Below are 57,671 nucleotides of genomic sequence, written 5' to 3'. Positions count from 1 at the left end.
CCAGATGTCGCTGATGAACTCCGCGGCGCTGAACTTCGGCGTGTCGGCCGCGGGCTGCGGCAGGTACGGGATCCGGTCGCGGGTGAACCACGCCGACCCGAACAGCACCACCACGATGGCGATGGCGAACACCAGGGCGAAGGTGCTCCACGGCTCCGGGTTCAGCAGGCCGTTGCGGTACTCGGGCGTGCTCGGGAAGAAGTAGGTCAGCGCGATCCAGGCCATGGACGATGCGCCCGCCCAGCTGAAGAAGCTGACGTAGGCCATCACCTTGGAGCGCTCGGTGTAGTGCGGCGACAGCTCGGCCCCCAGCGCCAGGTGCGGCGTGTGGAAGAAGGTCATCACCTGCCGCAGGACCGCCACCCACACCCCGCACCAGATGGCGAGCTGCAGCTCGCTGAGGCCGGCCGGCGGCACGAAGATGAAGTAGAAGCTGAGCGCGATCGGGAACGGGGCGGCGTACATCCACGGGTGCCGCCGGCCCATCTTCGACTTCGTGCGGTCGGACCAGGAGCCGACGATCGGCTCGGTCAGCCCGTCGAGGATCAGGCTCCAGAAGATGGCGATGCCGACCCAGTGCGCGGGGACGCCCTGCACCTGGTTGTAGAACAGCATGACGTAGGTGAGCACCGCATAGAGCGCGATCGCCTCCGCGGCGCTTCCCACGCCGAACGCGAGCTTGGTGCGAAGCGGCAGGCGATCGGCCGCGGCGAGGGCCGTGGTCATCTCGACATTCCTCCGGATGGCGCCTCTGGCGGGCGCCCGATCCCGTCAGCCAACCGCAGGCCCGCAGGGTCGTCAATCGCGCCGCGCCCGTGTTTCGGCGTCGAAACAGGCCTAGTCGTTCGGGGGGCTGCGGGAGGCGCGGGAAGCGCGCGCCCCCAGATGCTGGCCGGGGCGAACGATCGCTCGGCTCAACGCCCGGTTTCGGGGTGATTTCGTGCGATCGCGGTTGGCGCGCAGCGCCCGGTCACGATCACGGCGCCGGGGCGCGAGCGGCGCGCCCCGCCGCGGTGCAGGCAGGCACTCGCCTCCTGGGGATCATCCGTTTGCAGGATGCGCGGCCAGGCCGCCGCGGGCCAGCATCGCCTGACGTTGAACAGCAGGCAGGGGTTTTCATGTCGTTCGAAATCAAGACCGCGACCGCCATCGGGGCGGCGATCGCAACGGTGCTGGCGGCCGCGCCGACCATCGCCACGGCGGACGTGCTCACCTTCGACGGGGGCGCCTGCTCGGGCGGATGCAGCAACTACGCGAGCATCCTGCAGAGCTATGGCGACATCGCCGGCCAGCTGGACGTCGAGTACAAGCGGTCCCAGCCCAACGGCGGGTCGTTGTCGTGGTGGAACGTCTACAGCGACCTCAACGGCGTGGCCTGGGGGGATCCGGGCGGGGTCAGCGAAGTCTTTCTCCGCCCCCTGGCGGGTTTCCAGGTCACCCTTCTCGGCTTCGACCTGGGGTCCTACGGCGGGGACAACCGAAGCTCGCAGGTCACCCTCCTCGGGGGGAACGGGGACGTGCTTGGCGCCTTCCCCAACCTGATCATCGGCGCCACGCATCAGTCGTTCGCGTCGAACCTCACCCGCTCCGACGGCATCCGGATCCAGTGGGGCCCGGACGCCTACGACGTGGGCATCGACAACATCGCCTTCGAGGTGACGGCGATTCCCACGGGGGGCATTCCCGAGCCCGCCACGTGGGCGATGATGATCCTCGGCTTCGGCGCGGTGGGGACCGCCATCCGCACACGGCGCCGCACGGCCGCCGCCTGAGGACTCAGGCCAGCGCCTGCTCCAGGTCGGCGATGAGGTCGCCCACGTCCTCGACGCCGACCGACAGGCGCACCAGGCCGTCCGAGATGCCGATCCGCTCGCGCGTCTCCGCGGGGATCGAGGCGTGGGTCATGATGGCCGGATGCTCGATCAGGCTCTCCACGCCGCCCAGGCTCTCGGCGAGGGTGAACAGGCGGGTGCGCTCCAGGAACCGCCGCGTCCCCTCGAGGTCGCGGTCGAGCACCACGGTGATCATGCCGCCGAAGCCCTGCATCTGCCGCCGCGCCAGGTCGTGCTGGGGGTGGCTGGGCAGGCCGGGGTAGATCACGCGGCCCACGCCGGGGCGCGCCTCCAGCCACTCGGCGATGGCCTGGGCGTTCTCGCAGTGACGCTGCATGCGCAGGGCCAGGGTCTTCATCCCCCGCAGGGTGAGGAAGCTGTCGAACGGCGAGGCCACCGCCCCCACCGCGTTCTGCAGGAAGGTGAGCCGGTCGCGGAGCTCGGCGTTGTCGCCCACCGCCAGGGCGCCGCCGACCACGTCCGAGTGGCCGCCGATGTACTTGGTGGTGGAGTGCATCACCACGTCGAACCCCAGCTCCAGCGGGCGCTGCACATAGGGGCTGGCGAAGGTGTTGTCGGCGGCCGCGATCAGGCCGCGGCGGCGGCAGAGGTCCGCGATCGCCTCCAGGTCGGCCAGGCGCAGCAGCGGGTTCGTGGGCGTCTCCACCCACACCATGCGGGTGCGCGGCGTGATCGCCGCCTCGATCGCCGCCACGTCGGCCAGGTCGACGTAGCTGAACGCGAGACCGGCCGAGCGGGCGCGCACCTTGTCGAACAGCCGGAACGAGCCGCCGTAGAGGTCCTCGCTCGCGACCACGTGGTCGCCGGCGTCCAGCACGTCCAGCAGCGTCGCCATGGCCGCCAGCCCCGAGGCGAAGGCGTAGCCGCGCGTCCCGCTCTCGAGGTCGGCGACGCCGCGCTCGAGGGCGAAGCGTGTGGGATTGTGGCTGCGCGAATACTCGAAGCCCTGGTGCACGCCCGGGCTGGACTGGGCGTAGGTCGAGGTGGCGTAGATCGGCACCGTGACGGCGCCGGTCGTCGGATCGTGCGCCTGGCCGCCGTGGATGGCCCGCGTGGCGAAGTCCAGCCGGTTGCGGCCCCTGGAAGTCTCGTCGGTCACGCCGCGCGCCTCAGGTAGTTGATCAGGTCGATGCGCGTGATGAGGCCCAGGAACTCGCGGCCCTCCATCACGATCGCCACCTCGTCACGCTCGAAGATCGGAAGCAAGGCGTCGAGAGGCTCGCCGGCCTGCAGGGTGTGCAGCTTGGCCGTCATGGCGGTGGCGACGGGCTGGCGGAAGCGCTGGTCCTGGCGGCGATCCTCGACGGCCTCCAGCAGGTCGCTCTCGTCGATCAGGCCGATCAGGCGCCCGTCGTCCAGCACGGGGAGCTGGCTCACGTCGGCGGCGCGCATGCGGTTGTAGGCGGTGAGCAGGGTGTCGTCCGGGCCGACGGTGACCGCGTCGCCCGTGCTGCGGGCGATCAGGTCGCGCAGGTCGCCGTGCAGCTCGCGGTCGACCAGGCCCTGCTCGGCGACCCAGCTGTCGTTGTAGACCTTGGAGAGGTAGCGGCTGCCGGTGTCGCACACGAGCGTGACCACCCGCTTGGGCTCCGTCTGCTCGCGGCAGTAGCGCAGGGCGCCCGCGAGCAGCGTCCCAGACGAGGATCCGCCGAGGATGCCGGCCTTGGTCAGGAGCAGGCGGGCGGTGGCGATGCTCTCGGCGTCGGGGATCTCGTAGGCCTTGGCCACCAGGTCGAGGTCGCAGTTGTCGGGGATGAAGTCCTCGCCGATGCCCTCCACCACCCAAGAGCCGGGCTCGACCTTCTCGCCGCGCTCGACCAGGGGCGCGAGGATCGAGCCCACGGGATCGGCCAGGACCATCTTCGTCTTCGGCGAGGCCTTGCGGAAGAAGCGGCCCAGGCCCGTCAGCGTGCCGCCCGAGCCCACGCCCACCACGACCGCGTCCACGTCGCCGCCCATCTGCTCCAGGATCTCGGGGCCGGTGGAGGTTTCGTGCGCCAGCGGGTTCGCCGGGTTGGAGAACTGGTTGATGTAGACGGCGTTGTTCAGCTTGGCCGCGATCGCCGCGGCCATGTCCTGGTAGTATTCCGGGTGGCCCTTGCCCACGTCCGAGCGGGTGATCCGCACGTCGACGCCCATGGCCCGCAGGTGCTGGATCTTCTCCCGCGCCATCTTGTCGGGGACCACGAGGAGCAGCTTGTAGCCCTTGAGGATCCCGACCTGGGCGAGGCCCAGGCCGGTGTTGCCGGCGGTGGCCTCGACGATCACGCCGCCCGGCTTCAGCGACCCGTCCGCCTCGGCCGCCTCGATCATCGAGCGGGCGATGCGGTCCTTGATGGAGCCGCCGGGGTTGGCGCTCTCCAGCTTGACGAACAGGCGGCAGGGGCCGGTGTCGAAGTCCTGCAGCTCGACCATCGGCGTGCGGCCGATGAGCTCCAGGGCGGTGGCCGCGGGGGGCGGCGTCGGTTGGGTGGTCAAGGGAGCCTCGCGGGGGGACGACGCACTCTACGGCAAACGGCGGCCGTTTGCCGAGGTTTCAGCCCGCGGAGGTAGACATCAGCCGTCGCGTCAGCGCAAGGCGCATCATTCTGCCCTCATGCGCAGCTTGCGAGGGCATGAGTGCGCGTCGGGAGGCCGGCCGTGCTGACCGCGCCGGCCTCCCCCGCGCGCTCAGGCTGCGAGCGCTCGCCGCCGGCGCAGAGTCGCGCCCGCCAGGCCGAAGCCGGCGATCATCAAGGCCCACGTCCCCGGTTCGGGAACCGCCCCGCCGCCGTTGCCGTAGAAGGCGTTGAAGCAGGCGTCGTCCGCCCGGTCGATGCACACCTGGAACGATCCGGTGTTGTCGGCGAAGATGTCGTCGTTGATGCCGAACTGCAGGCGGGTGATCCCGGCGCCCCGCGACGTCGAGAACCCGACCAGCCAGGACCCGTCGTCAAAGACGGTGCCCAGCGAGAAGGGGCCCAGGACGCTGCCGGCGTCGTCAGCGTAGGTCCCGACGAGGGCGCCCAGGTGCACCCCGGCGTGGGCCTCGGTCTGGTACTCGCCCGACATGTACAGGCTGGGGAACGCGGTCCCCGAGAAGCCCAGGGTGTCGTTCTTGATGCCAGTCGCCGTGTCGCCGCGGTTGTCGACGCTGGGCGGGCCGCCGAACACATCGATCAGGCCGCCCGGCACGAAGAGGACGCCGAAGCTGTCCCCTTCGCCGATGCCCAGGTCGGCGAAGTCGAAGATCGCAGGTCCGGTCCCGTCCTGGATCCCGAACTGGTAGTCGGTGTTGAGGCCGCCATCTTCCCACAGCCACGGCATGGCCGTGCCCGAGACGTTGACGACAACATAGTCTGCTGCATGAGCGGCCCCGCCCACGGCCAAAGCGGCCATGGCGCCAGCCAGGAGACGTCGCATCGTAGCTCCCCCGTCAGGGTTCGCCGGCCCCGTGTCGGCGGGCGATGGTCGTGTCGCAGACACCCTACGCGCAGAGGGACGCTCGGGAAACGACGTTCGCCTCTCGCGGGAGTGGGCGCTCATGTAACCCCGGCGCTACGGTTCAGTACGGTGCGCGGCGCGCGCAAGGCGGCTAGTCTGCGACGTGACGAGATGGAGTACGCCTTGAGACGCCTGATCCTGTTCGCCGCTGTCGCCGGCCTGGCCGCCTGCTCGCCGGGCAAGGGCGGCGCGCCCGGCGCCAAGTTCAACACCGAGATCCCCATGAACGAGTTCATGGGCCACTTCGTGGATCCCGCCGCCTTCATGATCTGGAAGAACTCGGGGACGATGGTCGACGAGAAGGGCGAGCATTCGCTCTACCCCACCACCGACGAGGGCTGGGACGTCCTGGTGACGGGCGCGACCATGCTGGTGGAGGCCGGCAACGTCCTGCAGATGCCGGGCCGGACGCGAGCGCCCGAGGCCGACTGGAACAAGTATTCCCGCATGCTCAGCGAGAGAGCGATGCTGGCCCGGGCCGCGGCCGAAAAGCACGACGAGAAGGCGGTGTTCGACGAGGGCGGGCGCATCTACGAGGTCTGCGTCGCCTGCCACGAGCAGTTCGTCATCGAGCCCCAGATGAAGGCGCAGGGGCCGGCGGAGGGCGATCCCCTGCCCGCCGCCCCGGAGAAGAAGTAGGGCGCCGGCCTACCAGCCCGGCGGCCGCACGCAGCGGCCGTGCGGACCGCCCATCACGTCCAGGGCGCGCGGCGGCGTCAGGCCTTCCAGGTCGCAGCGCTGCCGGTCGACGCCGAAGGCGCCATGGGGCGGCCCGGCGTCCAGGCCGCGCACGCCCCCGCGCCGGGAGCGCTCGTCGCCGAAGGCCAGGCTGAGCCGGCCGGTCCGGCCCAGCGGCATCTCGCTGCGCATGTAGACGCTCCGGTAGCCGCCCGTGCCGACAGCGACCGCGACCTCGCCGTGGACCCTCCGGTCGTCGGCGCCGTCGTCGCGGGGCGTCACGCCGGCGACGCCCTCCTCGATCGGCGCGGCGGGCGAGGTCCGCAGGAACTCGGCGATCTGGTCGCCGACGCTGCCGCCGGCGGCCGCAGCCGTGGCCTGCGGAGGCTCCGCCGCGGCTGCTGGCGACGCGGCGAGGGCGAGGGCGAGGATGGCGGCGACGCGCATGCGGGAACTCCTGTCCCGCCACGGAACGCCCGGATTATGGCGAAGGTGTTGCAGCCCCGGCCCGATCCGGCCGGGCCTGGGCCGCGGGGACGTTGGCGACGATCCCGGCCTCGTTGCCCGGCTGGCCCGCCGGCACGAGCTCGTAGAAGCCCGCCAGCCGCAGGCGCACAACCACCGGCTTCTCGCTGGAGTTCGAGAACTGCCAGCCCTGTATGCCGTCGAAGGGCGCGGTGAGCGCGCCGTGCTGCCTGAGCCCGAACGCCTGCCGGTAGGTGGCCACCGTCATCGGCTGTCCGGCAGCGGGCGTCGTATGGCCATGCTGGTCGTAGTGGAAGTCGCGCGCATCGGCCGAGCCGACCACCTCCCAGGCGTAGATGAGGGTGGCGTCCTTGGCCATCTTCACCTTGTACTCGAGCTCGGATTTCTCGACCCCGTCCAGGAAGCCGCCCAGCGGGATCTCGACGACGTCGGTGCGGAACGGCGCCGCGTATTCCCGCGCCCGCGCCGCGCCGCCGCTCCGGGCGTCGACCTCCACCTCGTCGGGCGCCCAGAGGCGCGACAGGCCCGAGAGCTTGCCGACGCCCAGCGGATCCCGGTTGAACTCGGCCGGCAGGATCACGCCCAGCACGATCAGGACCGCCGCCGCGAGCGTGGCCGCGGTGACGGCCAGCAGGCGGCCGCGCGAGAGGGTCGGTGACTCGCTCATGAGACCGCTCCGTCGAGGATGAAGCCGGCGATCTGGTCGCCGGCGAGCACGAACCCGGCCAGCATCAGGAGGACGTTGGCGCCGGCCGCCATCGGCCGGAAGGCCTTCGAGCGCCGCCAGTAGGTCATCGCCACAAGGATGAGGGACAGCGCCGCGATCTGGCCCAGCTCGACGCCGATGTTGAACGCGACCAGGTTCACGACCAGACCGTCGGGGTTGAGGTTCAGCGCCTGCAGCTTGGTGGCCAGGCCGAAGCCGTGGATCAGTCCGAAGCCCAGCACGGCGATCCGCGTGTCCGGCTGGCGGCCGAACACCGTCCGGAAGCCGCCGAGGTTGTCGAAGGCCTTGTAGGCCACGGACAGCCCGATCACCGCGTCCACGAGGTGCGGCTCCACCTCCAGCCTCAGCAGCACGCCCGCCAGCAGCGTGATCGAGTGGCCCAGCGAGAAGAGGCTCACATAGAGCGCGATCTCCTTCAGCCGGAACAGGAAGAAGATGACGCCCACCAGGAACAGCAGGTGGTCGTAGCCCGTCACCATGTGCTTGGCGCCGAGGTAGGCGAACGGGATCGGGTCGGGGCCCCGCGTGGCGGCCACGAAGGCGGCGTCGGTCCCGCCGATGTTGTGCGCCATCGCCGCGCCGGCCCAGGCCAGCGCCGAGAGGCCGAGCAGGACGGCGGCGGCTCGCGACTGGCCCTTCCCCATGCCGCCAGCCATAGCGGTCTTCGCCCCGGCAGGCGAGGCGCCTGACACGCAAAGGGCGGGACCAGGGTCCCGCCCTCGCCGGTCTGTCCGCGCCGTGACGGCGCCGCCTGACTAGAACTCGCGCCGCAGGGTCGCGCCCCAGGTGCGCGGCGCGTTGGTCAGGAAGCCGTAGCGGGCCCGCAGGCCGCGCTCGCGGTCGATGGCCAGCTTCGCCCGCTCGTCGCCCAGGTTGTTGACGAAAAGGGCGCCCTCCCAGCCGTCGCCCCGGACGCCGATGCGCAGGTTCACCACCTCGTAGCTCGGCAGCTCCAGCGGGAAGATCAGGCTCACGGCCGGCTGGCCGCCCACGTTCGGGAAGAGGGCCGCGGAACGGGGGTTGTTCTCCTGGTCCGACACCTGGGTGTAGCGCTTGCCCACGTGCTGGACGGTGAGGTTCGAGAACACCTCGGCGCCGCTGGCGAGCGGCCGCTCGTAGCCGACGCTGAGCGAGGCCTGGAACTTCGGCACGGTCGGGAGACGGTTGCCGTCGCGCAGACCCTGGATCGGCTGGCCGGCCGAGTCCAGCAGGCTCGAGGTCAGCTCGGCGTCGTTGTACGAGGCCGTCGCGGCGACGTCGAAGTTCTCGGTCAGCCGGTAGGCGAACTCGGCGTCGAAGCCGACCGACTTGGCCGACGGCACGTTGGCGATGATCCGCGACGAGCACGACCCGGCGTCGATGGTGGCCTGCAGGTTGTCGATGTCGGCGTAGAAGCCGGCCAGCGTCAGCGAACCCGCGCCGCCGCCGAACCGCGCCTTCATCCCCGCCTCGTAGTTCCAGACCGTCTCGTTCTTGAAGCTCGGCTGGGACAGGGCGTTGAAGGTGGCGAAGTCGGCGGGGGTGCACAGCGGCCGGTTCAGCGGGTCGTTGATGCCGCCCAGACGGAAGCCCTTGGACACCTGCGCGTTCAGGGTGACGTCATCGGTCGCCTCGTAGGCGACGATGAGGCGCGGCGCCCAGCTGTCGGCCTTGGTCTTGCCCGGGACCTCGATGGTCTTGTCGGCGAAGATCCCGTCGAAGGTGAGCTCGCGGCTTTCCTCGTAGTCGGCGTAGCGGAGGCCGGCGGTCACATCCAGGCGCTCGGTCACCGAGAACGTGGCCTCGCCGAACGCGGCGATCTGCTTCTGCTTGTAGGGAACCGTGGAGAAATAGAGGCTGTCCGTCGGCGCGCGGTCGCTGGCGGTCGGGATGCCCGTGGCCGCGCTGAAGCCCACCACCCGCAGGTCCTGGGCGTAGTTGCGGTCGATGTCCGAATAGAACGCGCCCACCACCCACTGCAGCGGGCCTTCGCCGGTCGAGGCGAGGCGCACCTCCTGGGTGAAGCTCTGGACGTCGGTGGTGTCGTAGAGCGGCGCGTCGATCGTGTAGACCGCCTGCGGCAGGCCGATGGAGCCGCCGGTGATCGAGCCGGTGAGCGCGGTGGCGTCGCGCAGGACCAGCACGTCGCGGTCGGTGAAGGTCGAGATCGAGGTGAGGCGCAGGCCGCCGAAGTCCATCTGGACGTTCAGGTCGGCGAGGAAGAACTCGTCCTCGAACTTCTCCTTCAGCTGGGTGAACTGCTTCAGGCCGCCAAGGCGCGCGCGGGGGCGCGTGGTGGTGAACTCGTTGGCGAGGATGTTGTAGATGTCGACGCGGTTGAAGCCGTCCACGTCGATGTCCTGGTACAGCACCCGCGGGGTGATCGTCAGGTTCTCGCTCGGCTTGATCAGCAGCGCGGCGCGGACGCCGCGGCGCACGCCGTCGTTCACGTCGCGCTCGACGCCGCCGCCCGGCTGCAGGGCGTCGATGAAGCCCGGGAACTGCTCGGTATAGGCCGTCACCCGCAGCGCCATCATTTCGTTGATCGGCGCGTTGATCGTGCCCTTCAGGTTGTAGCCGACGTCGCCATGCTCGACCTTGGAGACCGTGCCCTCGATCACGCCCTCGAAGCGGTCGGTGGTCGGCTGGTTGGTGATGTAGCGCACCGTGCCCGACAGCGAGCCCGAGCCGTAGAGCGTGCCCTGCGGGCCGCGCAGCACCTCGACGCGGTTCAGGTCGAAGAGGTCCAGGTCCGGCGTGAACAGCGACAGCGAGATCACGCTCTCGTCGAGGTAGACGCCGACCTGTTCCTTCACGCCCGGCTGGTCACGGACGATCTGGCCGGCCGAGATGCCGCGGATCGCCACCTGGCTCTGGCCGGGGCCGAGGTTCTGGACGGTGAAGCTCGCGACAGTGCGCGACAGCTCTTCCACGTTCGTCACGCCGCGGTCGCGCATGACCTGCTCGGTCTGCGCCGCCACCGAGAAGGGGACGTCGATCAGCGCCTCGTCGCGCTTGCGCGCCGTGACCACCAGCTCCTCGACCTCGGCGACATCCGTCTGCGCCGCGGCGGGCATGCCGACCGCCAGGGCCAGGCCGCTCACGCACGAGGCGAGCATCAGCTTGCGAAGGGTCATCTCGTTCTCTCTCCGACCTTCTTGCGACGGCTCTCGGGCCGTCTGATTGGCCGGACAGCTACGCGCCGCCCCCCTCCCCCGCTAGGCGATGCGCGCAACACCGTTACACGTATCGCGAGCAGGCCGCCGCTTTCTCACCGAGCGTGGCCGCACCGCCACAATTCCTTGTCAGAAGGTTAACGGAGGGCGCGACCTCAGTGTCCGCCCTCGACCCACGCCACGCCGCGACGTGACGCGACCGGCAGGATTCTTCTGGTTCGCCCGAGCGCCTGCCGTCGATCGGATTGATCGCACGTTCCGAAGAAGGAGGCCGGCGTGCGGCCGGCCCCCTCTCTGTCTGGCCGTGCGGCTCAGATGCCGACGCAGCGGCTCACCGGCGGGACGTAGGCCGGGGCCTCGGACTCACCGCCGCTCTTGCGCTTCTGCTTGCCGGCGCCGGCGCGGATGTTCGTCTTGATCTTCATTTTGCCATTCCTGAGTTGAGTGACGCGCGCGGGTTTGCGCGCGATCCGGACGGCGTGGCCGCCGAATGGGGGTTCGCCGCGGCCAGGCGGAGGCCGTCGGCGGAAAGGGTGAGCGCGAGCCCGAACGCGTCGGCGAGCTCGTCGAAGAGGTAGGGCAGCCGGCGGGGCTGCAGGTCGTTCAGCCGGTTGTGCAGGTCGAGGTCGGCGGCGTCGAAGCTTCGGATCGGCGCCGGCCGCCCCAGGCGCGCGTTGATCTCGCGCTGCGCCTCTGAACCGACCGAGATCGCCGCCATCGCGGCCGCGCAGGCGTCGAGGACGGCCTCGGCCGCCGCGTCCGCCGCCGCCGGGCCTAGGCGCGCCGCCAGGACGGCGCGCACCGCGTCGCCTTGCGCCGCCATCCTGGCCCGGGCGTCACGCCGGGCGCGGGCGATCCGCGAGGCGTCCCGGGCTTGCCCCAGCCACCGCCCGCAAGCGTCGAGCATCTCTTCGTAGACCGCCTCGCGCCGGGCCCGCAGCGCCTCGTCTCCGAGGTAGCTGGCGGTCCGAAGCGCGCCTAGGTGGGTCCTGAAGCGGGCGGCAAGACCGGCGTCGGCGTTATCGGACAGTATGTCGGCCAGCGCGGCATAGGCTCGCGCGGCGGCCGGCCAGACCGAGAAGGTCGCGGCGTGCGCCTGCAGGCCCAGCATGGCGTAGTCCATCGCCGCCGGCAGGTCGGCCAGGGCCGCCTCGACGGCCGGGGCCAGCGGCGCGGCCGCATCGGGGTCGGGCGCTTCGCCCTCGACGATCACACGAAGGAACTCCGCCACCATGTGCGGCGGCCCGGCGCAGACGCCATGCTCGGAGTGGAACGCGTAGCTCCGCTCGGCATAGGCGTGGATGTCGGCCGCGCTCACGGTCTCGTCGGGATCCCGCGTCGGCTCGCCCAGCGGCACGAACAGCATCTGGTGCATGACCATCCGCAGCCCGTCGGTGACCCGGAACAGCGACGAAAGCGTCGGATGCAGCGAACCGCTGGCCACCGGATCCCTGGCGCGGACCAGGGCGTAGGTCGGCACGCCCAGCACGCAGACCGCGAGGCGTTCGATCTCGCCGATCGTGAGCGCGCGGCCCTGAGCGTCAGGCGTCCGCGCCAGCCAGGCGGCGCGGATGCGGCCGAGCGCGGCCATCATCTGCTTCCAGTGCGCCTGCATGCCCCGAAGCGCCTCGACGTTCATCGGCCGGTCGGGCTGATGGCGCGAACCCTCGTACGGGCAGGTGCGCCACCGCGTCGGCGTCTCGATCCGCAGCGCCGGGGGAAAGACGTTCGCCTCGCCGACCTGGCGGCCATCGGCGTCGAGCGCCGCGTGGGCGATGCGGAAGACGGGGATCACCATCTCGAGCCAGCCGGTCTCGAGCGGCCGCCCGGTCAGCTCGGCCATCAGGGTCTCGCCCTCGTCCCACCAGCGGGCGCGGGCCGAGCGGGCGGGCGGCAGCGGCGACGGGCGCACGCCCGGAACCACGGAAGCGGCCGGGGCGGCCTCCGCGCGCATCAGGACGCCGGCGGACACAAGCTCCGTCAGCAGCGGCGCCACGCGCGACCAGGCGTAACCGTCGCCCCACCCCGTCGCCTCGCCGGCCAGGAACCTGTCCTGCCGGGCCAGCGCCTCGGCGAAACCGAACAGTTCCGGCTCGTCGAAGCTGATCTCGCGGCCGTCATGGAACAGGGTCAGTTCCGGCTTGCCGTCGGGGCTCAGGCCGCGCTGGACGACCATGCTGCGGCGCATCGGCAGCACCAGCGCCGCACGCAAATCCAGCCCGTCGGCCTCGGTCCGCGACAGCGGACAGGCGGCGGCGTCGACCAGGTCGCGCAAGCGGATCGTCCCCCAACCGCCCAGCGCCGCCGCCATGGCGCCGCTTCCGGGCATTCGGTCGGACAACGTCGCGCCGCCGCCGCTTATTCCGTCCGGCCGACGAGAAATCCGGGCGCCGGGGCCCCTCGCGCGCGGAGACTCTCGAGCGAAAATCGCGCGGAATAATCGTCAACGCGCGGCCGTTGTCGCTGGGAATCCCGGACCGGAGCCGCGCCGAAATGGCCTCGCCTTTCTCCCGAACCACCCGCGCCCTGGCGCTCGAGACGGGACGGGCGTCGCGCCTCGCGCTGGCCTGCGCCGGCGTGCTGCTCGCCGCATGGACGGCGTGGTTCGTGTTCGGGCGGGTCACCCTCTACGAAGTCTCGCGGCGCGCGCGCCTGGAAGCCGTCGTAGCCGCCCGGGATGTCTCGCCCGTCGAGGCCGGACGTCTCGTGTCGTCGCGGCTGCAGATCGGCCGCCGGGTGACCGCCGGCGAGGTCCTGGTCGAACTCGACGCCACCCAGGCGCGGCTGGACCTGGCCGAGGCCGAGGCGCGGCTGCAGGCGCTGCCGGCCCGGATCGCGGCGGCCGAGGCCGAGGCCCAGGCGCTGCAGGCCTCGCTGGCGGCCGATCGGGGTGCGGCGGACGCCGCCCTTCGCTCGGCCCGCGCCCGCGAGCGCGAGGCCGCCGCCGGGGTCGACTATGCCGAGGAGAAGGACCGCAGAATGCGGGGTCTGCTGGACAGGGGCATCCTCTCGGATGTCGAGGCCTACCGCTACGCGACCGACGCCCGGCGCGCCCGCTCCGCACGCGACGCCATCGCCGCCGAAGCCCAGAAGGCGGCCTACGATGCACGCCTCAGCCAGAGCGACGGCCTGGCCCGCCTGCAGGCGCTGCGGCAGGCCATCGCGGGAATGCAGGGCGACCTGCTGGCCAGCCGGGCCACGGCCGAGCGCCTCCGCGCCGCCATCGACGCGCGCCAGGTGCGCGCTCCCGCCGATGGCGTGATCGGCGAGGCCCCGACCCTGGCCGCCGGGGCCTATGTGGAGGCCGGTCAGAAGCTGGCGACCATCGTCCCCGACGGCCGCCTGACGCTGGTGGCCGAGTTCCCGTCGGGCGGGGCCCTGGGGCGCGTGCGCCCGGGGCAGACCGCGCGCCTGCGCCTCGACGGCTATCCCTGGGCCCAGTACGGCGTCGTCACGGCCCGCGTGCTGCGGGTGGCCAGCGAACCGCGCGGAGGGTTGCTTCGGGCCGATCTGTCGGTCTCGCCCGCCACGGGCGGCGGACTTCCCCTGCGCCACGGCATGGCGGGGGCCGCCGAGGTCGCCGTCGAACGCGTGAGCCCGGCCGTGCTGGTCCTCCGCGCCGCGGGCCAGGCCCTGGGCGCCGGCGGCGCGGCATGACGCGGTCCGCGCGCCGGTTCGCCCCGGAGGTCGTCCAGACCTCGGCCATGGACTGCGGCCCGGCCGCCCTGGCGTGCCTGGCCGGGGGGCACGGGCTGCAGGTCAGCTACGGACGTCTCCGCGAGGCCTGCCAGATCGACGTGGACGGCGCGTCCATCGACGCGCTCGAGACCGTCGCCGTGCAACTGGGCCTGGACGCCGAGCAGGTTCTGATTCCGATCGATCACCTCGACCTGCCGCAGAGCCGAGCTCTGCCGGCCATCGTGGTGGTCCGCCATGCCGAGACCGCGCGCCATTTCGTCGTGGTGTGGTCGCGCGTGGGGCCATGGCTGCAGGTCATGGACCCGGCCGTCGGCCGCCGCTGGGTCCGGGCCGCCCGCTTCCGCGACGAAGTCTACAGGCACAGCACGACAGTCGCCGCCGCCGATTGGCGCGCCTGGGCGGGCACGGACGCCTTCCTGGCGCCGCTCGGCGTGCGCCTCGAAGCCCTTAGCGTCGGCCGGTCCGTCGCGCGCAACCTCCTGAGCCGCGCCGAGGCGGATCCCCGCTGGTGGACCTTCGCGGTCCTGGACGCCGCTGTCCGCCTCGCGACGGCCCTCGTCGAAGCCAAGGGCCTGCGACCCGGCGCGGAAGCGGCGCGGCTCCTGAACGCTCTCGTGGACGCCACGCTCGCCTCGGCCGACGACATCTATGCCCGCATTCCCGAGGCGTACTGGAGCGTCACGCCCGACCCCGCCAACACGCCGGGCCGGCCCCAGTCGGTGCGGCTCTCGGGCGCCGTGCTGCTGAGCGTCCGCGGGCGAAGCGCCCCCATGACCGACGCGGTCGAGGCGCCCGTCGACGTGGCCGCGGCCCTGGCCGAGCCGCGGCCCCGCCCTCTGCGCACGGCGTTCGACCTGCTCAGGGCCGAGGGCCGCCTGGGTCTCCTGGCGCTCGGCCTCGCGGCGGTGGCGGCCGTCGCCGCGGTGATCCTCGAGACGCTGCTGTTCCGCGGCCTGTTCGACATCGGTGAACGATTGGCGCTGCCCGCGCAGCGGTGGGCGGCGGCGGGCCTTCTGATCGTCTTCCTGGCGGCGCTGCTGACGCTGCACATCCCCATGGGCGCCGAGGCCCTGCGCCTGGGGCGGCGGCTCGAGATGGCGCTGCGGATGCGGCTGGCCGCGAAGCTGCCCCGGCTCGGCGACCGCTACTTCCGGAGCCGATCCGTCAGCGACATGGCCGACCGCGCCCACGCCCTGCATCTGACGCGCGGCGCCCCCGGCATCGCGCTGCAACTCTTCCAGAACGGCCTGGAACTGCTGTTCACAACGGCCGCGCTGGCGGCCCTGGCGCCTCAGGCGTGGTGGGCGGGTCTGCTGCTGGCCCTGGTGGCGGCCGGAACGCCGGCGCTGATCCAGACCCAGCTCGCCGAGCGCGATCTGCGCATGCGCACCCACGGGGCGGCTCTGGGCGTCTTCTACCTCGACGCGCTGCTGGGACTCGCGCCGATCCGCGCTCACGCCGCCGAAACCAGCGTGCAGCGACAGCACGAGCACCTGCTCGTGGAGTGGGCCCGGACCTACGGCGGCCTGCTGCGTTTCGGCCTTGCGGCCCAGGCGGTCCAGGCGATGGCATGCATCGCCGCCGTGGGCCTGTTCCTCGGCCTGCACTTCCAGCGCGCGGGCGGCGTCCAGGGCGGCGACCTGCTGCTGGTCTACTGGGCGCTGAAGGTTCCCGCGCTGGGCGCTCAGCTGAATGCTCTCGGCCGGCAGATCCCGGCCCAGCGCAACACCCTTGCGCGCCTGATGGAGCCCCTCGCCGCGCCCGATGAACCCGAAGCGAGCGAGGAGCCTGTTCCAGAGGCCGCGGCGTCCCTGACGATCCGCGGCGGCGCGGTGATGGCCGGCGGCCACCGCATCCTCGAGGACGTCGAGCTCGACATCGCGCCCGGCGAGCATCTCGCCGTGGTGGGGCCGTCCGGCGCCGGCAAGTCCAGTCTGGTGGGTGTTCTGATGGGCTGGAACCGGCTGTCCGACGGCGAGCTGCGGATCGACGGGTTCCCGGCGCCGCCCGGCGGACTGCAGGCGCTGCGCCGCCGGACCGCCTGGGTGGATCCATCCGTGCAGCTCTGGAACACCTCGCTGGCGGCGAACCTCGCCTACGCCAACGAGCGCGAGACGCCGGAACGGCTCGCTGGGGCGATCGACGCCGCGCGGCTGCGCGATATCGCCGAGCGCCTGCCCGAGGGCCTGCGGACCGTCATCGGCGAAGGCGGCGGCCGCCTCTCGGGCGGCGAGGGTCAGCGCGTGCGACTGGCGCGCGCGCTCCTGGTCGATGCGCCGCGGCTGGTGCTGCTGGACGAGCCATTCCGCGGCCTCGACCGCGGTCAACGCCAGGCGCTGCTCGGCGAGGCCCGCGCCTGGTGGGCGGGAACCACGCTGCTCTGCGTCACCCACGACATCGAGGAGACCCTCGACTTCCCCCGGGTTCTCGTCGTCGAGAACGGCCGCATCGTCGAGGACGGCGCGCCGGCCCGGCTCGTCGAAGCCAACAGTCGCTACGCGCGCCTTCTGACCGCCGAGCGGGAGGTGCGCGCGGGGGTCTGGGGCGGCTCGAACTGGCGGCGGTTGAGGCTGGAGCGCGGCGCGCTCACGGAGGCCGCATGACCCAGGGCGCGCCCAAGGGCCGGTATCTCGCCGCCGCGCCGCTGGACGCGGAGGCCGCAGCCGCCGTCGGCGCGGTCTGGTGGCCGATCGACCGTCTGGGGGAGGGCCTGGCCGAGCTGGCGCGTCGCTCGGGCGTCGCGCGCACCGACTCCCAGTTCATGGCGTCGCAGGCTTGCGGCGAGGATCCCGAGGCTCTCCTGCCGGTCGCCGCGGGCGCCCTGGGGCTCGAGGCCGAGCCCGTCGACGTCCCCGCGGGCGCCGTCGCCGACATGCTGCGGCAGGCGGCCCCCGCGATCGCGCTGGTTCGCCAGGGCCGCGAGATGGGGTTCGTCCTGCTCCTCGGCGCCAGCGGCCGGACGCTTCGGGTGCTCGGACCGGACCTCGCGGTCTCGGGCTGCCCCGTCGAGGCGCTGCGCGCCTGCCTCTGCTGGTCGATCGAGGGCGGTCTGGCTCCCCGCATCGCGCCGATCCTCGACGACGCCGGGCTCACGGGCCGCCGGCGCCGCGACGTAGGCCGCGCGCTCATGGCCGACCGGCTCGCGTCGGAACGCGTGGGCGGCGTTTGGCTGCTGCGCGAACCGGCCGGCGCCTCCATGGGGCGGCAGGCCCTGCAGATGAAGCTGCCCTGGATCGCCGCCGCCGCCCTCGGGATCTTCGGACTGCTCTACGCCGCCGAGATGCTCGGCTGGTCGCTCATCGGGCGCTCGGTCCTGGACGGTCGCCTCGACTTCGGCTGGTTCACGGCCTGGCTGCTGCTCCTCGCCACCCTGGTTCCGCTGCGGTTCGCCGGGGGCGCCCTGGAGGCGCGGATCGCCGTCGATCTCGGTCGCCGGCTGAAGGCGCGACTGCTTGCAGGCGCGCTTAAGGCCGACCCCGACGCCGTCGGTCGCCAGGGCTTCGGCCAGGTGATCGGCCGCGTGATGGAAAGCCAGGCGCTGGAAAGCCTGGCGCTCAACGGCGGCCTCGCGGCCCTGATCGCCGTACTCGAACTGGCCTTCGCCGCCCTGGCCCTCGCCGCGGGGGCGGCGGCCGGCTGGCACCTGGCGCTGCTCGCGGGGTTCGCGGCCGCGCTGGCCGTGCTGGGTCATCGGTTCCATCGGCGGATGCGGTCGTGGACGCTTCGCCGGCTGGCGCTGAGCCAGCGCATGATCGAGGCCATGGTCGGCCACCGGACCCGCCTGGCCCAGGAGCGGCCGACGCGCCGGGACGCCGCGGAGGACGCTGACCTGCGGGCCTACCTCGCCGAGTCCGGGCTCTTCGACCGGGCGGCGATGTCGCTTCTTGCTGTCCTGCCCACCGCCTGGCTCGTGGCGGGCGTCGCGGGGCTTGCCCCCGCCTTCGCGGGCCCGCACCCGCCGACGCCGGCCGCGCTCGCGATCAGCCTTGGCGGCGTCCTGTTGGCGCAACGCGGGCTCTTCGGCCTCGTGACCGGTCTGGCGGGGCTGTCGCGGGCCGGGATCGCCTGGACCCAGGTTGCCGACCTCGCGCGCGGCGACGCCTGCCCTGAACCCGAGCCCCTGGACCTTTCGCCGACGGATCGCCGTTCCGGCGGAGCCGTTCTCAGAGCCCGTGGGCTCGCCTACGCCTACGCGAAGGACGCGCCGGTGCTCGCCGGAGTGGACCTCACGCTTCACGCCGGCGATCGCGTCCTCCTCGAGGGCGGCTCGGGCGGCGGCAAGTCGACCCTGACGGCGCTGCTGTCGGGTCTGCGCAAGCCGACCCGTGGCGCGCTCAGCCTGAACGGGCTCGACCACCACACGCTGGGCGCCGCCTGGCGCCGAGGCGCCACGGCCGCCCCGCAGTTCAACGACAATCACCTGCTGTCGGGCTCGCTGGCCTTCAACCTGCTGATGGGCCGTCGGTGGCCGGCCACGGCCGAAGACCTTGCGGAGGCGGAAGCGCTCTGCCGCGAGCTGGACCTTGGGGCGCTCATCGATCGCATGCCGGCGGGGCTGCACCAGCCCGTGGGCGAGACCGGCTGGCAGCTGTCGCACGGCGAGCGCAGCCGCGTCTTCCTGGCCCGCGCGCTGCTCCAGGGCGCCGACCTCACGATCCTGGACGAGAGCTTCGCCGCGCTCGACCCCGAAACGCTCAGGACCTGCCTGGCGACGGCGTCGCGCCGGACCAACACCCTGGTCGTCGTCGCACATCCATAGGCGCCCGGGTCCGGACCCGCGGTTCGGACTCAGGACCTGGGCTCGGGCGCGCCCTCGAGCGCCAGCTCCAGCGCCGCGCGGGCGCGCGACAGCCGACTCATGACCGTGCCGATCGGCACCGCGAGGATCTCGGCCGCCTCGCGGTAGGCCAGCCCTTCCACCAGCACCAGACCCACCACGGCGCGCTGCTCTTCCGGCAGGCGCAGCACGGCCTCGAGCGTGGCCTGCAGTTCACGCCGCACGCCGGTCACATGCCGCCCGTCAGAGCCCGCGACCTCGTCGGCGGCGTCCAACCCCTCCGACGCGCCGCGCAGCCGCTGCGCGCGCACCTGGTCGATCCAGTGGTTCTGCATGATCTTGAAGAGCCAGCTGTCCAGGCGCGTGTCGGGCTTCCAGCTGTCGAGCCGGCCCAGGGCGCGCTCCACCGTCCCCTGAACCAGGTCGTCGGCGTCATGCTCCCGGCGCGTCAGCGTCAGCGCGAAGCGCCGCAGGCGCGGCAGAAGCTCCACGATCCGCTCGGCGATATCAGCCCGTCCGGCCAAGGCGCTCTCGAAAAAGGCGGGCGATCCGCAGTCCCTCGCCCACCTGTCTGCCCAGGCTGGATAGCGCTCGCCTTGCGCCGCATCAACGCGCGAGCCAGGATCCAAACCCAGTTTGGGGACCCTGGAATAAATCTGCGGTGGCGTCGTTGTCGGTGTGAGACAATAGCCAGTGTTCCCCCATGGGACCCGAGATGATCACCGACGACGCCCTGATGGCCTACCTGGACGGTGAAGCCGACCCGGATCGCGCCCGCCAGATCGAGGCCGAGCTGGCGTCGAACGCCGCGCTCCGCGTCCGTCTCGACGCGATGGCCGCGCGCGACCGGGCCGTGCGCGGCGCCTTCGACGCGCTCCTCGATCGCCCCGCGCCCGACGCGATGGCCGCGCGGATCCGCGCGATCGCGGCCGGCGACAATGTCGTCTCGCTCGGCGCCCGGCAGGCTGTCCGCCCGCGCCGCGCCTGGGTCGCCGCGGCCCTCGCCGCCCAGGCCGCCCTGCTCGCCGGCGCCGTCGTGGTTCTTTCGCCCGCGCGCGAAACCGGCGCGTCGGACGCCGAGTACAAGGCTCTGTCGTCCGCGGCCCGATCCGACGCGCCCAACGTGATGATCATGTTCGCGCCCAACGCCACCGAGGCCCAGCTGCGCGACACGCTCGCCGGGGTCGAGGGGCGCGTGGTCGGCGGCCCGAACGCCGCGGGCGCCTGGCTCGTCCGGGTGCCGGCCGCAAGCCGGGATCGCATCCTGCCGCAGCTTCGCCAGCGGCCCGAAGTCAGCCTTGCCGAGCCGGTGGACGCCCCATGATCCGCAAGTTCCGAGCCCTGTTGCTTGCGCTCGCCGTGCTCGCCGCGCCGGCGGAGCTGGCGTTCGCCATGGACGCGCCGGCGGCTTCGGCGGCCGACCCGCATCAGGTGCTGGTGCTGATGCGGATGCCGCCCGGCCATGCCCGCCCCGGCGTCTCCGCCGGCGGCGGCTACGGGGATGAGGCCGGCCAGGCCGTGCGCCGCCGCCTCGCCCAGAAGCTGGCCGCCGCCCATGGCCTCGAGCTGGTGGACGGCTGGCCCATGCCGCTGCTCGGCGTCGACTGCTACATCATGAACGTTCCCGACGGGCGTTCCACGGTCGAGGTCGCGCGGCTCCTCGCCCGCGAGAGCGCCGTCCAGGACGCCCAGCCGAGCCAGATGTTCCATGCCCAGGGCGCGCCGCGCTCGGCCGACCCGCTTCGCGCCGCCCAGCCGGCTGCGGGCGAGTGGCGTCTCGCCGCCCTGCACGAACTGGCCGTCGGCCGTGGGGTGCGGGTCGCCGTGGTCGACAGCATGGTCGATCCCACCCACCCGGACCTGGCCGGACAGGTCGAGCTCACCCGGAACTTCGTCGCCGGTCGTCCGGCCGCGCCCGAGACGCACGGCACCGGCGTGGCCGGCGTGATCGCGGCCCGGGGCGACAACGGGATCGGCATCGTGGGCGTGGCGCCGGGCGCCCGAATCCTGGGGCTCCGCGCCTGCTGGCAGGGCGCCCCCCGCAAGGGCGCCGGCGACACCGTGTGCGACAGCCTCAGCCTCGCCCAGGCCCTGCACTTCGCCATCGACGCCAAGGCCCGGGTCATCAACCTCAGCCTCAGCGGGCCGCCCGATCCGCTGCTGGCCCGCCTGATCGATGTGGCCATCTCGCGCGGCATCAAGGTGGTCGCCGCCTATGACCGCGGCCTGCCCGACGGCGGTTTCCCGGCCAACCACACGGGCGTCGTCGCCGTGGCCGACGAGGCATTGGCGAGCCCGCGCCCCGGTGTCTACAGTGCGCCCGGGCGCGACGTGCCCACGACTCAGCCGGGGGGACGGTGGTTTCTGGTCGACGGAAGTTCGTACGCCGCGGCCCACGTGAGCGGACTCCTGGCCCTGGTCGACGAGCGCCGTCCGCAGCCGCGCGCGCGCCTTCTGTCGCGGGCGCGCGGTGAGATCGACGCCTGCGCTTCCCTGCTGCGGGTGGCCTCCCGGGCGAACTGCGCCTGCGCCTCGCCCGACAACGGCCGCTGAAATCCGGGCTTTCCTCGCCCTTGCGGCCGCGGTCCTGGGCGCGGCGGCGACGCCCGCGCACGCCCAGCCGACGTTCAGCCTGTCGGCGGTCAGCGATCACCTCTATCGCGGGTACTCTCTCAGCGCCGAGCGACCGGCCCTCGTCGCCACCGGCAGCCTGGATCATGAGAGCGGGCTCTACGCCTCCGGCTCGGTGATCGCGGCGGCGACGCGCCACGACGGCCCGAAGGTCTCGGGCTATCAGGTCTATGCCGGCTATGCGCGCCGCTTCGACGCCGACTCCAGCTGGGAGGTCGGCGTCTCGCGCACCGACGTGACCGAATACTACCGGCCGCGGTACCCGGTGGCCTACAACGAGCTCTACGCGGGCGTCTCGACGCGCCGGTTCAGCGCCCACGTCTACTACTCGCCCAACTACCTGGGCGAGCGGGCCGCCACGCTCTACGCCACAACGACCGCGACCGTGACGCCCGCGCCCGGCTGGAAGGCCTTCGGCCGCGCCGGCCTCCTGGTTCCGGTGGACCGTCGCCGCGGCAGCGAGATCCGGCGCACGCAGTACGACGTGGGCGCAGGCCTTGCCCGACGCTTCGGCAATGTCGAACTGCAGGGCCAGGCGACCTACTTCGGCCCCGACGACGACCTCCTGGGCGCCGCCCAGGGCCACGGCGCCGTCGCGGTCGCCGCGACGCTGTTCTTCTAGGCGGGAATAAACCGGCCGGCGGCGCCGTTGTCCTCATGTGGGGGCTTCCACAGTGAGGAATGCCTGATGGCTAAGAAAGACAGAGCCGGCGACGATTCCGGTCGCGGCCGTGGCCGGGACGACACCCAGCCCGACGACCGTACGACGACGGCGGCCGACACCGGCCGGCGCGGCGCGGACGATCCGGCGGGCGACGATCGCCGCGGGCGGGGCGCCGACGATCCGCCGGGAGACGACCGCGGCGGCCGTGGCGCGGACGATCCCCCCGGCGACGACCGCGGTGGCGACGCGGCCCGCCTCCGTGGCGGCGACGGGAGCGACAGCCTGTCGGGCTCCGCCGCGGACGACCGGCTGCGTGGCGATGACGGCGACGACACCCTCGACGGCGGCGCCGGCGCCGACACGCTCGACGGCGACGACGGGGCCGACCGCCTGATCGGCGGCCCGGGCGCCGACGTGTTCAAGGTCGGAGACGGGGGGCGCGCGCTGGCGGGCCTGGACCGCATCGTCGACTTCACCCACGGCGAGGACAAGCTGGTCTTCGACGACGACGGTCTCACCGCCACGGCGGCCAACTTCGCCACAGGCGCGGCGGCCGACTACGACGCCGCCCTCGCGGCGGCGAACGCCCGGATGGCGGCCGGCGCCGACTATGTCGCCGTCCAGGTCGGGGCGGACGTCATCGTCTTCGCGACCGAACTCGGCGAGCACCACGTCGAGTCCGCCGTGATCCTCGTCGGGCGAACGCTGGCTGACATCAGCGCCGGCGACATCGGCTGACGACGCCTCGCCCGGCGCACCCCGCGCCGGGCGAGGCCCACCGGCACGCACACGAGCCGGTCATCAAACAGCCCGTGGGCGCCGCACCACGGGCAGCCTGCGGTCGTGAAAAGGTGAACTGGCGGCGTAAACTCTCCCGACGGTCGCTGGAACCGGACGCCTTCCTCTCTGAACCACCGGATCGCGCGGTTGAGCAGCGCGGAGTGAAAGTGGGAGAAGGCCTCGCGATATTGGCCCGCGAAAAAGGCCCTTCGTCCGTCTTCCGTGGCCCGGTCTTCACCGGCCCTGGCGCCATGCTCGCCTTCGCCCTCACTCATCGGAGTCGCGACGCATCAATCCCTTGAGCCGGGCACTTACGCTCACTGACTCGGCCCGAACCATCAAGCCCGAGATCGCCCAAGATCGCATCGAGCCGGTTGATGCTCCTGGACGCCGCGAACGTGAGGAAGGGGTGGCCTGCGGTGGTCGGGCGGAATGGCCTTGGGCGGTGAGTGACCGGAAGCCGAAGCTTGCCGAGTCCGCCTGTAGGCGGAAGCTGTGAGCGCGCTGGCGTTCTCGCATATCTCCAGCATCTCCGTGATCAGCGGATCGGCTCGATTGAGCGGACGGTTAGCTCGCACCGACGCCCCTCCCGTCCGCCAACGAAGCTCACAAGCGACACCGCACTTGCCTACCCAAGTCCACAAGTGTATTCAAATAGCGAATTAAAGTTCGTAATCCGAATAATGCGAACAAGGGGAAGGGAAACAGGATGGCGAGTTCCGAGCTTTCGAAGGTGCTGGCGGGTGGCGTGAGCCTGGTGGCGATCCTGGCCGCCGCCCCGTGCGCGCTCGCGCAGACCGCTGCAGGCGGAGACGCTGAGGTCGGCGAAGTCGTCGTCACCGGCAGCCGGATCCAGAACTCCGGTATGACGTCGCCCACACCGCTGACGGTGCTGAACGCCGAGCAGTTCAAGCAGACCGCCCCGTCCTCGGTGGACGACATCATCGCCCAGCTGCCCGCCATGCGGATGAACTCGGGGCCCAATCAGGTCCAGCGGAACGCCGGGTCGATTTCAACGGCGCAGAGCATCACCAACCTGCGTGGCCTGGGCGGTCAGCGCACACTGATGCTGGTGGATGGGCAGCGCCCGGTGCCGACCAACGCCCAGGGCACGACCAGCACCAGCATCATCCCTGTGGAGCTGGTCCGCCGGCTGGAGGTCGTGACCGGCGGCGCGTCGGCAGCCTACGGCTCGGACGCCGTCGCCGGCGTGGTGAACTTCATCCTGAAGGACAGGATCGAGGGGCTTCAGGGTTCAGTCTACGCCGGCCGATCGATGCGCGGCGACAACAACGAAATCGGTTTCAGCCTGGCCACAGGTCTTTCGTTGATGGACGACCGGCTGCGGATCATCGCGGGCGGCGACTACAACGACAACGACGGCGTCGGAAACATCTACAGCCGTGGCTGGAGCGAGGTCGAGCCGGGCAACTCCGGCAATCCGCTCTCCTTTGGGGCCTCGCGGCCGGCGGGCACGCCGGCATTCGGCTGGGCAAATGGCGTCGAATACGCCACCCAGACGCCCGGGGGTGTGATCAACACGGCCCGGACCGCGACGGGAGCGACCAGCACGCTGCTCAACCAGCAGGCCTTCGCACCCGACGGAAGTCTCTACCGCCTGATCCGCGGGCCGGTCTTCGGCAACCTGATGATCAATTCGTCGAGCAATCCGATCGCCACGCCGATCGCCCAGTGGAATCTGAAGCAGCCGCTGGAACAACTCTCGACGATGGCCAAGGCGGTCTACGACGTGAACGAGACGACGACGGCGTGGGCGCAGGCGGGTTACGCCTGGGCCAACGTCTTTACGCTCTCGCAGTACCACCAGACCCCGACGGTCACGATCTTGCAGAGCAACCCGTACCTGCCCAATCAGGTGCGCTCGCTCATGGCGGCCAACAACATCGCCTCGTTCGACATGGGCCGGGTCGACACCGAGTGGCTGGGCACCTCGGGCGACAACACCTACTGGACCTTCCAGGCTTCGGCCGGCCTGAAGGGAAAGATGTTTGAGAAGTTCAACTGGGACGTCTCCTACAACTACGGCAAGTCGGTCATCGACTCGAAGATCTACGGGACCCGCGAGGCCAACCTGGCGGCCGCCGAGTACGCCGTGCTCGACGCCGCCGGCAACATCGTCTGCGGGCCGCTCGCGACCAATCCCAACTTCGCTGCGAACCGCCTGACCAACACCATTCGACCGGAACTGGTGCAGCCGGGCTGCGTCCCCCTGAACCCCTTCGGCGCCGGCAACTCGTCCCAGCTGGCGCGCGAATACGTGGCCGGCCTCGAACTCACGAAGAACGACATCAAGCGCCATGACGTCGCCTTCAACGTCGGCGGTCAGATCTTCGAACTCCCCGCCGGTCCCGTGGCCTTCGCCGCCGGCCTCGAGTATCGTCGCGACAGCCTGGTCCAGACGGCCGATCCGCTGCAGATCCTCGGCCTCTATTCGTCTGGCAACAACAAGTCCTACTCCGGCAAGAACAACGTCAAGGAAGGGTATCTCGAGGTCGAGGTCCCGCTGCTGAAGGACATGGCCGGCTTCCAGGCCCTGGGCGTGAACGGCGCCGTCCGGCGCACCGACTACAAGACCAGCGGAGCGGTCACGACGTGGAAAGTGGGCGGCACGTGGGAGCCCATCGACGGCGTCCTGCTCCGCATCACACGGTCCCGCGACATCCGTGCGCCATCCTTGTCTGAGCTCTTCTCGCTGGGCGGGATTTCGGCCACCGGCTCGTTCGTCAATCCCTTCAACGGCCAGTCGGCTCGCCTGCCAGTTCAGACCACGGGCAATCCGGACCTGGTGCCGGAAGTCGCCGACACTTTCTCGTTCGGCGGCACGTTCCAGGCGCGCGGTGGTCCCCTCAGCGGTCTGCGGGTGTCCGCCGACTACTACAACATCAAGATTAAGGACGTGATCGCCTCGGTCGGCGCGACGGACATCCTGCAGCGCTGCTTCCAGAACGTGACACTGTATTGCTCGGCGATCACCTTCGACAATTCGACCTTCGGCATCGCGAAGGTGTTCACCCAGCCGTTCAACCAATCGATCCTCGAAGCTGAAGGCATCGACTTCGAGGTGGGCTACCGGACAGACCTCGATGCGCTGAGCCTTCCCGGGTCTCTGGACGTGAACGTCTACGTCACGCATCTGGCGCACCTGAAGACGACGGACCGCCCCGGGCCACTCGGGATCACGGTCGACAACGCCGGCGTCCAGGCCGGTCAGTCGAAGTGGGTGGGCGTCGCCTACATCAACTACCGGCTGGAGCCGTTCACGGTCGGTCTCCAGGCCCGCGCCTTCTCGCCTATCCGCTACTCGGCGCTGTTCTTCGGTCCCGGCCAGGACGGCTACGATCCGACGCTGTCCACCAGCATCAACAAGAACGTCTTCCCGGCCCACGTCTACTTCAACCTGAACGGCGCCTACGACTTCGAACAGCTCGGGAAGAAGTTCCAGCTGTTCGCCAACGTGAACAACGTGCTGGACAAGGACCCGCCCGCCTTCGCCATCGCGGCCATCAACCTGGGCGGCAACCCGTACGACTACGTCGGCCGCACGTTCAAGGTCGGCCTGCGGTTCGGCTTTTGACCATGACCCGCGCAAGCGCGTTCCCTGCGCGGGCTGCGATGGTTCTCGGCGCGGCGATCAGTGCGGTCGCCGGCGTCGAGGCGCGCGCCCAGCTCGTCGACTATGAACCGGCCGCCCGGGCGACGCCCGTCCAAGAGGACGCCGCCTGGCGTCTCGCCTTCCGGCCTGGGATGCAGGTGCTGACCCAGACGGTCGGCCAGCTGCGTGTGGGAGCTCCGGCGGTGTTGCAGGCTCAGGTCGACGCGATGGTCGCCGAGGCGGCGAGGCAGCCCGAGCCCGAGGCCCGTCGGACGCTCTGGCGCGCGGTCAGCCTGATGGGGGGCCGCGCCTGGACGCCGGAGCAGGAGAGACTGGGCGCCCTGGCGCTCCGTACACCCAGCCAGATCTGGACGGGCCAGGGGGACGTGCTGACGGCCGAGTTGCTCTATCCCGCGAGCGGGCCGGTGACCTATGCGCTCGACCTCTATGCGAGCCAGCCGACGACATCGGCGACACCGAAAAAGGGCGCGCTGATCCGTCCTCTGGCCCGGGGTCAGCTCGAGAGCTATCCGGCCGGCATCGCCGCCCGGCTCGCGGACCTGCCGGACGGCGCCTACCTGCTGCTGGCCAAGCTGTCGGCCGGGTCTGCCAGCGCCGACATCGTCCAGCCCGTCTACCTCGTACGAGATCTGGACGCGCGCTACGCAGAGCTCAGGCGCAACCTGTCGGGCATCACGGGACACGAGGAGGCCAAGGCGCTGGCCGAGTATCCCTTCGCGCTGGCGCAGGCCATGCGGGCGGGCCGCCGCGAGGTCGTCTCGTACGACTTTCCGGCGGCGATCAGGCGCTCCTCCGAAATCGTCGCCGCGCTCAAGGGTGGCCGCGACCCGGTGCGCCAGGCTACGGGCCTCCAGAACCGCGCCTACCGGTTCGCCGAGACGGGCGAGCTCATCCCCTACCAGGTCTACGTTCCGACCGGCTGGACCCCGGCGAAGCGCTGGCCGCTGGTCGTCGCGTTGCATGGCGCGAACCTGGACGAGACCAACATGCTGGGTCGCGACGGCGGCCGTATGCAGAAGCTCGCCGAGCAGCACGGCTTTGTCGTCGTGACGCCCTTGGGTTACCGCCTGAACAGCGCCTACGGCTCGGAACGTGGCCTCGCCGGTCTCGCGGGACGCGACATGACGCGCGTGAAGCGCAGCGAGCAGGATGTCCTGCAGGTCATCGCCCTGGTCGAGGAGGAGTTCAACATCGACCCTGGCCGCCGCTATCTCACCGGCAACTCGATGGGCGGTGGCGGGACCTGGTGGATCGGCGGCCGGCACAACCAGATGTGGGCGGCCATCGCGCCCGGCGCCTACGGGGGCGTCCTCGCTGAAGATGTCCCGGCGCTCGCGAAGCTGCCGATCCGGGTGGTCGTGGGCGAGCGCGACGACCTCATGCTGGACCGCGTTCGCGAGACGATCGCCACGCTTAAGGCTGGCGGGGTCGCGCCCGAGTATGTCGAGGTTCCCGGCGGCACGCACGCGAGCGCGTTCGAGACCGAGTTGCCGGAGATTTTCAACTTCTTCCAAAAGCACGCCAAATAGCCCCGGACATGGACGGCGAGGGGCTCATGAGCGACGAGAAGAATATCGTGAAGTCGGTGGCGAAGGCGTTCGCCGTCCTGCAGGCCTTCGGTCCCGACGCGACCGAGATGGTCCTCGCGGACGTCGCGCGCGCCGCGGGGCTCGACAACGCGGGCGCCTTCCGCCTCCTCAACACGCTCGTCATGCTGGGGTATGTCGAGCGCGTTCCCGACACGCGCCGTTTCCGACTAACGTTCAAGTGCCTGGAGCTCGGCTTCAACGCCATCGCCAGGTCGGACATCCGGAGCCTGGCCCGCCCGATGCTTCGCGCCATCGTCGGTGAGCGGATCGAGGCCGCCTCCATCGGCGTGCTGGACGGGCATGAGGTCGTCTACATTGAGCGCATCCAGGCTGGGCTTGAGCGCCTGGCTGTCGACATTCGCGTCGGCAACCGGGTGCCGGCCTACTCTTCAGCCATCGGCAGGGCCATCCTTTCGCGACTGCCCATCGAGGCGCAGCGTCAGGTCCTCGAGATCAGTCCGCCGCGCAGGCTGACGGACCGCACGCTCATCGACCCCGAGAGCATTCTGGCGCAGATCGCCGAGGCTGGCCGGCTAGGCTACGCCTTTTCCGACCAGGAGACGGTCACCGGTCTGCGGGTGATCGCCGCGCCCATAACCGACGTGGACGGCGTCCCCGTCGCTGCGATCAGCGCTGCAGCCCCAGCTTTCGGGCGCAGCGAGCAGGAGTTCCTCGAAGATGCGCGCGACGTGACCGTCGGCGCAGCGAGCCGCCTTTCACAAGCCGTGCGCGCGGCTGGCGGAATGGCGGCCCACCGCCACTCACCCTGACCTTGGAGTCCCGACCCCGTGCCGCATTCGCTTGACCTCAAGGGATTGATCCCCGCGATCGCAATCCCCTTCCACGAAGACTTCAGCATCGATGCGGCCGGGCTCACACGCTTTGCCCGCTGGCTGGCAGGGCAGCGCGGGATCAAGGCCCTGATGACCAACGGGCACACCGGCGAGGTGTTCTCGCTGACGCCCGCCGAGCGCACTGAGGTCACGCGAATCACGGCGCAGGCGGTCGACGGCCGCGTGCCGATCATTTCCTCCATCGTCTGCGAGGGCATTCTGGACGCGGTTGAGCAGGCGAAGGCCGCTCGAGCCGCCGGCGCCTCTGCGCTCGACATCATGCCGCCGCATCACTGGCTCAGGTTCGGCTTTCGCCCGTCGCATGTGATCGAGTATTTCAACGCGATCGGCGACGCCTGCGGCTTGCCCCTGGTGGTCCACGTCTACCCTGCTTGGACCAAGGCTTCGTTCTCCTCCGAACTGCTCGGCGAGCTTGCGCGTCTCGACCATGTGCACGCCTTCAAGATCGGCACGCGCGAGATGAACAAGTATGCCCGCGATCTGAAGGCGATCCGCGCCGCTGCGCCCGACAAGGCGCTGTTGACCTGCCACGACGAGTACCTGTTGGCCTCCATGGTTCAGGGCGTGGATGGCGCGCTGGTCGGTTTCGCCTCGCTGATACCAGGCCTCATCCAGGACCTGCTGGAGGCCGTCGGCGCCGGTGATCTCAAGCGCGCCATGGAGATCCAGGGTGTCATCGATCCGCTGAAGCAGTCCGTGTATGGCGATGGCGAACCCACCGGCGAGGCCCACGCCTGCATGAAGGCTGCCATGGCCGCCGCAGGCATCTTCGACCGCGGAACAGTTCGTCCGCCCACGGTCGCCCCGTCCCCGGAGGAACTCGCCCGGATCAAGGCCGCGGTCGAAGGCGCCGGTCTCTCCCAACGCACCGCCGCCTGATATGTCGACGGCGTCCGCTCCCACGGTGCTGGTCACCGGCAGTCGCTCGGGAATCGGTGCGGCCATCGCCCGCCGCGCCGCGTGCGCCGGGTGGTCGGTCATCGGTGTCGACCTGGGGCTGGACGAGCAGGCCACGCATTTCACGGCGCAGAAGACCCTCGACCTGACCGACGCCGTCAGCGTGGACGCGCTGGTGTCGGACCTTCCGCCGGTTCAGGCGCTGGTGCATGCGGCCGGCTTCATGCGGACCGGCGCTCTGCACGAGCTGGATCCCGCCGACGGCGAGGCGATGTGGGCGGTGCACGTCCAGGCGCTGACCCGGCTGGGTCAGGCCTTGCTGCCCGCCATGTCGCCCGGCGGCCGATTGGTGGCCATCGGCAGCCGGACCAGCGCCGGGGCTGCGGGCAAGAGCCAGTACGCCGCCTGCAAAGCCGCTGTGGTCGCGCTCGTCCGGTCCTGGGCGATAGAGGTCGCGCCGCGGGGGATCACCTGCAACGTCGTGGCGCCCGCGGCGACCGCGACGCCCATGCTTACCCAGGGCTACCGCACCGTCGCGCCCGTCACCCCGCCCATCGGGCGATTCATCGAACCCGACGAGATCGCGGCCTACGTCGCCTTCCTGCTCTCGGCCGACGCCGCGGCGATCACGGGCCAGGAGCTTCTCGTCTGTGGAGGAGCTTCCCTGTGACCTTGCTGAAGACGGGCGTATCGGTCGACGCCCCGCGCATCATCGACATCGTCGAGGTGACGAAGCCGATCAGTTCCCCCATCCGCAACGCCTACATCGACTTCTCGAAGATGACGGCCAGCCTTGTGGCTGTCGTCACCAACGTGGTGCGCGATGGCCGTCGTGTCGTGGGCTATGGCTTCAACTCCAATGGCCGGTACGGGCAGGGCGGCTTGATCCGCGAGCGCTTCGCCGATCGCCTCCGCGAGGCCGATCCGGCGACGCTGCTGGACGACACCGGGGAGAACCTCGACCCGCATCGGATCTGGCGGGCCCTGATGACCAACGAGAAGCCCGGCGGGCACGGCGAGCGTTCGGTGGCCGTCGGCACGATCGACATGGCTGTCTGGGACGCGGTAGCCAAGATCGCCGACATGCCGCTCTTCCGGATGCTGGCTGAGCGTAGCGGACGTGCGGCAAACCCGCGGGTCTTCGTCTACGCGGCCGGCGGCTACTACTACCCAGGCAAGGACGACGCCCAGCTTCGCGCCGAAATGCGCAGCTACATCGATCGCGGCTACAACGTCGTGAAGATGAAGATCGGCGGCGAGTCCCTGGCGACCGACCGCCGTCGGATCGAGTCGGTGCTGGCCGAGATCGGCTCGGACGCGCAACTCGCCGTCGACGCCAACGGTCGCTTCGACACGCTGACCGCCATCGAGTACGCGAAGGCGCTCCGCGACTATCCGCTGTTCTGGTACGAAGAGGCGGGGGATCCGCTGGATTACCAGCTGCAGGCCGCGCTTGCCGAGTTCTACCCAGGGCCGATGGCGACCGGCGAGAACCTGTTCAGCCACCAGGACGCCCGGAACCTCATCCGCTACGGCGGCATGCGCCCCGACCGCGACTGGCTGCAGTTCGACTGCGCTCTGTCCTACGGCCTCGTGGAATACATGCGCACGCTGGAGGTTCTTGATGCCGCCGGCTGGTCCGCCTCGCGCTGCATTCCGCATGGCGGACACCAGATGTCGCTGAACATCGCCGCCGGCCTCGGCCTAGGCGGCAACGAAAGCTACCCGGACCTCTTCCAGCCCTACGGCGGCTTCCCGGACGGGGTAAAGGTCGAAGCCGGGCACATCGTCATGCCCGACCTCCCCGGCATCGGGTTCGAGGGCAAGTCCGACCTCATCAAGGTCATGCGCGAACTCGCCGAGTAGCGAGCACCGAACCCCTCACAGGGACATGGGAGAAAACATGGGCGCCCTGACAAGCCGCGAGCTGATCATTGCCGGGTCGGTGATCGTCTACATCCTGCTGACGAGCGTCCTCGCCTATGCGCTGCGGAGCCGCACGAGCGCGCAGTTCATGGTGGGCTCGAAGGCCTTGCCGGCCGTCGTCATCGGCATCCTGCTCATGTCGGAGTTCATCGGCGCGAAGTCGACGGTCGGGACCGCTCAGGAGGCGTTCGAGAAGGGCATGGCGGCCGGGTGGTCCGTTCACGCCGCCGCTATCGGCTTCCTCTTGCTGGGCCTCTTGTTCGCCCGGAAGGTCTATCGCACGGAACAGCACACCATCTCGGGCATCGTCGAGCAGCGGTACGGCAACGGTGCGCGCATCGTCGTCTCGATCATCATGATCTACGCGCTCCTGCTCGTGAACGTCGGGAACTACGTCAGCGGCGCGGCGGCGCTCAGCTCGGCAATCCACACCAACCTGACGGTGTCGACCTTCATCATCGCGGCTTTCAGCGCGGTCTACTACGTCTTCGGAGGGCTCAAGAGCATCGCCTACGTGACGATCCTCCACAGCCTCGTGAAGCTGGCCGGGATCGCCATCCTGGTGGCGGTCGCAGCCGCCCTGAGCGGTGGCCTGGAACCGATCCGCAACACCTTGCCGCCTGAGTATTTCACGGTAGAGGGGATGGTCGGCCCGAACAAGATCTTCGCCTGGATCGTGGGCACCGTGGGCGCGATCTTCTCGACCCAGTACATCATCCAGGCCATCGCTTCGAACAGGAACGAGCTCGCGGCCCGGGGGTCGGTCCTCTTTGCCGCTCTGCTCTGCCTTCCGCTGGGGTTTGCCCTGGGCTTCATTGGCGTGGCGGCCCGCTACCTCTACCCGACGCAGGACAGCCTCTACGCTCTGCCGGTGTTCATCGAGAAGATGTCCCCGGCGCTGGCGTCGGTGGTCACCGTCTCGCTGGTCGCCTCGGTCCTCGTGAGTGTGAGCACGGTCGCGCTCGCGACGACAGCACTCGTGATGAAAGACTTCTACGTGCCCTGGCGAAAGCCGAGTCCCGAGGGCGAGTTGCGCGCGACGCGCTTGGTCGCGCTGGCGGTGGGCATGCTGCCTTTGCTCTGCGTGTTTTTCACGCCGCATATCCTGGAGCTGTCGTTCTTCACGCGGGCGCTGCGCCTTTCGATCGCGATTGTGGCGTGCCTGGGCGTCTACCTGCCCTGGCTGGGCTCCCCGCGAACAGCTGTGGCGTCGCTGGTCGCAAGCGGCGTGGCGACCACCGCCTGGTACCTCTTGGGCAACCCCTACGGCATCGACAACATGTATGTCGCCGCCGTGGTGCCGGCCCTGGTCCTGGCCGCCGATCGGTTGATCCCCGGCGCGCGCGGCAACGCGCCTGGCACGCAGAAGGTCGAGCCGTGAACCGCGTCGTCTCCAGCCTGATCGCCGCCTTGTTCGTCACGACGGCGCAGGCCGCGCCCGTCGCTGTAACGCCAGATGGAACGACCCATCTGCCGGCATTGGAGATCCCCAGCTCGCCGCTGATGAGCCGTGAGGGCAACGAGTCGCGTGTTGAGCACATCCTGACCGAGCGCGGCTTGGCGGGTCGTCAAGTCGATGGGTTCAACGCCGCTCTTTTCGGTCCGCGCCTGGAGCGGACCAAGACCGCGTATCCGGTGACTATCCGAGACGCCACCATGGGCGGCGTGCCCGTGCGGATCTATGAGCCGCTCGGCGGAGCCCCGAGGGCGCCGGTGCTGATCAACGTCCACGGGGGTGGCTTCGTCGGCTGCTTCACCGAGTGCGGCGGGTTGGAGTCGATTCCGGTGGCGGCGCTTAGCGGCCTGCGGGTGATCAGCATCGACTACCGGCTCGCGCCCAAGGCCCAGTTCCCCGAGGCTAGCCAGGACGTCGAGGCGGTCTATCGCGAAATTCTGAAGACCACCCCAGCCCGCAGGATCGGCTTGTATGGCTGCTCGGCCGGAGGCCTCCTGACGGCCCAGTCGCTGGCTTGGTTCCAGAAGCGCGGCCTGCCCACTCCCGCTGCCGCCGGGGTCTTCTGCGCCGGAGGCGACGCCTCCATGAGCGGCGACTCGCGCATCCTCGGCATGCTTCTGGGTGACGGCGAGGCTCCGGCCAGTTCCCCCGGTGCAGGCGGTCCGCGCCTGGGCTACATGCGGACGGCCCGGGCAGGCGATGTGGTCGCCTATCCCGCCTCCGATCCGGCCACCCTAAAGCGCTTTCCGCCAACACTGGTGATCGTAGGCACGCGCGACTTCGCCATGAGCAGCGCGGTCAACCTTCACAGCCGTCTGGTCGCCTCCGGCGTCGACGCGCGCCTGCACGTCTGGGAGGGGGGCCGCCACGCCTTCTTCTACGACTCGCGTGTGCCGGAAGCGCGCGAGGCCTACGCCGTGATCACCAAGTTCTTCCTTGCTCGTCTGCGCTGAAGCGAACGTCCACTGTGGGCGCGTCCGATCGCTGTGGGGATGTCTGCGTAGGTCGCAAACTGGCTTCAACTCGGGGCCGAGAACGCGACCTTCCGTGAAGGCTTCCAGGCTCGCACAGATGTGAACAGCGTGGCTCGTTCAGGCTCGTGGTGGTGACTAGGTGGTGACCAAGGCCACGGGCGTTGCGCGTCCGGATACGCTAACTCGCTGTTTTCGCTGGCGCACCCGACACGATTCGAACGTGTGACCTTTGCCTTCGGAGGGCAACGCTCTATCCAGCTGAGCTACGGGTGCGTCTTCAGCGGAGGCGTGTCTCTAGCCGAAAGGGCGCGCGGCCGCAAACCGGTACGGTGATTTCAGGCGGGCAATCCTGACGCATGTCCGGGACGCTAGCTTCCGCGCCAAGAAGAGTTGGGGAAACGGCAATGGGCGTCTGGAAACCTCTGGCTGGGGCGGGGGTGGCCGCCGTGGCGGCGGTGCTGGCGGGCATGGGCCTCGCGGGCCTGGCGCAGGCGCAGGCCACCGACGGGTTCGAGCCGCCGGGCAAGGCGGTCTACGACCAGCTCTGCGCCGCCTGCCACAACGCGCCCGAGGCCGGCAGCCGCACGCCCGCGTTCAGCGCCCTGCGCAAGATGAGCGCCCAGCAGATCGCCGCGGCGCTCACCACCGGCGTGATGAAGCCGATCGGCGACGGCATGGATCGCCGCCAGATCCGCGACGTGGTCGCCTATCTCGCCGCGCCCGAGGGGCCGGTCGGCACGGCCTGGCTCGACGGCAATCGGTGCGCCGAGGACAAGCGCGCCGTCGACCTCTCGGCCAGGGCCGCCCAGGTGGGCTTCGGCGTCGACACCGACAACTCCCGGCGGATGACGGCCGCGCAGGCGGGGTTCAACACCCGCGACGCGGCCAACCTCGAAGTCGCCTGGGCGCTGGCCCTGCCGCGCACCTCGGGCCTCCGGGGGCAGGGCGTCGTGGTCGGGTCCACGCTGTTCTACCCGGCCGGCCAGGCCGGGCACCTGCTGGCGCTCGACACCCGGACCGGCTGCGTGAAGTGGGCCGTCCAGACGCCGTCGAACCTGCGCGCCAGCCTCGCCTACGGCCGGCTGGGTCCGAACGGGCCCTGGGCGCTGGTGGGCGGCGACAACAGCGGTCACCTCACCGCCTTCGACGCCCGCGACGGCAAGGTGCTGTGGCGGGTCGATCCGCGGCACGACAAGCAGGTCCCGCTGTCGGGCACGCCGCTCTTCGCGGGCGATCGCATCCTGGTCCCGATCTCGGCCGCCGACGTCGGCCTGGCGATGCGGCAGGGCTACGAATGCTGCAAGACGCATGGGGCGGTGGCGGCCGTCAGCGCCACGGACGGCAAGCTGCTTTGGACCTGGCACACCATGCCCGACGCCAAGCCGCTGGGCCGCAAGAACTCGGCCGGCGTCGAGATGTTCGGGCCCTCGGGCGCCCCGATCTGGTCCAGCCCCTCGGTCGACCTGAAGGCGGGCGTGGCCTACACCTCGACGGGGGAGGGCACCTCGCCGCCCGACCCGGGCACCACCGACTCCCTCGTCGCCATCGACCTGAAGACCGGCAAGACGAAGTGGGTGTTCCAGGCGCTCGCCAACGACATCTGGCACATGGCCTGCCCCATCGGCGCGCCGAAGCCCGGCCAGAAGATCAACCCCAACTGCTTCTTCGCCGGCGAGGGCAGCGTGCTCCTCGACCACGATTTCGGCGGCGGGCCGCTCCTGTGGAAGGGCAGGGGCAAGAGCCTCGTACTGGGCGGCCAGAAGTCGGGCGAGGTCTGGGCGGTCGACGCGGCCACCGGCAGGAAGGTGTGGCGCCACCAGTTCGGCAAGGGCTCGGCCCTGGGCGGCGTCCACTGGGGCATCGCCACCGACGGCGTGCGCGTCTTCGCGCCGATCTCGGATCCGGGCGTTCCGGCCCCGCTGAACGCGGCGGGCCTCTACGCCATCGACATCGCCAGCGGCAAGCTCGCCTGGTCGTGGAAGTCGACGCCCGACTGCTCCGGCGAGCGCATGACCCGCGTGGCGGGCTGCGCGATCCGGCACGGACTCTCGGCGCCGCCGCTGGTGGTGGACGGGGCGGTGATCGCCGGCAGCCTCGACGGCCGGTTCCACGTGTTCGAGGCGGCGACCGGCAAGCTGCTCGCCACGCACGACACGGCCGTTCCGTTCAAGACCGTGAACGGGATCGACGGCAAGGGCGGCTCGATCGACGCGGCCGGGCCGTTCGCCGGCGACGGCATGCTGTTCGTGCCCTCGGGCTACGCGAGCTTCGGCCAGACGGCGGGCAATGTGCTGGTGGCGTACCGGCCGAAAAAGTAGGGGGCTTCGCGTCCTCTCCCGCGGCGCGGGAGGGGTCGTCGCGCAGCTCGCGATCTCAACGGCTTCCGACCGTCCCGGCGAATGCCGGGACCCAGATCCTGGTGCGAGGTCGTGGTTGGAGGGGCTCCGAGCCTGCGGAACCCGCGTCTGAGCCATTCCATCTGGATCCCGGCCTTCGCCGGGATGGGCGGGTATTGGATGCGGACCCTAGGCCTGGCCCAGGACGCTGTCCCAGAACTTCCGGGCCTTGCCGGTGAAGCCGGCCGCCTTCGGGTGCTGCTGCTCGCCGCAGAGGCCGGCGAGCTCGCGCATCAGTTCCTTCTGGCGCGCGGTCAGGTGGGTGGGCGTCTCGACGAACAGCTCGACCACCAGGTCGCCCCGCTGCGGCCCGCGCAGCGACGGCATGCCGCGGCCCTTCACGCGAACCGTGCGGCCGGTCTGGGCGCCCTCGGGGACCTTGACCTCGATCTTGCAGGCGCCGTCGCAGTCCGCGCCGCCCATCAGGCACGGCGCCTCGATCTCGCCGCCCAGCGCCGCGGTGCACATCGGCACGGGCACGGTGCACAACAGGTCGAGGCCATCGCGCTCGAATAGCTCGTGCGGCTTCACCGAGACGAAGATGTAGAGGTCGCCGCGCGGCCCGCCGCGCAGGCCCGCATCGCCCTCGCCGGCCAGGCGGATGCGCGCGCCGTCGTCAACGCCCGCGGGGATCCGCACCGCCAGGGTCCGGGTCTTGCGGATCTGTCCGGCGCCGCGGCACTCGACGCACGGATCCATCACCATGCGGCCCGAGCCGCCGCAGCGGGGGCACGTGCGTTCGATGGAGAAGAAGCCCTGGCTGGCCCGCACGCGGCCGGCCCCGTGGCAGGTGGTGCAGGTGGTCGGGCTGGTGCCGGGCTTGGCGCCCGAGCCCTCGCAGGGCTCGCAGGTCATGGTCACGGGGACGGTGATCTCGACCTCGGAGCCGGCATAGGCCTGCTCGAGGGTGATCTCCAGGTCGTAGCGCAGGTCGTTGCCTCGCGCCGGACCACCGCGCGCCTGCCGGCCCCGCCCGCCGAACATGTCGCCGAAGACGTCGCCGAACACCTCGTTGAAGATGTCGCCCACGTCGTGGAACTGGCCGCCGCCCATGCCCCCCTGGCCGTTGACGCCGGCGTGGCCGAAGCGGTCGTAGGCGGCGCGCTTCTGGGGATCGGAGAGGACCGAGTAGGCCTCGTTGATCTCCTTGAACCGGCTGGCCGCATCCTCGCATCCGCCATTGCGGTCGGGATGGTGCTCCATCGCCTGCTTGCGGAAGGCGGACTTCAGCGCGGCCTCGTCGCAGCCGCGCTCCACGCCCAGGATCTCGTAATAGTCCCGCATGAGTCGTCAGGCGCTCGAAAACTGGTGTGAATTGAAGTGGGTGGCCCCCCGCCCGGCTGCAAGGCTTAGCAAGACCGAGCGGGCGGGGGAACCTGTTGCTTCAGCAACCGCGAAGGCGGCGGCGACGACCCCAATGACGCCTTCATGCCGTGAGGCAGGTCCGGACGCCATGGGGCGCGTTGTCACGCCGACTTCTTGCCGTCGCCGTCGACTTCCTCGAACTCCGCGTCGACCACGTCGTCAGAGGAGCCGCCCTGGGACGAGGCGCCGTCGGCGCTGCCGCCGTCGTCGCCCTGCTGGGCCTTGTACATGGCCTCGCCCAGCTTCATCGAAGCCTGGATGAGGGTCTGGGTCTTCGCCGAGATCGCCTCGGCGTCGCCGCCCTCCAGCGAGCCCTTCAGGTCGTCGAGCGCCGACTGGATGGCGGACCGGTCGGCCTCGCCCACCTTGTCGCCATGCTCGGCGAGCGCCTTCTCGGTCGAGTGGATGACCGCGTCGGCCTGGTTCTTGGCCTCGACGGCCGCCCTGCGCTTCTCGTCGTCGGCCTTGTTGGACTCGGCTTCCTTGACCATGGCCTCGATGTCCGAATCCGAGAGGCCGCCGTTGGCCTGGATGCGGATCGACTGCTCCTTGCTGGTCGCCTTGTCGCGGGCGGTGACGTGGACGATGCCGTTGGCGTCGATGTCGAAGGTGACCTCGACCTGCGGCACGCCGCGCGGGGCAGGCGGGATGCCGACCAGATCGAACTGGCCCAGCAGCTTGTTGTCCTGCGCCATCGGGCGTTCGCCCTGGAAGACCCGGATCGTCACGGCCGACTGGTTGTCGTCCGCGGTCGAGAAGGTCTGGCTGCGCTTGGTGGGGATCGTGGTGTTGCGCTCGATCAGGGGGGTGAACACGCCGCCCAGCGTCTCGATGCCCAGCGTCAGCGGGGTCACGTCGAGCAGCAGCACGTCCTTGACGTCGCCGGCCAGGACGCCCGCCTGCACGGCGGCGCCCAGCGCCACGACCTCGTCGGGGTTCACGCCCTTGTGCGGCTCGCGCCCGAAGAACGCCTTCACCGTCTCCACGACCTTGGGCATGCGGGTCATGCCGCCGACCAGGATCACCTCGTCGATGTCGGACTTCTTCAGGCCCGCGTCCTTCAGCGCCTGCTCGCAGGGGCCGACGGTCTTCTGGATCAGGTCCTCGACGAGCGCCTCGAGCTTGGCGCGCGACAGCTTGATGTTGAGGTGCAGCGGACCCGAGGCGTTCATGCTGATGAAGGGCAGGTTCACCTCGTACTGGGTGACGCTGGACAGCTCTTTCTTCGCCTTCTCGGCCTCTTCCTTCAGGCGCTGGAGGGCCAGCTTGTCCTTCCGCAGGTCGACCGACTGCTCCTTCTTGAACTCGTCGGCCAGGTAGTCGACGAGCCGCAGGTCGAAGTCCTCGCCGCCCAGGAAGGTGTCGCCGTTGGTCGACTTCACCTCGAAGACGCCGTCGCCGATCTCCAGGATCGAGACGTCGAAGGTGCCGCCGCCCAGGTCGTAGACCGCGATCTTCTTGCCGTCGTTCTTCTCGAGGCCGTAGGCCAGCGCGGCCGCCGTCGGCTCGTTGATGATGCGCAGGACTTCCAGGCCGGCGATCTTGCCGGCGTCCTTGGTGGCCTGGCGCTGAGCGTCGTTGAAGTAGGCCGGGACGGTGATCACCGCCTTCTCGACCTTCTCGCCGAGGTGCTGCTCGGCGGCTTCCTTCATCTTCTGCAGGATGAAAGCCGACACCTGCTGGGGCGAGTAGTCCTTGCCCTGGGCCTTGACCCACGCGTCGCCGGTCGGACCCTTGACGATGTCATAGGGCACCATCCCCTTGTCCTTCGACACCACGGGGTCGTCGAAGTTGCGGCCGATCAGGCGCTTGATCGCGAAGAGGGTGTTGGAGGGGTTGGTGACCGCCTGGCGCTTGGCGGGCTGGCCCACGAGGCGCTCGCCGTCATCCTGGAAGGCGACCACCGAGGGCGTGGTCCGCGCGCCTTCGGCGTTCTCGATCACTTTCGGCGTCTTGCCGTCCATGATGGCCACGCACGAATTGGTCGTGCCGAGGTCGATGCCGATAATCTTGCTCATCAGTCGTCTGCTCGCTCCTGTTGGCGGACGCCGCGGGTGGGCCTTCTGATGAAGCGCCCGAGAATAGCGACGCCCCCGGTTCGACTACGTCCCGTCCGGCCCTGCTTCGGGCGAAGGCCGGTGTCGAGAGCGGATATGGGGAAACTCGGGGGCCCTGCAAGGGCAAAGCCCCAATCTCGACAGGGGCTTGTCATGCGACGCCCCGCCAGTTCGCGGCGGCTGCGGCGTAGAGCTCGGCCGGGTGCGGCGTCTCGCCGCCCCGCGAGGCGATGAAGGCGTGCTCCACGACCATGGCCTGTTGCTCGATGTTCAGCCGCGCGAACGCCGGCCCGCGCTCCAGGTCGTAGGCGTAGGCCGCCGCGCCGTCGCCCGCCTTGATCTTCGCCAAGAGCAGCACCACGCCCCGCTGCGCCTGCCAGACGTGCGTGAGCTCGTGGACGAACACGGCCTGCCGGCGGAGCGGCTCGTCGGTGAAGTCGAGGGGCGCCGTGGCGGCCGGCCACACCACCAGCCGCGTCCCCGTCACGAACGCGCGGTTCCAGGCGGGCAGCGCGAGGATCCTCACGCGGTCCGTATCCAGCGCCTCGCCGAACACCTCCGCGCCGAGCGCCCGCTCGCCGGCGGTGAGGCGGCGGACGGCCAGGGGTTTCATGCGCAGGCTCATGGCGGTCGGCCTTGATGTTCGACGTCGAAACCCATCAACTCCCGGCGGGCCCCTGATGGCCCTGCGTGGTCCGGGCCGCCGACCGGCGCCGGCGACGGCCCCAATGCTGGAGGAAACGCCATGGTCACCCTAACCCGCCCGGACGGCACGCGCCCCGAGGACCTGCACCTGTCGCGCCGCGGCCTGACCCTGGCGCTGACCGGCGGCTACGCCGTCGCCGCCTGGTCCGCCCAGGCGGAGCCGATCAGGACCGACGGGACGAACCTCGTGCAGAGCGAGCTGACGATCAAGGCGGCCGATCGCGAGATCCCCGCCTTCGTCGCCCGTCCCGCCCGCAACGGACGGTTCCCCTGCGTGGTGCTGATCTCGGAGGTGTTCGGGCTGCACGAGTACATCCGCGACACCTGCCGGCGCCTCGCCAAGGCCGGCTATGTGGTGATCGCGCCCGACTTCTTCGTCCGCGCGGGCGATCCGTCGAAGCTCACCGACTTCCCCGCGATCATGAAGATCGTGGCCACCGCCACGGACGCCCAGGTGACCGGCGACATCAAGGCCGCGCTCGACTGGCTCAAGGCGCAGTCCTTCGCGGACGCGAAGCGGGTGGCCGTCACCGGCTACTGCTGGGGCGGCGCGGTGACCTGGGAGGCCTGCGCCCGCTTCGCCGAGTTCAGGTGCGGCGTCGCGTGGTACGGCCGGCTCACGTCCGGGATGTCGCCGGGGGACGCCTCCAACCGCAATCCGCTCGACCTCGCGCCCGAACTGAAGGCGCCGGTGCTCGGCCTCTACGGCGAGAAGGACAACGGCATCCCGCTCACGGACGTCGAGAAGATGAAGGCGGCGCTCGCGGCCGCGGGCAAGACCGGCAGCGACATCATCGTCTACCCCGGGGCCCAGCACGGATTCCACGCCGACTACCGGCCCTCGTACAACAAGGAGGCGGCCGAGGACGCCTGGGGCAAGATGCTGGCCTTCTTCAAGAAGAACGGCGTGTAGGCGCGCGGGCGGCGGAGCGGCGCTGCGCCGCCTAGAACACCGGCTCTTCCACCTTCGGCGGCGGCGTCGGCGCGGGCGCCGCCTCGACCACCGCGGGCGGCGGCGCGGGCGTCACGGCCGCCGCGGCTTCCGGGCCGGCCGGAGCGCCCTTCTCGGCCTCGGCCTTGGCCAGGGCGGCGGCTTCGGCCTTGGCCTTCTCCTCGGCCTCGAGCGCGGCCTGCTCCTCGGGCGTGAGCTCCTCGGGCGTCGGCGCGCCGCCGATCCTCTCGTCGATGAGCGGCGTGGCCTCCTGGGCCTGCAGCACGGCCGCGCTCTTGCCCACGGGACCGTCGCCGGGCAGGCGGCCGCGGGCCGGCGCGGTGAACACGCCCAGCGCGAAGGCGCCGAGGCACGCCACGACGAGGGCGGTCGCCACGAGCTGCAGGACGGGACGGGGCATCGACCAGGACATGGCGCGGACCCTAATGCGCCGGCCCGCCATGCGGAAGCCCGTCCGGCCGCGGCGCGATCACGGTAAACGCGCGATTAACGGTCGCGGCGGCAGAAAGGGGTGTTCGGCAGTTCGGAGCGTGGGGATTCGATGGCGCGGGTGGCGCGAAAGACCGGCTGGGAGCTGGCGCTCCACATCGGCAGTCTCACCTGGCGGCATCCCGCGACCGCGCGCCTTCGCGGCGGCGTGACCGCGGCGTTCGGCGTGGCCCTGGCCGCGGCCTTCGCCACCTACAACGCGGCGGATCCGAGCCTGAACGCCGCAAGCCCCCTTCAGCCGACGAACGCCCTCGGCGGCGGCGGCGCGGTGCTGGCCGACATCGGAGTGCAGTCGCTGGGCGTGGCCGCCGGCCTGCTGGCGCTCCTGATCGTGACGGTCGGCCTGTCCCGCGTCGCCGATCCGGACCCCGACGCCTCGCGCGCCCGCTTGCGCCTGCGCGCCGCCATCGGGACCCTCGGCGTGCTGATGCTGGCCGGCGCGCTGGCCTGGGCGCCGGTCCCGGCCGCCTGGCCGCTGGCCAAGGGGCTGGGCGGGTTCTGGGGCGACTCGCTCCTGGCCGGCCTGTCGGGCCTGATCGGCTACGCCCGGATTCCCCAGGGCGGCCTCATCGCGGGACTGGTCCTGAGCCTCGCCGGGGCCGTGGCCTACGGCTACAGCCTGGGCCTTTCCCGACTGGACGCGCGCGGGGTCGCCGACTGGCTCTCGCACGCGCTCACCCCCAAGCCGAAGCTGAAGGCGGCCCGTCCCGAGCCGTCGGCGGCCGCCAAGGTGGCCCGCCGCGACCGCGCCGCGGCTCCGCCGGTCGTTCCCGAAGCGGCGGCCGACGACGAGCCCGAGGCCGCCGCGGATGCGCCCACCCTCACCGTCAAGGCCCCGAAGGCCCCGCCCAAGGAGAGCGCCCGCGAGGTCAAGGAGGCGCAGGCCACCTTCGCCTTCGCCCAGGAGGGCGGCTTCCAGCTGCCCGAGTTGTCCATGCTCACCAAGGCGCCCGCCCGCGCCGCGCAGTACGACGAGGGCGCCCTGCGCCAGAACGCCCAGCTGCTCGAGAGCGTGCTGGCCGAGTTCGGCGTCCGCGGCCAGGTGGACCAGATCCGGCCCGGCCCCGTGGTCACGCTCTACGAGCTGGTTCCTGCCGCCGGCGTGAAGTCGGCCCGCGTCGTGGCGCTCGCCGACGACATCGCGCGCTCCATGAGCGTCGCCGCCTGCCGCGTCTCGGTGGTCTCCGGGCGCAACGCCATCGGGATCGAGCTGCCGAACCAGCGGCGCGAGACGGTCTACCTGCGCGAGCTCCTGGCCGCGCCCGAGTACGAGCGCGGCGGCCAGGTGGTGCCGGTGGTGCTGGGCGAGACGATCGGCGGCGAGCCCTACATCGCCGACCTCGCCAAGATGCCCCACCTGCTGATCGCGGGGACCACCGGCTCGGGCAAGTCGGTGGGCGTCAACGCCATGATCCTGTCGATCCTCTACCGGCTGCCGCCCGAGCAGTGCCGGCTGATCATGATCGATCCCAAGATGCTGGAGCTGTCGGTCTACGACGGCATCCCGCACCTGCTGGCGCCCGTCGTCACCGATCCCAAGAAGGCCATCGTCGCGCTGAAGTGGACCGTGCGCGAGATGGAGGACCGCTACCGCCGCATGTCGAAGATCGGCGTGCGCAACATCGCCTCGTTCAACGAGCGGGCCCGCGAGGCCATCGCCAAGGGCGAGCATTTCGAGCGCACGGTGCAGACCGGGTTCGACGACGCCGGCCGGCCCATCTTCGAGAGCGAGAAGATCCGGCCCGAGCCGATGCCGTACCTCGTGGTCATCATCGACGAGGTGGCCGACCTGATGATGGTGGCCGGCAAGGACATCGAAGGCGCCGTCCAGCGCCTGGCGCAGATGGCGCGCGCGGCCGGCATCCACCTGATCATGGCCACCCAGCGCCCCTCCGTGGACGTGATCACCGGCACCATCAAGGCCAACTTCCCGACGCGGATCAGCTTCCAGGTCACCTCGAAGATCGACAGCCGGACCATCCTGGGCGAGCAGGGCGCCGAGCAACTGCTGGGCCAGGGCGACATGCTCTACATGGCCGGCGGCGGCCGCATCACGCGCCTGCACGGCCCGTTCGTGTCGGACGGCGAGGTCGAGGCCGTGGCCAGGTTCCTGCGCGACCAGGGCCAGCCCGCTTACCTCGACGAGGTCACCGCCGGCGGCGACGACGAGGACGGCGACGGCGACGGGGGCGGTTACGGCGGCGGCGACGGGGACGGCAACGACCTCTACGACCGGGCGGTCGCCGTGGTCACCCGCGACGGCAAGGCCTCGACCAGCTACATCCAGCGCCGCCTGCAGATCGGCTACAACCGCGCCGCCTCGCTCATCGAGCGCATGGAGCAGGAAGGCGTCGTCGGCCCCGCGAACCACGCCGGCAAGCGCGAAATCCTGGTCTCGGCGGCGCCGTAGCCGGAATCAGCTGCGGCGGCGCCCGCCGGGCCTGTGGCCGCGCGTCAGCGGGTCGGGCCGCTTCGGCAGGCCCTGTCGCCGGTCGGCGGCGGCATAGCGTTCCTGGCTGGATCCGAGTCCCATCTTCCCCGGCGCCTGCTCGCGCAGGGCGGAATCGCCGCTGCGGAGCCGTCCGATCGCCTCGCGCAGCAGCTCGGCCGTCTCCACGTCGCCGGCCGCCTCGGCCTCGGCGGCGCGCCGTTCCAGGTCTTCGATCGTGTCCATGGGCATGTAACGGCCTCGAGCCCCTGAGGGTGCGCGACGGGCCGGGCGGCTGCGGCCCGGTCCGGCGGCGCGGAACTGGCCCTTGCCGAGGCGCGGCCGCCGCCGCAAGTGCGAGGCGCCAACCGAAGGAGGCCCCCGTGCGCCAGTGGACCGCCGACGCCTTTGCGTCCGCCCCGTTTCGCGGCAACCCCGCCTGCGTGGTCGAGCCCTTCGAGGCCTGGCCCGACCCGGCCTGGATGCAGGCGCTCGCGGCCGAGAACAACCAGGCCGAAACGGCGTTCCTGCTGCGGACGCCGGATCCGGCGCGCTTCGGTCTGCGCTGGTTCACGCCGCTTCTGGAGGTGCCGCTCTGCGGGCACGCGACGCTGGCGTCCGGGCATGTGCTGCTGGCCGAACTGGGCCTGACGGCGGACCGCCTCGTCTTCGACACGGCTTCGGGGCCGCTGACGGTCGCCCGCCGGGGCGACGGCTACGAGATGGACTTTCCGGCCCAGCCGCCGGTGCGGACCGACGTCCCGGACGGCCTGTCCGAGGCGCTGGGCGCCACGCCAGCGGAGGTCTGGGCGGGTCCGTATCTCGTCGCGGTGTTCGACGAGGAAGCGACGGTGCGGGGCCTCAGACCCGACCTGGCGGCGCTGAATGCCGTCTCGAGCGCGGCCACCGGCGGACGCGGCAACGTGGGCGTGGCGGCGGTCGCCGGCAAGGACGCCCCGTACGATGTCGTCGACCGCTTCTTTGCCCCTGGCTCAGGAATCCCCGAGGACCCCGCGACGGGGTCGCTGCACTGCATCCTGAGCCCGCTGTTCTCCACCCGCCTGGGGCGGGCGACGGTTCGCTTCCACCAGGCCTACCCGGGTCGCGGCGGAGACCTGCAGTGTGAGCATCGCGGAGACCGCGTGCTGATCCGCGGGCGCGCCGTGACGGTGGTCGAGAGCCGGCTGCGGCTCTGATGCGAAAAGGCGCCCCCGGGGGTCCGGGGGCGCCTTCCTTGGGCTAGAACAACGCTGCCGCGCGATTAGCGGCGCGAGTAGTTGCGACGGTCGGTGTCGCTGCGCGCCAGCTGGATCTGACGCTCCAGCCGGTCGAAGCGGCGGTCGAGGTCCGACCGTTCCCAGTTCGAGAGGCCGTTGTAGCGGTAGCGGGCCTCCAGCCGCGCGACCTCGTTGAACTCGGCCTGCAGGCGGCGGGCTTCCCAGCGCGTCAGGCTGCCGAGGCGGACGCCGCGCTCGATCGAGTTCTGCAGGTGGTTCTGCCGCTTGTTCAGGTTGTAGTCGCCGCGGTCCGCGCCGTAGCGGTCCGCCTCGTAGCGGTGATGGTCGCGGCCGTACGGCTGCGCGGCGGCGGGGGCGGCGACCGTGGCGACGGCGGCGGCGGCGGCCAGGGCGGTGAGAGCGATCGTCTTCATGTTTCGGGTCCTCCGATCCGTGGTCGGCTGAGGAGCCGGCCTTCGATGGAGCCAAAAGAACACGGACCGCCTGAAGTGGTTCTGAGCCGCGCGGTTGGCTCAGGTTCACCTAGATGACGAGCCTGTCAGGCGGCGACGCCGGCCTGGCTGGGGGACACGCCGTCGGTGGCGGCGGCGTTCAGGACGCAGGAAATGGCGTCGTACAGCTTGGCGATCTCGATGGGCTTGGCGACGTGCGCGTCCATGCCGACGGCCAGGTACTCCTCGACCTGATGGCTGAGGGCGTTGGCCGTCAGCGCCACGATCGGCGTGCGGCGGCGGCCGCTCGACCGCTCGGCCGCCCGGATGCCGGCGGCTGCGGCGATGCCGTCCATCACCGGCATCTGGATGTCCATCAGGATCAGGTCGTAGGTCCCGGTGCGCCACGCCTCCACGGCTTCCTTGCCGTCGGGAACGATGTGCACCTCGATGCCCAGCGAGCCCAGGACTGCGGCGAGGACCTGCTGGTTGGTCGGGTTGTCCTCGGCCGCGAGGATGCGGAGGTTGGCGTCTTCGGAGCCCGGTCCGGAGTCGGACGCCTGGGACGCCGCCGGTCCGCCGCGCGCCAGCGGCGCCTCGACGATGAACGTCGAGCCGTGGCCTTCCTGGCTCTCCACCTCGATGGAGCCGCCCATCATCTGGGTCAGCTCGCGGCAGATCGCGAGGCCGAGGCCTGTGCCGCCGAAGCGGCGGGTGGCGGAGTTGTCGGCCTGGGTGAACTTCTCGAACAGGTTGGGCAGCTTCTCGGGCGAGATGCCGACGCCGGTGTCCTTGACCGTCAGCCTGAGGCCGCCCGACGCCGCCACGTCGACCTGGAGCGACACGGCGCCGGACGGGGTGAACTTCACGGCGTTGGACAGCAGGTTGCCCATGATCTGCCGCAGGCGGTCGGCGTCGCCGCGCCACCAGCCCTTCGCGCCGTCGGCGACCTCGACCTGGAAGTCCAGGCTCTTGGCCTCGGCCATCACGACGAAGTTGTCGCGCACGGCGTCCACGGCGGCCTCGATATCGAAATCCTCTTCGAACAGCGTGAGCTTGCCGGCCTCGATCTTGGACAGGTCGAGGACGTCGTTCAGCACCGCGAGGAGAAGGCCGCCGGACCGGCGGATCACGTCGAGGCGGTCGCGCTGCACGGGCGCCAGGTCGCCCATCGACATGACCTCGGCCATGGCCAGAACGCCGTTCAGCGGCGTGCGGATCTCGTGGCTCATGTTGGCCAGGAACTGCGTCTTCAGCACATTGGCGGCGTTGGCGGCGTCTCGCGCCACCTCCAGCTCGCGCATGGCGGCCTTGAGGTCGTCCTCCCGCTCGGCGAGCTTCGCCAGAAGGTGGTTGAAGCTCTCGGTGAGGCTCTGGAACAGCTCGTCCGAGGCGTCGACCGGGACGGGCGTGAAGCTGCCGGTCGCCGCCACCTCGTGCATGCCCTGCGAGAGCGCCTGGACCGGGCGAATGACGTTGTGCGCGAGGCTTCGCGCAAGGAACAGGGCCACGCCGACGCCGCCGAACAGCAGGACGAACGTCAGCGCGATGAACTGCGGCAGCATGGGCGCCAGGGACGGCTGCTCGACGGTCACGCTGACCTGCCCCGCAGGCTTGCCCGCGAGCGTCACCGTGCGCGTGATGACCTCCGTGGCGCCGCCCTCGGGGGGCGGGCGGGTGGCGATCGCCGCGAGCCGGCGGCCTTCCGCGTCCACGACGGTGGCCGAGATCACGTCCTTGCTGACTTTCAGGGTCGCAAGCGCGGCCGCCAGCGCCCGCGGGTCAGGCGAGGCGACCGACGGCGCGGCCACCTGAGCCGTGATCTCGGCGAGTTCCTCGTGGAAGCGATGCGACTGCGTGCGGGCCACGGCCCACTGCTGCAGCATGAAGGTCAGGCACGCCGCCACGAGCACCACCACGGTGGTGATGAGCCCGACCCCGGCGACACGGGCATGGAACGTCGCCGTGGGCGCGGCGGCGCGCTCGGCGCTATCGTTCGGGTTGTCCCAGAGGCCCGGCATGACGCGCCCGTCTTAGCGCGCCGAGTCCTAACGCTTCGCTTCCGTGGGCCAAACTGCAACCCAGCGTGGGCGCCGCCCCGCCCCGCCAATGGCGGCAAAGCTGTGCCATTTCGGCCACGGCACAACCCTGTGCGGGCAAAATTATGGTTAACAACCACTGAATCGGTTGCGTGTGCGGTAACCTCTGCTTTACCTTAACGGGTGTCGGGTCAACTCTAGGGGTGCAATCAATGGAAAAGGTCTTCGTGGCCCAGCGTGTGGCCAAGAAGCTGTTCACCACCGAAGCGGCGGTGGACGGTGCTATGGTTGAGGCCGCCGAGCTGCTCAGCGAAATGCTGAAGGCCCGCAAGGACGTGAACGCGTCGCTGGTCTTCGCCGACGACGTGCAGGTCAAGATGATGGAAGCCATCAAGGCGCTGAGCGAAGCTCGCACGGCCATGGTCGCTGTCCACACCGAGCTCAACGAGGCCAAGCTCCGCCTCGGCATCCGCACGAAGATGGACAACATGGAAAAGCCGCCGCAAGCGGTCGACCACTCCGTCACGACCATGCGCGAGGTCGGCTGATCGGCCGCTAGGCCGGTCGCTCGACCGATCGTTGCAAGACTTTAACTGGTTGGGCGCCCCTGGTGTGCATTAGGGGCGCTTGATCATGTCCGGGCATCTGCTCTACCTGGCCCTTCAGGCTTTCTCGGTTTTCGCCGGGATCTTCGCCTTCTGGAAGGGCGGCGCCGCCGAACGCCTGGCCGCAGGCGTCGTGATCGTCAACGTAGCCGTCGGCTATCTCGCCGGCCGGCACCTCGCCGACCTCGGGGAGGTCGTCCGCCTGGGCAACGACGGCCTGGCCGCGCTGGCCCTGCTGGCGATCACCCTCCGCTTCGGCGCGCCCTGGATGGGCGGCGCCATGCTCTTCTACGCCGCGCAGTTCGCCCTGCATTCCTACCTGATCGTGATGGAGCGGCCGGTCGACTACTGGATCGCGCTCATCAACAACATCAACTGGAACGGGGTCGTGTGGTGCCTGATCATCGGCACGGCGACCTCCTGGCGCGCGCGCGTCCGGCGCGCCCGCGCACGCTCGACCCAGCTGGCGCAGCAGGAAGCGGCCTGACGCCGCCCGCGGAGGACGGCGCGGGGACGTGGGCCGCGCTCCGCACTCACGACCGCGCCGGCCACCGTGGCGTCATCGTCGCCAGCGCGACGCCCAGAAGGATCAGGCCCAGCGCCACGAACGCCGGCCATCCGGGCCGCTCGCCCAGCATCGCCATCCCCAGGGCCGTGGCGATGCAGGGGGCGAGATAGATCGACATCGACATGAACAGCGGCCCTCGCCGCTGGACGAGGAACACGTAGCCGATGTTCGAAAGGCCGGTCGACACCGCGCCCAGGACGAGCACGGCGGCCAGCGACGGCGTCGGGATGGGCCAGGCCGGCGGCGCCTCGAACGCCGCCGCCAGGCCGATGGCGACCACGAACGCCCACCCCACCATCATCAGCGCGCCCACCGAGGCCGACACATGCGGCGCCGTGCGCGTGGCCACGTTGGCGATCGCGTACAGCAGCGATCCGAACAGCGCCGCCGACAGCGCCAGCGCCTCGACGGACGCGCCCGCCGCGAGGCGCGGCGCGACCAGGGCCACGAGGCCCGCGAAGCCGATCGCGATCCCCAGCGTCTTGCTCGGCGTCAGGCGATCGCCCGCCAGGAAGATGTGGGCGAGCACGCCGGTGAAGATGGGCGAGGCGCCGTTGCAGATGGCCACCACCGCGCTGGGCGTGCGCTGCGACGCATAGGCGAAGAAGCCCAGCGGGATCGCCATGCCGACCGCGCCCAGGAACAGGTAGGCCCGCCAGGCCGGGTGCCGGAGCGGCGGCAACCGATCGCCCTTCACGACCAGGGCCACGGCGAGCGTCAGCGTCGCCACGCCCGTGCGGATGGCCGACGTCCAGAGCGGATCGATGTGCTCGGTCGCCACCTTCAGGAAGGCGAAGCCGGACCCCCAGATGGCCACGAGCAGGGCCATCACCGCCCAGTCGAAGCCCGCGCGCGATTGCATGCCGGCTTGGATCACATCGTCGCAGCCGCCGCCACCCCGCCGCGGGCGGCGCTGGGCGCAAATGGCCGCGCTTCAGGTTTCGTGAACGAACTTTCGCTTGCGCCGCGGCGCAAACCGAGGCTTTTGGCCCGCGGGCCACGCCCTCCCAACGGGGCGCTGCCTATCTGCGAGGATAGGAGACATCGCTGTGAACACCCTGCCGAAGCCGGCCATGCGCCCGGCTCGCCCTGAATTTTCGTCCGGCCCGTGCGCCAAGCGCCCCGGATGGAACCCCGAAACGCTCGCCAACGCCGTCCTCGGCCGATCGCACCGGTCGAAGCTGGGCAAGGCGCGCCTGAAGGAAGCGATCGACCGCACGCGCGCCGTGCTGCAGGTCCCGGACGACTTCCTGATCGGCATCGTGCCCGGCTCCGACACCGGCGCCGTCGAGATGGCCATGTGGTCGATGCTGGGGCCGAAGCCGGTCCAGCTCCTGGCCTTCGAGAGCTTCGGCAAGGACTGGGTGACCGACGTCACCAAGCAGCTCAAGATCGAGGCCGAGGTCCTGTCCGCGCCGTACGGCCGGCTGCCCGACCTGGCCAAGGTGCGCAGGGACGCCGACCTGGTCTTCACCTGGAACGGCACCACCTCGGGCGTCCGCGTGCCGAACGCCGACTTCATCGCGGCCGACCGCGAGGGGATCGTCATCTGCGACGCCACCTCGGCGGCGTTCGCCCAGGCGCTCGACTGGGCCAAGCTCGATGTGGTGACCTTCTCCTGGCAGAAGGCCCTGGGCGGGGAAGGCGCGCACGGCGTCCTGATCCTGGGCCCGCGCGCGGTCGAGCGGCTGGAGAGCTACACGCCGGCGTGGCCGATGCCGAAGCTCTTCCGCATGACCAAGGGCGGCAAGGTCAACCTCGAGATCTTCGAGGGCTCGACCATCAACACGCCGTCCATGCTGTGCGTCGAGGACGCCGTCGACGCCCTGAAGTGGGCCGAGGCGATCGGCGGCCTGGCCGAGATGCGCCGCCGCGCCGACGCGAACCTGGCGATCCTGGCCGACTGGGTGGCCAAGACCCCCTGGGTGGAGTTCCTGCCCGAGGATCCGGCCACGCGGTCCAACACCTCGGTGTGCCTGAAGGTCGTGGATCCCCGGATCGCCGGCCTCTCGGACGACGCCCAGGCCGACTTCGCCAAGAAGCTGGCCTCGCTGCTCGAGAAGGAGGGCGTCGCCCTCGACATCGGCGGCTACCGCGACGCCCCGCCCGGTCTGCGGATCTGGTGCGGCGCCACGGTCGAGACGTCCGACGTGGACGCGCTCACGCCGTGGCTCGACTGGGCCTTCGCCTCCGTCGCCGCCGAACTCCTCGCCGCCTGAGCCGCCCGCGCGGCCTCCATCCATCGACATCGAGCCTCCCGGCCCGGCCGGGAGCGCGCTTCCACAGGAGCACTCTCATGCCCCGCGTTCTCATCGCCGACAGCCTCAGCCCCGCCGCCGTCGACATCTTCCGCCAGCGCGGCGTCGACACCGACATCAAGACCGGCCTCTCCAAGGAGGAGCTGATCGCCGTCATCGGCGACTACGACGGCCTCGTCGTCCGCTCGGACACCAAGCCCAACAAGGACGTCATCGCCGCCGCCAAGAACCTGAAGGTGATCGGCCGCGCCGGGATCGGCGTCGACAACATCGACATCCCGGCCGCCACCGCCGCCGGCGTCGTGGTGATGAACACCCCGTTCGGAAACTCGATCACTACCGCCGAGCACGCCATCGCCATGATGTTCGCGCTGGCCCGCCAGCTTCCCGCCGCCGACGTCTCCACCCAGGCGGGCAAGTGGGAGAAGAGCCGGTTCATGGGCGTCGAGCTCTACGCCAAGACCCTGGGCCTGATCGGCGCCGGCAACATCGGCGGCATCGTCGCCGACCGCGCGCTGGGCCTGAAGATGAAGGTCATCGCCTACGACCCCTTCCTCTCGGAGGAGCGTGCCGTGGAGATGGGCGTCGAGAAGGTCGAACTGGACGACCTGCTGGCGCGGGCCGACTTCATCACCCTGCACACGCCCCTGACCGACAAGACCCGCAACATCCTGTCGGCCGAGAACATCGCCAAGTGCCGCAAGGGCGTGATGATCATCAACTGCGCCCGCGGCGGCCTCGTCGACGAGGAGGCCCTGCGCGCGGCGCTGGAGAGCGGGCACGTGGGCGGCGCGGCCTTCGACGTCTTCGTGAAGGAGCCGGCGAAGGAGAACGTGCTGTTCGGCGCGCCCAACTTCGTGGCCACCCCGCACCTCGGCGCCTCGACCAACGAGGCCCAGGAGAACGTGGCCCTGCAGGTCGCCGAGCAGATCAGCGACTACCTGCTCACCGGCGCCGTCACCAACGCCCTGAACAGCCCCTCGGTCACCGCCGAGGAGGCGCCGCGCCTGAAGCCGTTCGTGGCGCTGGCCGAGAAGCTGGGCTCGCTGGCCGGGCAGATGCTCGACTACGGGATCAAGGCCGTGGACATCGCCTTCGAGGGCGAGATCTCCAAGCTCAACACCAAGCCCATGAGCGCCGCCGCCCTGGCCGGCGTGATGCGTCCCATGCTGGCCGAGATCAACATGGTCTCGGCGCCGGCGGTGGCGAAGGAGCGGGGCATCACGGTCTCGGAAAGCCGCCAGGAGGACTCGCCGATCTACGAGAGCCTGATGCGGATCACCGTCCAGACCGAGAAGGGCAAGCGCTCGTTCGCGGGCTCGGTCATGGCCGGCGCGCCGCGTATCGTCGAGGTGAAGGGCATGGAGCTCGACGCCCCGTTCCTGCCGCGCATGCTCTATGTGAACAACCTGGACAAGCCGGGCTTCATCGGCGCGCTGGGCGGCCTCCTGGGCGAGGCGGGCGTGAACATCGCCACCTTCAACCTGGGCCGCATCGACGCGGGCGACGACGCGATCGCGCTGGTGGGCGTGGACCAGGAGCCCGACGGCAAGCTACTGGCCAAGATCCAGGGCCTTCCGCACGTGAAGGAAGCCCGCGTCCTGAAGTTCTAGCCGCCGCTGAGGGCGCCGAAGAGCAGGACTTCGGCGCCGGTACCGACCGGTACGTCCATGGTCTTCGCCTCCTCCGGGCCGACGAAGATCCGGACGTGCCGGCGGATGCGGTCCTGCTCGTCCACCACGCGGAACTTCAGGCCGGGAAAGCGCCGGTCCAGGTCGTCCAGCACCTCGGCCACGGACGCCCCCTCGGCCTCCACGCGGGTCGCGCCGTTCGTGTAGGCGATGAGCTGCGAGGGGATGGAGACGCGGATCATGAGCCGGTGGCGACCGTCACCGAGTAGATCTCGGGAAGATGGGCTGCGATCTGCCGCCAGTTCGCGCCCTCGTCGCCGCTCATCCAGATCTCGCCCCCCGTCGTGCCGATGTAGAGCCCCATGGGGTCGCCGCGGTCGCCGCTGAACGCCTGGCGCTTGACGGTGAACCAGCCCTGCTCGGCGGGGAAGCCCCGGTCCTGCCGCTCCCAGGACGCGCCGCCGTCGCGGGTGCGGTAGGCGGCGGGTCGCCCGCCCGGGCTCGTGCGCGGCCAGGCCTCGGTCCCGTCCATCGGCCAGACCCAGGCGGTGTCGCGGTCGCGGGCGTGGGGGATGATGGTGAAGCCGATGTCGCCGACGTCCGGCGGCATGGCTTCGCCGATCCGCGTCCAGCGCTCCCCGGGGCGGTCCAGGCGATAGATCCCGCAATGGTTCTGCTGCCAGATCCGATCGGGGTCGGTGGGCGCGAGCGCGATGTAGTGGCTGTCCTGGCCGAACTCCGGATAGGGGTCGGGCAGGAAGTCGCAGCGGACGTTCTGGTTCAACGGGCGCCAGGTGCGGCCCTGGTCCAGGGTCTCGAGCACGCCGGCCGAGCACGTGGCCAGGTACATGTGCCGCGCGTCGCGGGGGTCGATCACCACCTGGTTGAGGATCGCGCCGTCCGGCGTGCCGCCCTCCGGGGGGAACCATTCCAGGACCATGGGGTGCTGGTTCAGGCCGTCGACGCCCGCCCAGGTGTCGCCGCCGTCCGCGCTGCGGAAGAGGGCCGGCGGGGAGACGCCCGCCCACCAGACGCCGGGCTCGGAAGGGTGTCCGGGCTCCAGCCAGAACGAGTGGTCCACGGAACGCCCGTGCGGTTCGCCCTTCGGGAAGGCCGGCGGCGTCCTGGCCTCGGTCCAGCTCTTCCCGCCGTCGGTCGAGCGCAGGATGGTGGGCCCGAGGTGGCCCGTCGAGGCGGCCATCAGCAGGACGCCGGGATCGCGCGGGTCCTGGACGAAGTGGTTGATGATCTGGCCCAGGAACAGCGGGCCTTCCACGGACCAGGCCGCCCGGTCGCGGCTCTCGTAGATCCAGGCGCCCTTTCGCGTCCCGATCAGCAGTCGAATGGCGTCGGTCATGCGGAACCTCCCACCTCAAGGACGCTCGCGGCGAGCCTAGGCCGACATCCCCCGGACGGGAATCTCGATGACCGCGGCCTCGAACCCGAGCCTTGACTCCGGCGTTCTCAGGCCTAGAACGAAAGTGGAACAAAAGGAGTCCCGAAGCCATGTCCGATTTTCGCGGCCAGAAGCTCGCCGCGATCCGGGCGAAGGTCGCGGCGCTCGAGACGGGCGGGCGCGCGGCGGCCGGCGCGCTGCCTTTCGGAGCGAACGAGATCGACGGCTGCCTGCCGGGCGGCGGCCTCTCGCTGGGGCGCTGGCACGAGATCGTCGGGCCGGGTCTGGAAGCCGAAACCTCCGCGGCGCCGGCGGGGTTCGCGGCCCTGGCGGCGGCTCCGCTCGCCAAGGGCGGCGAGGCGGTCTGGGTCTTCCGGCGCGACGACCTCTGGGCGCCGGGCCTCGACGGTCTGGGCTTTCCGCCCGAGCGCCTGATCCAGGTTTGCGCCCGCGACGAGGCCGAGGTGCTGGCGGTGATGGAGGACGCGCTGGCCACCGCGGGCGTCGCGGCGGTGTTCGGCGAGGTGGAGGCCGTGGACCTGACGGCGGGCCGGCGGCTGCAGCTGGCCTGCGAGCGGCGCGGATCGACGGGCTTCGTCATCAAGCGCCGGCCGTTCGGCGGGCCGGCCAAGGTCGAACGCGCCGGCTCGGTGGCCGCCAGTCGCTGGCGGGTGGCGTCCGCCCCATCGGAACCGCCGCCGGGCGAGTTCGGGCTGGGGGCCCCACGGTTCGAAGTGGCGCTGGAGCGCTGCCGCGGGGGGCGTCCCGGCGCATGGATCCTCGAGGCCGATGCGGCCTATTCCTGGGAGGCAGGCGATGTCGCGCATCCTCTGCGCCTGGTCGCCCGCCTGGGCGATCGCGAACTGGCGCCGGCGCAACCCGCAGACCGTCGCCGCGCGGCCTGACGCGGCCCAGCCCGGCGCCGGCGGGACGTCCTCATCGCCTGCCCCCTTCGCGCTCGTGGAGACGGTGAAGCAGGCGCGCCGGCTGGCGGCCGTGTCCTGCGAGGCCGCGGCGCTGGGACTGCACGTGGGGCAGAAGGCGACCGACGCGGCCGCCCTGGTCCCCGAGCTGCAGGTCGCCGACGCCGAGCCGCAGGCCGACGCCCAGGCTCTGCGCGAGCTGGTCGACTGGTGCGTGCGCTTCTCGCCCGCGGCGGCGGCCGACGCGCCGGACGGGGTCTTCCTCGACATCTCGGGCGTGGCGCATCTCTGGGGCGGCGAAGCCGAGCTGATGGACGACCTCCGGAGCCGCCTGGCGGTCAACGGCCTGCCGTTCCGGCTCGCCATCGCCGACACGCCCGGGGCCGCCTGGGCCCTGGCCCACCATGGCGCCGACGGGACCATCGCGCCGCCGAACGGCCAGGGCGAGCTGCTCGCGCCCCTGCCGCCCCAGGCGCTGCGGCTCGAGCCCGAGGCGGCCGCCCAGATCGCCCGGCTGGGCCTGCGCCGGGTGGGCCAGCTGATGGAGATCCCGCGCGCGCCGCTCGGCCGCCGGTTCGGCCGCCACGTCCTGGAGCGGCTGGACCAGGCCCTGGGCCGCGGCGCCGAGGCGCTGGCCTTCCGCCGCCCGCCGACGCCCTGGGTGGCGCGGCTGGCGTTCTTCGAGCCGATCAGCGCGCCCGAGGACATGGCCCGGGTGACGCAGGACGTGACCGCGAAGCTCTGCGCGCGGCTGGAGCGGGAGGGCCGCGGCGCGCGGCGCTTCGAGGTCGCCTTCCACCGCGTCGACGGCAAGGCGCCGTCCGTGGCCGTGGGCCTGTCGCTGGCGGGCCGTGACGCGAAGCGCATCGCGCGGCTCTTCCAGCCCAAGCTCGAGACGGTCGATCCCGGCTTCGGCGTGGAGTCGGTGACGATCTGCGCCTACGCCGTCGAGGCGGTCTCGGGTCGGCAGGCGCGGCTGGACGCGGGCCAGGACCCCGCGGTCGAGGACGGCCTCGCGCCCCTCGTGGACCGGCTGGTGAACCGCCTCGGCCCCACGCGGGTGTTCCGCGTCCGCCCGCGCGAGAGCCATGTGCCCGAGCTGTCCGCCGGCCGCGACCTGCCCCTGGAGAGGCCCGCCGAGGCCCGGCCCTGGGACCGCGAGACGCCGCGCCCCGTGCGCCTCTTCCGCCAGCCCGAACCGCTGGAGGCCGTGATCGCGCTGACCCCCGACGACCCGCCCAGCCAGTTCCGCTGGCGCGGCCGCCTGCACCGCATCCGACGGGCGGAGGGGCCCGAGCGCATCGCCCAGGAATGGTGGAAGCAGGACATCGGCGACGTCTCGGTCCGCCACGTGCGCGACTACTACCGGGTGGAGGACGCCGAGGGCGGCCGCTTCTGGCTGTTCCGCTCGGGCCTCTACCACGCCGGCGAGCCCGCGAAGTGGTGGCTCCACGGGCTGTTTCCGTGACGCGGCCTCCACATCCTGTCATCCCGGTTTTGGCGCAGCCAAAGACCGGGACCCATGGACTCCGCGGCGGGGGCAGATGCGCGGCCGCGCCTCTGCGCATCCTGGTCCGGCGCCGGCGCGCGGCCCCATGACCGGCTACGTCGAGCTGCAGGCCACCTCGAACTTCTCGTTCCTGCAGGGCGCCTCGCATCCGTGGGAGCTGGTCGTGGGCGCCCAGGCGCTGGGGCTGGACGCGGTGGGAATCTGCGACCGCAACAGCCTGGCCGGCGTCGTGCGCGCCTGGCGACAGCAGGAGGACCTGCGCAAGCAGGGCTCGTCCGTCCGCGCGCTCACCGGCTGCCGCCTCGACTTCGCCGACGGCGCGCCCAGCCTGCTGGTCTATCCGTCCGACCGCGAGGCCTACGGACGGCTCACCCGGCTCCTCACCGCCGGACAGATGCGGTCGGCCAAGGGCGAGTG

General features: G+C 71.0%; 47 protein-coding genes, 1 tRNA gene and 1 pseudogene (1 of these 49 running past the window's edge). 28 read left to right on the top strand and 21 right to left on the bottom strand.

From position 1 onward, the window contains the following. On the bottom strand, positions 1–726 hold the beginning of the coding sequence (locus JNK30_RS10075; RefSeq protein ID WP_293482105.1) for an MFS transporter. The gene continues 780 nt to the left of window position 1, outside the view; only the first 726 of its 1,506 coding nucleotides appear in the window; it begins with the start codon at positions 724–726; its stop codon lies off the left edge, out of view. 392 nt (positions 727–1,118) lie between these two features. Here JNK30_RS10075 and JNK30_RS10070 point away from each other — a divergent pair, with 392 nt between their 5' ends. Next, a complete protein-coding gene (locus JNK30_RS10070; protein WP_293482104.1) occupies positions 1,119–1,772 on the top strand; it encodes a PEPxxWA-CTERM sorting domain-containing protein in 654 nt (217 codons plus the stop codon). 4 nt (positions 1,773–1,776) lie between these two features. Here JNK30_RS10070 and JNK30_RS10065 read toward each other — a convergent pair whose 3' ends face one another. From JNK30_RS10065 to JNK30_RS10055, 3 genes are all read right to left on the bottom strand, one after another. Then, positions 1,777–2,952, bottom strand: a complete 1,176-nt coding sequence (locus JNK30_RS10065) for a cystathionine gamma-synthase (RefSeq protein WP_293482103.1) — start codon at positions 2,950–2,952, stop codon at positions 1,777–1,779. After that, positions 2,949–4,331 (bottom strand): cystathionine beta-synthase, encoded by a 1,383-nt coding sequence (locus JNK30_RS10060; RefSeq protein ID WP_293482102.1) that lies wholly within the window; start codon positions 4,329–4,331, stop codon positions 2,949–2,951. The genes JNK30_RS10065 and JNK30_RS10060 overlap by 4 nt, the downstream gene beginning before the upstream one ends. Positions 4,332–4,523: 192 nt before the next feature. After that, a complete protein-coding gene (locus JNK30_RS10055) occupies positions 4,524–5,255 on the bottom strand; it encodes a PEPxxWA-CTERM sorting domain-containing protein (protein WP_293482101.1) in 732 nt (243 codons plus the stop codon). Between the two features lie 204 nt (positions 5,256–5,459). On the opposite strand from JNK30_RS10055, the gene JNK30_RS10050 reads away from it, so the two are divergent. Further along, a complete protein-coding gene (locus tag JNK30_RS10050; RefSeq protein ID WP_293482100.1) occupies positions 5,460–5,975 on the top strand; it encodes a hypothetical protein in 516 nt (171 codons plus the stop codon). Between the two features lie 9 nt (positions 5,976–5,984). Here JNK30_RS10050 and JNK30_RS10045 read toward each other — a convergent pair whose 3' ends face one another. From JNK30_RS10045 to JNK30_RS10025, 5 genes are all read right to left on the bottom strand, one after another. Beyond that, on the bottom strand, positions 5,985–6,461 hold the full coding sequence (locus JNK30_RS10045; protein WP_293482099.1) for a hypothetical protein: 477 nt from the start codon (positions 6,459–6,461) through the stop codon (positions 5,985–5,987). 34 nt (positions 6,462–6,495) lie between these two features. Next, positions 6,496–7,167, bottom strand: coding sequence for a hypothetical protein (locus JNK30_RS10040; protein ID WP_293482098.1), 672 nt, complete (start codon positions 7,165–7,167; stop codon positions 6,496–6,498). Then, positions 7,164–7,883 (bottom strand): HupE/UreJ family protein, encoded by a 720-nt coding sequence (locus tag JNK30_RS10035; protein WP_293482097.1) that lies wholly within the window; start codon positions 7,881–7,883, stop codon positions 7,164–7,166. The genes JNK30_RS10040 and JNK30_RS10035 overlap by 4 nt, the downstream gene beginning before the upstream one ends. A 99-nt stretch (positions 7,884–7,982) precedes the next feature. Continuing rightward, positions 7,983–10,343 (bottom strand): TonB-dependent receptor, encoded by a 2,361-nt coding sequence (locus JNK30_RS10030; protein WP_293482096.1) that lies wholly within the window; start codon positions 10,341–10,343, stop codon positions 7,983–7,985. 460 nt (positions 10,344–10,803) lie between these two features. Further along, positions 10,804–12,693 carry a hypothetical protein gene (locus JNK30_RS10025; protein WP_293482095.1) on the bottom strand — a complete coding sequence of 630 codons (1,890 nt, stop codon included), beginning with the start codon at positions 12,691–12,693 and terminating at the stop codon, positions 10,804–10,806. 182 nt (positions 12,694–12,875) lie between these two features. Here JNK30_RS10025 and JNK30_RS10020 point away from each other — a divergent pair, with 182 nt between their 5' ends. Genes JNK30_RS10020 through JNK30_RS10010 form a run of 3 tightly spaced genes read left to right on the top strand, consistent with a single transcriptional unit; the run spans position 12,876 to position 18,840 of the window. Then, on the top strand, positions 12,876–14,039 hold the full coding sequence (locus tag JNK30_RS10020; RefSeq protein ID WP_293482094.1) for an HlyD family efflux transporter periplasmic adaptor subunit: 1,164 nt from the start codon (positions 12,876–12,878) through the stop codon (positions 14,037–14,039). Further along, entirely contained in the window at positions 14,036–16,684 is a 2,649-nt protein-coding gene (locus JNK30_RS10015; RefSeq protein ID WP_293482093.1) for an ATP-binding cassette domain-containing protein, read from the top strand. The genes JNK30_RS10020 and JNK30_RS10015 overlap by 4 nt, the downstream gene beginning before the upstream one ends. Beyond that, positions 16,681–18,840 carry an ATP-binding cassette domain-containing protein gene (locus JNK30_RS10010; RefSeq protein WP_293482092.1) on the top strand — a complete coding sequence of 720 codons (2,160 nt, stop codon included), beginning with the start codon at positions 16,681–16,683 and terminating at the stop codon, positions 18,838–18,840. The genes JNK30_RS10015 and JNK30_RS10010 overlap by 4 nt, the downstream gene beginning before the upstream one ends. 29 nt (positions 18,841–18,869) lie before the next feature. Here the strand turns inward: JNK30_RS10010 and JNK30_RS10005 are convergent, their stop codons facing one another. Next, a complete protein-coding gene (locus JNK30_RS10005) occupies positions 18,870–19,382 on the bottom strand; it encodes a sigma-70 family RNA polymerase sigma factor (protein WP_293482091.1) in 513 nt (170 codons plus the stop codon). Between the two features lie 179 nt (positions 19,383–19,561). Between JNK30_RS10005 and JNK30_RS10000 the strand changes: the two genes are divergently transcribed. From JNK30_RS10000 to JNK30_RS09945, 12 genes are all read left to right on the top strand, one after another. Continuing rightward, a complete protein-coding gene (locus JNK30_RS10000; protein WP_293482090.1) occupies positions 19,562–20,182 on the top strand; it encodes a hypothetical protein in 621 nt (206 codons plus the stop codon). Further along, a complete protein-coding gene (locus tag JNK30_RS09995; protein ID WP_293482089.1) occupies positions 20,179–21,411 on the top strand; it encodes a S8 family serine peptidase in 1,233 nt (410 codons plus the stop codon). The genes JNK30_RS10000 and JNK30_RS09995 overlap by 4 nt, the downstream gene beginning before the upstream one ends. Continuing rightward, a complete protein-coding gene (locus JNK30_RS09990) occupies positions 21,329–22,111 on the top strand; it encodes a TorF family putative porin (protein WP_293482088.1) in 783 nt (260 codons plus the stop codon). Before JNK30_RS09995 ends, JNK30_RS09990 begins: the two co-directional genes overlap by 83 nt. Positions 22,112–22,177: 66 nt before the next feature. After that, positions 22,178–22,891: a hypothetical protein gene (locus JNK30_RS09985; protein WP_293482087.1), complete on the top strand. Its 714-nt coding sequence runs from the start codon at positions 22,178–22,180 to the stop codon at positions 22,889–22,891. Between the two features lie 751 nt (positions 22,892–23,642). Further along, entirely contained in the window at positions 23,643–26,528 is a 2,886-nt protein-coding gene (locus tag JNK30_RS09980; protein WP_293482086.1) for a TonB-dependent receptor, read from the top strand. A 2-nt stretch (positions 26,529–26,530) separates the two neighbouring features. Further along, positions 26,531–28,096 carry a PHB depolymerase family esterase gene (locus tag JNK30_RS09975; RefSeq protein WP_293482085.1) on the top strand — a complete coding sequence of 522 codons (1,566 nt, stop codon included), beginning with the start codon at positions 26,531–26,533 and terminating at the stop codon, positions 28,094–28,096. A 26-nt stretch (positions 28,097–28,122) separates the two neighbouring features. Further along, the gene (locus tag JNK30_RS09970; RefSeq protein WP_293482084.1) at positions 28,123–28,926 is read left to right on the top strand and encodes an IclR family transcriptional regulator C-terminal domain-containing protein; all 804 of its coding nucleotides are present in this window, start codon (positions 28,123–28,125) and stop codon (positions 28,924–28,926) included. Positions 28,927–28,944: 18 nt separating this feature from the next. After that, complete coding sequence (locus JNK30_RS09965; protein ID WP_293482083.1) at positions 28,945–29,889, top strand: dihydrodipicolinate synthase family protein; 945 nt, start codon at positions 28,945–28,947, stop codon at positions 29,887–29,889. A 1-nt stretch (position 29,890) separates the two neighbouring features. Continuing rightward, entirely contained in the window at positions 29,891–30,577 is a 687-nt protein-coding gene (locus JNK30_RS09960; RefSeq protein ID WP_293482082.1) for an SDR family NAD(P)-dependent oxidoreductase, read from the top strand. After that, positions 30,574–31,773, top strand: coding sequence for a mandelate racemase/muconate lactonizing enzyme family protein (locus tag JNK30_RS09955; protein ID WP_293482081.1), 1,200 nt, complete (start codon positions 30,574–30,576; stop codon positions 31,771–31,773). Before JNK30_RS09960 ends, JNK30_RS09955 begins: the two co-directional genes overlap by 4 nt. A 37-nt stretch (positions 31,774–31,810) precedes the next feature. Beyond that, positions 31,811–33,214: a sodium:solute symporter family protein gene (locus JNK30_RS09950; RefSeq protein ID WP_293482080.1), complete on the top strand. Its 1,404-nt coding sequence runs from the start codon at positions 31,811–31,813 to the stop codon at positions 33,212–33,214. After that, positions 33,211–34,242 carry an alpha/beta hydrolase gene (locus JNK30_RS09945; RefSeq protein WP_293482079.1) on the top strand — a complete coding sequence of 344 codons (1,032 nt, stop codon included), beginning with the start codon at positions 33,211–33,213 and terminating at the stop codon, positions 34,240–34,242. The genes JNK30_RS09950 and JNK30_RS09945 overlap by 4 nt, the downstream gene beginning before the upstream one ends. 217 nt (positions 34,243–34,459) lie before the next feature. Here the strand turns inward: JNK30_RS09945 and JNK30_RS09940 are convergent. After that, a tRNA-Arg gene (locus JNK30_RS09940) sits at positions 34,460–34,536 on the bottom strand. A gap of 131 nt (positions 34,537–34,667) precedes the next feature. Here JNK30_RS09940 and JNK30_RS09935 point away from each other — a divergent pair. Further along, complete coding sequence (locus JNK30_RS09935) at positions 34,668–36,581, top strand: PQQ-binding-like beta-propeller repeat protein (protein WP_293482078.1); 1,914 nt, start codon at positions 34,668–34,670, stop codon at positions 36,579–36,581. Between the two features lie 207 nt (positions 36,582–36,788). Here the strand turns inward: JNK30_RS09935 and dnaJ are convergent, their stop codons facing one another. The 3 genes and pseudogenes from dnaJ to JNK30_RS09920 all read right to left on the bottom strand — a co-directional run bounded on the left by dnaJ (position 36,789) and on the right by JNK30_RS09920 (position 40,694). Next, on the bottom strand, positions 36,789–37,943 hold the full coding sequence (gene dnaJ / locus JNK30_RS09930; protein ID WP_293482077.1) for a molecular chaperone DnaJ: 1,155 nt from the start codon (positions 37,941–37,943) through the stop codon (positions 36,789–36,791). Between the two features lie 182 nt (positions 37,944–38,125). Beyond that, positions 38,126–40,084, bottom strand: a pseudogene (gene dnaK / locus JNK30_RS09925) (molecular chaperone DnaK); the annotation flags it as partial. Between the two features lie 148 nt (positions 40,085–40,232). Further along, entirely contained in the window at positions 40,233–40,694 is a 462-nt protein-coding gene (locus JNK30_RS09920; protein WP_293482076.1) for a hypothetical protein, read from the bottom strand. A gap of 132 nt (positions 40,695–40,826) precedes the next feature. Between JNK30_RS09920 and JNK30_RS09915 the strand changes: the two genes are divergently transcribed. Next, positions 40,827–41,699 carry a dienelactone hydrolase family protein gene (locus tag JNK30_RS09915; protein ID WP_293482075.1) on the top strand — a complete coding sequence of 291 codons (873 nt, stop codon included), beginning with the start codon at positions 40,827–40,829 and terminating at the stop codon, positions 41,697–41,699. Between the two features lie 31 nt (positions 41,700–41,730). On the opposite strand, the gene JNK30_RS09910 is transcribed toward JNK30_RS09915, so the two are convergent. Further along, positions 41,731–42,138, bottom strand: coding sequence for a hypothetical protein (locus JNK30_RS09910; RefSeq protein ID WP_293482074.1), 408 nt, complete (start codon positions 42,136–42,138; stop codon positions 41,731–41,733). A gap of 141 nt (positions 42,139–42,279) precedes the next feature. On the opposite strand from JNK30_RS09910, the gene JNK30_RS09905 reads away from it, so the two are divergent. Then, positions 42,280–44,637 carry a DNA translocase FtsK gene (locus JNK30_RS09905; RefSeq protein ID WP_293482073.1) on the top strand — a complete coding sequence of 786 codons (2,358 nt, stop codon included), beginning with the start codon at positions 42,280–42,282 and terminating at the stop codon, positions 44,635–44,637. Positions 44,638–44,643: 6 nt separating this feature from the next. On the opposite strand, the gene JNK30_RS09900 is transcribed toward JNK30_RS09905, so the two are convergent. Beyond that, positions 44,644–44,901: a hypothetical protein gene (locus JNK30_RS09900; protein ID WP_293482072.1), complete on the bottom strand. Its 258-nt coding sequence runs from the start codon at positions 44,899–44,901 to the stop codon at positions 44,644–44,646. A gap of 137 nt (positions 44,902–45,038) precedes the next feature. Between JNK30_RS09900 and JNK30_RS09895 the strand changes: the two genes are divergently transcribed. Then, a complete protein-coding gene (locus JNK30_RS09895) occupies positions 45,039–45,851 on the top strand; it encodes a PhzF family phenazine biosynthesis protein (protein WP_293482071.1) in 813 nt (270 codons plus the stop codon). A gap of 65 nt (positions 45,852–45,916) precedes the next feature. On the opposite strand, the gene JNK30_RS09890 is transcribed toward JNK30_RS09895, so the two are convergent. Continuing rightward, positions 45,917–46,306 carry a hypothetical protein gene (locus JNK30_RS09890; RefSeq protein WP_293482070.1) on the bottom strand — a complete coding sequence of 130 codons (390 nt, stop codon included), beginning with the start codon at positions 46,304–46,306 and terminating at the stop codon, positions 45,917–45,919. A 125-nt stretch (positions 46,307–46,431) separates the two neighbouring features. Further along, entirely contained in the window at positions 46,432–48,345 is a 1,914-nt protein-coding gene (locus JNK30_RS09885; protein WP_293482069.1) for an ATP-binding protein, read from the bottom strand. 230 nt (positions 48,346–48,575) lie between these two features. On the opposite strand from JNK30_RS09885, the gene JNK30_RS09880 reads away from it, so the two are divergent. Then, positions 48,576–48,911 carry a hypothetical protein gene (locus tag JNK30_RS09880; protein WP_293482068.1) on the top strand — a complete coding sequence of 112 codons (336 nt, stop codon included), beginning with the start codon at positions 48,576–48,578 and terminating at the stop codon, positions 48,909–48,911. Positions 48,912–48,996: 85 nt separating this feature from the next. After that, on the top strand, positions 48,997–49,455 hold the full coding sequence (locus tag JNK30_RS09875) for a hypothetical protein (RefSeq protein ID WP_293482067.1): 459 nt from the start codon (positions 48,997–48,999) through the stop codon (positions 49,453–49,455). A gap of 46 nt (positions 49,456–49,501) precedes the next feature. On the opposite strand, the gene JNK30_RS09870 is transcribed toward JNK30_RS09875, so the two are convergent. Beyond that, positions 49,502–50,398: a DMT family transporter gene (locus JNK30_RS09870; RefSeq protein WP_293482066.1), complete on the bottom strand. Its 897-nt coding sequence runs from the start codon at positions 50,396–50,398 to the stop codon at positions 49,502–49,504. Between the two features lie 187 nt (positions 50,399–50,585). Between JNK30_RS09870 and JNK30_RS09865 the strand changes: the two genes are divergently transcribed. Beyond that, on the top strand, positions 50,586–51,755 hold the full coding sequence (locus JNK30_RS09865) for a phosphoserine transaminase (RefSeq protein ID WP_293482065.1): 1,170 nt from the start codon (positions 50,586–50,588) through the stop codon (positions 51,753–51,755). Positions 51,756–51,832: 77 nt separating this feature from the next. Continuing rightward, a complete protein-coding gene (gene serA / locus JNK30_RS09860; protein ID WP_293482064.1) occupies positions 51,833–53,407 on the top strand; it encodes a phosphoglycerate dehydrogenase in 1,575 nt (524 codons plus the stop codon). Here the strand turns inward: serA and JNK30_RS09855 are convergent. Continuing rightward, complete coding sequence (locus tag JNK30_RS09855) at positions 53,404–53,667, bottom strand: MoaD/ThiS family protein (protein ID WP_293482063.1); 264 nt, start codon at positions 53,665–53,667, stop codon at positions 53,404–53,406. The genes serA and JNK30_RS09855 overlap by 4 nt on opposite strands. After that, positions 53,664–54,782, bottom strand: a complete 1,119-nt coding sequence (locus JNK30_RS09850; RefSeq protein ID WP_293482062.1) for a glycosyl hydrolase — start codon at positions 54,780–54,782, stop codon at positions 53,664–53,666. The genes JNK30_RS09855 and JNK30_RS09850 overlap by 4 nt, the downstream gene beginning before the upstream one ends. Before the next feature lie 149 nt (positions 54,783–54,931). Between JNK30_RS09850 and JNK30_RS09845 the strand changes: the two genes are divergently transcribed. From JNK30_RS09845 to JNK30_RS09835, 3 genes are all read left to right on the top strand, one after another. Beyond that, on the top strand, positions 54,932–55,726 hold the full coding sequence (locus JNK30_RS09845) for a protein imuA (RefSeq protein WP_293482061.1): 795 nt from the start codon (positions 54,932–54,934) through the stop codon (positions 55,724–55,726). Next, positions 55,638–57,212: a DUF6504 family protein gene (locus tag JNK30_RS09840; protein ID WP_293482060.1), complete on the top strand. Its 1,575-nt coding sequence runs from the start codon at positions 55,638–55,640 to the stop codon at positions 57,210–57,212. The genes JNK30_RS09845 and JNK30_RS09840 overlap by 89 nt, the downstream gene beginning before the upstream one ends. Before the next feature lie 127 nt (positions 57,213–57,339). Then, on the top strand, positions 57,340–57,671 hold a 332-nt coding region (locus tag JNK30_RS09835), incomplete at its 3' end, for a PHP domain-containing protein (RefSeq protein WP_367118741.1).

The sequence above is a fragment of the Phenylobacterium sp. genome, from assembly GCF_016793225.1.
Lineage (GTDB): Bacteria > Pseudomonadota > Alphaproteobacteria > Caulobacterales > Caulobacteraceae > Phenylobacterium.
Note: the sequence above shows the minus strand (reverse complement) of the source record. Positions and strands in the feature narration are given on the sequence as shown.

Coding starts and splice junctions, on each gene's coding strand:
- JNK30_RS10070 (WP_293482104.1), top strand. CDS start 1,119: ATGTCGTTCGAAATCAAGACCGCGACCGCCATCGGGGCGGCGATCGCA.
- JNK30_RS10055 (WP_293482101.1), bottom strand. CDS start 5,255: ATGCGACGTCTCCTGGCTGGCGCCATGGCCGCTTTGGCCGTGGGCGGG.
- JNK30_RS10045 (WP_293482099.1), bottom strand. CDS start 6,461: ATGCGCGTCGCCGCCATCCTCGCCCTCGCCCTCGCCGCGTCGCCAGCA.
- JNK30_RS10040 (WP_293482098.1), bottom strand. CDS start 7,167: ATGAGCGAGTCACCGACCCTCTCGCGCGGCCGCCTGCTGGCCGTCACC.
- JNK30_RS10035 (WP_293482097.1), bottom strand. CDS start 7,883: ATGGCTGGCGGCATGGGGAAGGGCCAGTCGCGAGCCGCCGCCGTCCTG.
- JNK30_RS10030 (WP_293482096.1), bottom strand. CDS start 10,343: ATGACCCTTCGCAAGCTGATGCTCGCCTCGTGCGTGAGCGGCCTGGCC.
- JNK30_RS10025 (WP_293482095.1), bottom strand. CDS start 12,693: ATGGCGGCGGCGCTGGGCGGTTGGGGGACGATCCGCTTGCGCGACCTG.
- JNK30_RS10020 (WP_293482094.1), top strand. CDS start 12,876: ATGGCCTCGCCTTTCTCCCGAACCACCCGCGCCCTGGCGCTCGAGACG.
- JNK30_RS10015 (WP_293482093.1), top strand. CDS start 14,036: ATGACGCGGTCCGCGCGCCGGTTCGCCCCGGAGGTCGTCCAGACCTCG.
- JNK30_RS10010 (WP_293482092.1), top strand. CDS start 16,681: ATGACCCAGGGCGCGCCCAAGGGCCGGTATCTCGCCGCCGCGCCGCTG.
- JNK30_RS10000 (WP_293482090.1), top strand. CDS start 19,562: ATGGGACCCGAGATGATCACCGACGACGCCCTGATGGCCTACCTGGAC.
- JNK30_RS09995 (WP_293482089.1), top strand. CDS start 20,179: ATGATCCGCAAGTTCCGAGCCCTGTTGCTTGCGCTCGCCGTGCTCGCC.
- JNK30_RS09985 (WP_293482087.1), top strand. CDS start 22,178: ATGGCTAAGAAAGACAGAGCCGGCGACGATTCCGGTCGCGGCCGTGGC.
- JNK30_RS09980 (WP_293482086.1), top strand. CDS start 23,643: ATGGCGAGTTCCGAGCTTTCGAAGGTGCTGGCGGGTGGCGTGAGCCTG.
- JNK30_RS09975 (WP_293482085.1), top strand. CDS start 26,531: ATGACCCGCGCAAGCGCGTTCCCTGCGCGGGCTGCGATGGTTCTCGGC.
- JNK30_RS09970 (WP_293482084.1), top strand. CDS start 28,123: ATGAGCGACGAGAAGAATATCGTGAAGTCGGTGGCGAAGGCGTTCGCC.
- JNK30_RS09960 (WP_293482082.1), top strand. CDS start 29,891: ATGTCGACGGCGTCCGCTCCCACGGTGCTGGTCACCGGCAGTCGCTCG.
- JNK30_RS09950 (WP_293482080.1), top strand. CDS start 31,811: ATGGGCGCCCTGACAAGCCGCGAGCTGATCATTGCCGGGTCGGTGATC.
- JNK30_RS09935 (WP_293482078.1), top strand. CDS start 34,668: ATGGGCGTCTGGAAACCTCTGGCTGGGGCGGGGGTGGCCGCCGTGGCG.
- dnaJ (WP_293482077.1), bottom strand. CDS start 37,943: ATGCGGGACTATTACGAGATCCTGGGCGTGGAGCGCGGCTGCGACGAG.
- JNK30_RS09920 (WP_293482076.1), bottom strand. CDS start 40,694: ATGAAACCCCTGGCCGTCCGCCGCCTCACCGCCGGCGAGCGGGCGCTC.
- JNK30_RS09915 (WP_293482075.1), top strand. CDS start 40,827: ATGGTCACCCTAACCCGCCCGGACGGCACGCGCCCCGAGGACCTGCAC.
- JNK30_RS09910 (WP_293482074.1), bottom strand. CDS start 42,138: ATGCCCCGTCCCGTCCTGCAGCTCGTGGCGACCGCCCTCGTCGTGGCG.
- JNK30_RS09905 (WP_293482073.1), top strand. CDS start 42,280: ATGGCGCGGGTGGCGCGAAAGACCGGCTGGGAGCTGGCGCTCCACATC.
- JNK30_RS09900 (WP_293482072.1), bottom strand. CDS start 44,901: ATGGACACGATCGAAGACCTGGAACGGCGCGCCGCCGAGGCCGAGGCG.
- JNK30_RS09890 (WP_293482070.1), bottom strand. CDS start 46,306: ATGAAGACGATCGCTCTCACCGCCCTGGCCGCCGCCGCCGCCGTCGCC.
- JNK30_RS09885 (WP_293482069.1), bottom strand. CDS start 48,345: ATGCCGGGCCTCTGGGACAACCCGAACGATAGCGCCGAGCGCGCCGCC.
- JNK30_RS09880 (WP_293482068.1), top strand. CDS start 48,576: ATGGAAAAGGTCTTCGTGGCCCAGCGTGTGGCCAAGAAGCTGTTCACC.
- JNK30_RS09875 (WP_293482067.1), top strand. CDS start 48,997: ATGTCCGGGCATCTGCTCTACCTGGCCCTTCAGGCTTTCTCGGTTTTC.
- JNK30_RS09870 (WP_293482066.1), bottom strand. CDS start 50,398: ATGCAATCGCGCGCGGGCTTCGACTGGGCGGTGATGGCCCTGCTCGTG.
- serA (WP_293482064.1), top strand. CDS start 51,833: ATGCCCCGCGTTCTCATCGCCGACAGCCTCAGCCCCGCCGCCGTCGAC.
- JNK30_RS09855 (WP_293482063.1), bottom strand. CDS start 53,667: ATGATCCGCGTCTCCATCCCCTCGCAGCTCATCGCCTACACGAACGGC.
- JNK30_RS09850 (WP_293482062.1), bottom strand. CDS start 54,782: ATGACCGACGCCATTCGACTGCTGATCGGGACGCGAAAGGGCGCCTGG.
- JNK30_RS09845 (WP_293482061.1), top strand. CDS start 54,932: ATGTCCGATTTTCGCGGCCAGAAGCTCGCCGCGATCCGGGCGAAGGTC.
- JNK30_RS09840 (WP_293482060.1), top strand. CDS start 55,638: ATGTCGCGCATCCTCTGCGCCTGGTCGCCCGCCTGGGCGATCGCGAAC.